54 protein-coding genes and 1 pseudogene (1 of these 55 only partly in view) are annotated in these 56892 nt (G+C 57.0%); 30 read left to right on the top strand and 25 right to left on the bottom strand.

Annotation, left to right across the window (positions count from 1 at the left end):
* Positions 1-25: 25 nt before the first annotated feature.
* Positions 26-787 carry a molybdopterin-synthase adenylyltransferase MoeB gene (gene moeB / locus H7R58_RS07710; protein WP_182929232.1) on the bottom strand — a complete coding sequence of 254 codons (762 nt, stop codon included), beginning with the start codon at positions 785-787 and terminating at the stop codon, positions 26-28.
* On the bottom strand, positions 787-2022 hold the full coding sequence (gene moeA / locus H7R58_RS07715; RefSeq protein ID WP_106924530.1) for a molybdopterin molybdotransferase MoeA: 1236 nt from the start codon (positions 2020-2022) through the stop codon (positions 787-789). Before moeA ends, moeB begins: the two co-directional genes overlap by 1 nt.
* Before the next feature lie 179 nt (positions 2023-2201).
* Between moeA and iaaA the strand changes: the two genes are divergently transcribed.
* From iaaA to H7R58_RS07765, 10 genes are all read left to right on the top strand, one after another.
* On the top strand, positions 2202-3143 hold the full coding sequence (iaaA, locus tag H7R58_RS07720; RefSeq protein ID WP_106924529.1) for a beta-aspartyl-peptidase: 942 nt from the start codon (positions 2202-2204) through the stop codon (positions 3141-3143).
* An 11-nt stretch (positions 3144-3154) separates the two neighbouring features.
* Positions 3155-5014 (top strand): glutathione ABC transporter ATP-binding protein GsiA, encoded by a 1860-nt coding sequence (gene gsiA, locus H7R58_RS07725; RefSeq protein WP_182929231.1) that lies wholly within the window; start codon positions 3155-3157, stop codon positions 5012-5014.
* 23 nt (positions 5015-5037) lie between these two features.
* Positions 5038-6576: a glutathione ABC transporter substrate-binding protein GsiB gene (gsiB, locus tag H7R58_RS07730; RefSeq protein WP_182929230.1), complete on the top strand. Its 1539-nt coding sequence runs from the start codon at positions 5038-5040 to the stop codon at positions 6574-6576.
* A 52-nt stretch (positions 6577-6628) separates the two neighbouring features.
* Positions 6629-7549, top strand: a complete 921-nt coding sequence (gene gsiC, locus H7R58_RS07735; protein WP_106924526.1) for a glutathione ABC transporter permease GsiC — start codon at positions 6629-6631, stop codon at positions 7547-7549.
* 1 nt (position 7550) lies between these two features.
* Positions 7551-8462: a glutathione ABC transporter permease GsiD gene (gsiD, locus tag H7R58_RS07740; RefSeq protein ID WP_106924525.1), complete on the top strand. Its 912-nt coding sequence runs from the start codon at positions 7551-7553 to the stop codon at positions 8460-8462.
* Positions 8463-8700: 238 nt separating this feature from the next.
* Positions 8701-9162, top strand: a complete 462-nt coding sequence (locus H7R58_RS07745; protein WP_106924524.1) for a PTS sugar transporter subunit IIA — start codon at positions 8701-8703, stop codon at positions 9160-9162.
* The gene (locus H7R58_RS07750) at positions 9159-9482 is read left to right on the top strand and encodes a PTS fructose transporter subunit IIB (protein WP_106924523.1); all 324 of its coding nucleotides are present in this window, start codon (positions 9159-9161) and stop codon (positions 9480-9482) included. The genes H7R58_RS07745 and H7R58_RS07750 overlap by 4 nt, the downstream gene beginning before the upstream one ends.
* A gap of 30 nt (positions 9483-9512) precedes the next feature.
* Positions 9513-10607: a PTS fructose transporter subunit IIC gene (locus tag H7R58_RS07755; RefSeq protein WP_223878901.1), complete on the top strand. Its 1095-nt coding sequence runs from the start codon at positions 9513-9515 to the stop codon at positions 10605-10607.
* Between the two features lie 41 nt (positions 10608-10648).
* On the top strand, positions 10649-13270 hold the full coding sequence (gene mngB / locus H7R58_RS07760; RefSeq protein WP_227674959.1) for a mannosylglycerate hydrolase: 2622 nt from the start codon (positions 10649-10651) through the stop codon (positions 13268-13270).
* A gap of 10 nt (positions 13271-13280) precedes the next feature.
* Entirely contained in the window at positions 13281-15191 is a 1911-nt protein-coding gene (locus tag H7R58_RS07765) for a BglG family transcription antiterminator (protein ID WP_182929228.1), read from the top strand.
* 49 nt (positions 15192-15240) lie between these two features.
* Here the strand turns inward: H7R58_RS07765 and rimO are convergent, their stop codons facing one another.
* The 3 genes from rimO to H7R58_RS07780 form a co-directional block, all read right to left on the bottom strand.
* Positions 15241-16572 (bottom strand): 30S ribosomal protein S12 methylthiotransferase RimO, encoded by a 1332-nt coding sequence (rimO, locus tag H7R58_RS07770; RefSeq protein ID WP_182929227.1) that lies wholly within the window; start codon positions 16570-16572, stop codon positions 15241-15243.
* A gap of 155 nt (positions 16573-16727) precedes the next feature.
* Positions 16728-17876, bottom strand: coding sequence for a lipase family protein (locus H7R58_RS07775; protein WP_182934690.1), 1149 nt, complete (start codon positions 17874-17876; stop codon positions 16728-16730).
* 450 nt (positions 17877-18326) lie between these two features.
* Positions 18327-19349, bottom strand: a complete 1023-nt coding sequence (locus H7R58_RS07780) for an IS110 family RNA-guided transposase (RefSeq protein WP_000156887.1) — start codon at positions 19347-19349, stop codon at positions 18327-18329.
* Positions 19350-19484: 135 nt separating this feature from the next.
* Here H7R58_RS07780 and H7R58_RS07785 point away from each other — a divergent pair, with 135 nt between their 5' ends.
* Complete coding sequence (locus H7R58_RS07785; RefSeq protein ID WP_106924517.1) at positions 19485-19868, top strand: biofilm formation regulator BssR; 384 nt, start codon at positions 19485-19487, stop codon at positions 19866-19868.
* 36 nt (positions 19869-19904) lie between these two features.
* On the opposite strand, the gene H7R58_RS07790 is transcribed toward H7R58_RS07785, so the two are convergent.
* The 4 genes from H7R58_RS07790 to H7R58_RS07805 all read right to left on the bottom strand — a co-directional run bounded on the left by H7R58_RS07790 (position 19905) and on the right by H7R58_RS07805 (position 25320).
* Positions 19905-21407, bottom strand: coding sequence for a sulfatase-like hydrolase/transferase (locus tag H7R58_RS07790; RefSeq protein ID WP_181357955.1), 1503 nt, complete (start codon positions 21405-21407; stop codon positions 19905-19907).
* On the bottom strand, positions 21397-22719 hold the full coding sequence (locus H7R58_RS07795) for an MFS transporter (RefSeq protein WP_182929224.1): 1323 nt from the start codon (positions 22717-22719) through the stop codon (positions 21397-21399). Before H7R58_RS07795 ends, H7R58_RS07790 begins: the two co-directional genes overlap by 11 nt.
* A 209-nt stretch (positions 22720-22928) precedes the next feature.
* Entirely contained in the window at positions 22929-24215 is a 1287-nt protein-coding gene (locus tag H7R58_RS07800) for an ABC transporter substrate-binding protein (protein WP_182929223.1), read from the bottom strand.
* Between the two features lie 25 nt (positions 24216-24240).
* A complete protein-coding gene (locus tag H7R58_RS07805) occupies positions 24241-25320 on the bottom strand; it encodes a cellulase family glycosylhydrolase (RefSeq protein WP_182929222.1) in 1080 nt (359 codons plus the stop codon).
* Positions 25321-25465: 145 nt separating this feature from the next.
* On the opposite strand from H7R58_RS07805, the gene H7R58_RS07810 reads away from it, so the two are divergent.
* Positions 25466-26476, top strand: coding sequence for a LacI family DNA-binding transcriptional regulator (locus H7R58_RS07810; RefSeq protein WP_106924512.1), 1011 nt, complete (start codon positions 25466-25468; stop codon positions 26474-26476).
* 12 nt (positions 26477-26488) lie between these two features.
* On the opposite strand, the gene H7R58_RS07815 is transcribed toward H7R58_RS07810, so the two are convergent.
* Positions 26489-27109, bottom strand: coding sequence for a glutathione S-transferase family protein (locus tag H7R58_RS07815; protein WP_106924511.1), 621 nt, complete (start codon positions 27107-27109; stop codon positions 26489-26491).
* A 232-nt stretch (positions 27110-27341) separates the two neighbouring features.
* Between H7R58_RS07815 and dacC the strand changes: the two genes are divergently transcribed.
* On the top strand, positions 27342-28544 hold the full coding sequence (gene dacC, locus H7R58_RS07820) for a serine-type D-Ala-D-Ala carboxypeptidase (RefSeq protein ID WP_106924510.1): 1203 nt from the start codon (positions 27342-27344) through the stop codon (positions 28542-28544).
* A gap of 7 nt (positions 28545-28551) precedes the next feature.
* Here dacC and deoR read toward each other — a convergent pair whose 3' ends face one another.
* Positions 28552-29310: a DNA-binding transcriptional repressor DeoR gene (gene deoR / locus H7R58_RS07825; protein ID WP_106924509.1), complete on the bottom strand. Its 759-nt coding sequence runs from the start codon at positions 29308-29310 to the stop codon at positions 28552-28554.
* Positions 29311-29381: 71 nt separating this feature from the next.
* The gene (gene ybjG / locus H7R58_RS07830; RefSeq protein WP_106924508.1) at positions 29382-29990 is read right to left on the bottom strand and encodes an undecaprenyl-diphosphate phosphatase; all 609 of its coding nucleotides are present in this window, start codon (positions 29988-29990) and stop codon (positions 29382-29384) included.
* A gap of 273 nt (positions 29991-30263) precedes the next feature.
* Between ybjG and H7R58_RS07835 the strand changes: the two are divergent.
* Positions 30264-31498 (top strand): annotated as a pseudogene (locus H7R58_RS07835) (MFS transporter).
* Between the two features lie 87 nt (positions 31499-31585).
* Here H7R58_RS07835 and H7R58_RS07840 read toward each other — a convergent pair.
* On the bottom strand, positions 31586-32398 hold the full coding sequence (locus H7R58_RS07840; protein ID WP_182934691.1) for a Cof-type HAD-IIB family hydrolase: 813 nt from the start codon (positions 32396-32398) through the stop codon (positions 31586-31588).
* Positions 32398-33600, bottom strand: a complete 1203-nt coding sequence (locus H7R58_RS07845; protein WP_106924506.1) for an MFS transporter — start codon at positions 33598-33600, stop codon at positions 32398-32400. Before H7R58_RS07845 ends, H7R58_RS07840 begins: the two co-directional genes overlap by 1 nt.
* 81 nt (positions 33601-33681) lie before the next feature.
* Here H7R58_RS07845 and H7R58_RS07850 point away from each other — a divergent pair, with 81 nt between their 5' ends.
* Positions 33682-34227: a TetR/AcrR family transcriptional regulator gene (locus tag H7R58_RS07850; protein WP_182929220.1), complete on the top strand. Its 546-nt coding sequence runs from the start codon at positions 33682-33684 to the stop codon at positions 34225-34227.
* A gap of 342 nt (positions 34228-34569) precedes the next feature.
* Here H7R58_RS07850 and H7R58_RS07855 read toward each other — a convergent pair whose 3' ends face one another.
* Positions 34570-36258, bottom strand: coding sequence for an aspartate:alanine antiporter (locus H7R58_RS07855; protein WP_106924504.1), 1689 nt, complete (start codon positions 36256-36258; stop codon positions 34570-34572).
* A 275-nt stretch (positions 36259-36533) separates the two neighbouring features.
* On the opposite strand from H7R58_RS07855, the gene H7R58_RS07860 reads away from it, so the two are divergent.
* Positions 36534-36920: an inner membrane protein YbjM gene (locus H7R58_RS07860; RefSeq protein ID WP_106924503.1), complete on the top strand. Its 387-nt coding sequence runs from the start codon at positions 36534-36536 to the stop codon at positions 36918-36920.
* A 33-nt stretch (positions 36921-36953) separates the two neighbouring features.
* Here the strand turns inward: H7R58_RS07860 and H7R58_RS07865 are convergent, their stop codons facing one another.
* Positions 36954-37217 carry a GrxA family glutaredoxin gene (locus H7R58_RS07865; protein WP_035894505.1) on the bottom strand — a complete coding sequence of 88 codons (264 nt, stop codon included), beginning with the start codon at positions 37215-37217 and terminating at the stop codon, positions 36954-36956.
* A gap of 210 nt (positions 37218-37427) precedes the next feature.
* Here H7R58_RS07865 and H7R58_RS07870 point away from each other — a divergent pair, with 210 nt between their 5' ends.
* The 10 genes from H7R58_RS07870 to rlmC all read left to right on the top strand — a co-directional run bounded on the left by H7R58_RS07870 (position 37428) and on the right by rlmC (position 46413).
* Entirely contained in the window at positions 37428-37706 is a 279-nt protein-coding gene (locus tag H7R58_RS07870; RefSeq protein ID WP_106924502.1) for a DUF1418 family protein, read from the top strand.
* Positions 37690-38412, top strand: a complete 723-nt coding sequence (nfsA, locus tag H7R58_RS07875; RefSeq protein ID WP_182930656.1) for an oxygen-insensitive NADPH nitroreductase — start codon at positions 37690-37692, stop codon at positions 38410-38412. Before H7R58_RS07870 ends, nfsA begins: the two co-directional genes overlap by 17 nt.
* 177 nt (positions 38413-38589) lie before the next feature.
* Positions 38590-39492, top strand: a complete 903-nt coding sequence (gene rimK / locus H7R58_RS07880; protein WP_106924500.1) for a 30S ribosomal protein S6--L-glutamate ligase — start codon at positions 38590-38592, stop codon at positions 39490-39492.
* Between the two features lie 125 nt (positions 39493-39617).
* Positions 39618-40097, top strand: a complete 480-nt coding sequence (locus H7R58_RS07885; protein ID WP_182929219.1) for a type III secretion system chaperone family protein — start codon at positions 39618-39620, stop codon at positions 40095-40097.
* Positions 40098-40503: 406 nt separating this feature from the next.
* Positions 40504-41616 carry a spermidine/putrescine ABC transporter substrate-binding protein PotF gene (gene potF, locus H7R58_RS07890; RefSeq protein ID WP_106924498.1) on the top strand — a complete coding sequence of 371 codons (1113 nt, stop codon included), beginning with the start codon at positions 40504-40506 and terminating at the stop codon, positions 41614-41616.
* Positions 41617-41756: 140 nt separating this feature from the next.
* Positions 41757-42890, top strand: coding sequence for a putrescine ABC transporter ATP-binding subunit PotG (potG, locus tag H7R58_RS07895; RefSeq protein WP_106924497.1), 1134 nt, complete (start codon positions 41757-41759; stop codon positions 42888-42890).
* 8 nt (positions 42891-42898) lie between these two features.
* Positions 42899-43852 (top strand): putrescine ABC transporter permease PotH, encoded by a 954-nt coding sequence (gene potH, locus H7R58_RS07900; RefSeq protein WP_182929218.1) that lies wholly within the window; start codon positions 42899-42901, stop codon positions 43850-43852.
* Positions 43849-44694 carry a putrescine ABC transporter permease PotI gene (potI, locus tag H7R58_RS07905; RefSeq protein ID WP_106924495.1) on the top strand — a complete coding sequence of 282 codons (846 nt, stop codon included), beginning with the start codon at positions 43849-43851 and terminating at the stop codon, positions 44692-44694. Before potH ends, potI begins: the two co-directional genes overlap by 4 nt.
* A 60-nt stretch (positions 44695-44754) precedes the next feature.
* Positions 44755-45243 (top strand): YbjO family protein, encoded by a 489-nt coding sequence (locus tag H7R58_RS07910; RefSeq protein WP_106924494.1) that lies wholly within the window; start codon positions 44755-44757, stop codon positions 45241-45243.
* Between the two features lie 42 nt (positions 45244-45285).
* On the top strand, positions 45286-46413 hold the full coding sequence (rlmC, locus tag H7R58_RS07915; protein ID WP_182929217.1) for a 23S rRNA (uracil(747)-C(5))-methyltransferase RlmC: 1128 nt from the start codon (positions 45286-45288) through the stop codon (positions 46411-46413).
* A gap of 46 nt (positions 46414-46459) precedes the next feature.
* On the opposite strand, the gene H7R58_RS07920 is transcribed toward rlmC, so the two are convergent.
* The gene (locus H7R58_RS07920; RefSeq protein WP_182929216.1) at positions 46460-46696 is read right to left on the bottom strand and encodes a pentapeptide MXKDX repeat protein; all 237 of its coding nucleotides are present in this window, start codon (positions 46694-46696) and stop codon (positions 46460-46462) included.
* Positions 46697-46837: 141 nt separating this feature from the next.
* On the opposite strand from H7R58_RS07920, the gene H7R58_RS07925 reads away from it, so the two are divergent.
* Positions 46838-47560, top strand: coding sequence for a response regulator transcription factor (locus tag H7R58_RS07925; RefSeq protein WP_182929215.1), 723 nt, complete (start codon positions 46838-46840; stop codon positions 47558-47560).
* On the top strand, positions 47557-49029 hold the full coding sequence (locus tag H7R58_RS07930) for a sensor histidine kinase (RefSeq protein WP_106924490.1): 1473 nt from the start codon (positions 47557-47559) through the stop codon (positions 49027-49029). The genes H7R58_RS07925 and H7R58_RS07930 overlap by 4 nt, the downstream gene beginning before the upstream one ends.
* Before the next feature lie 43 nt (positions 49030-49072).
* Here the strand turns inward: H7R58_RS07930 and artJ are convergent, their stop codons facing one another.
* The 6 genes from artJ to H7R58_RS07960 all read right to left on the bottom strand — a co-directional run bounded on the left by artJ (position 49073) and on the right by H7R58_RS07960 (position 53672).
* Positions 49073-49804 carry an arginine ABC transporter substrate-binding protein ArtJ gene (gene artJ, locus H7R58_RS07935; RefSeq protein ID WP_106924489.1) on the bottom strand — a complete coding sequence of 244 codons (732 nt, stop codon included), beginning with the start codon at positions 49802-49804 and terminating at the stop codon, positions 49073-49075.
* 173 nt (positions 49805-49977) lie between these two features.
* On the bottom strand, positions 49978-50646 hold the full coding sequence (gene artM, locus H7R58_RS07940; protein ID WP_106924488.1) for an arginine ABC transporter permease ArtM: 669 nt from the start codon (positions 50644-50646) through the stop codon (positions 49978-49980).
* Positions 50646-51362, bottom strand: a complete 717-nt coding sequence (gene artQ / locus H7R58_RS07945) for an arginine ABC transporter permease ArtQ (RefSeq protein WP_106924487.1) — start codon at positions 51360-51362, stop codon at positions 50646-50648. Before artQ ends, artM begins: the two co-directional genes overlap by 1 nt.
* 6 nt (positions 51363-51368) lie before the next feature.
* On the bottom strand, positions 51369-52100 hold the full coding sequence (gene artI / locus H7R58_RS07950) for an arginine ABC transporter substrate-binding protein ArtI (protein ID WP_106924486.1): 732 nt from the start codon (positions 52098-52100) through the stop codon (positions 51369-51371).
* A 16-nt stretch (positions 52101-52116) separates the two neighbouring features.
* Positions 52117-52845: an arginine ABC transporter ATP-binding protein ArtP gene (artP, locus tag H7R58_RS07955; protein WP_182929214.1), complete on the bottom strand. Its 729-nt coding sequence runs from the start codon at positions 52843-52845 to the stop codon at positions 52117-52119.
* A gap of 311 nt (positions 52846-53156) precedes the next feature.
* The gene (locus H7R58_RS07960; RefSeq protein WP_106924484.1) at positions 53157-53672 is read right to left on the bottom strand and encodes a lipoprotein; all 516 of its coding nucleotides are present in this window, start codon (positions 53670-53672) and stop codon (positions 53157-53159) included.
* Between the two features lie 192 nt (positions 53673-53864).
* On the opposite strand from H7R58_RS07960, the gene H7R58_RS07965 reads away from it, so the two are divergent.
* On the top strand, positions 53865-54188 hold the full coding sequence (locus H7R58_RS07965; protein WP_106924483.1) for a heavy metal-binding domain-containing protein: 324 nt from the start codon (positions 53865-53867) through the stop codon (positions 54186-54188).
* Positions 54185-55021, top strand: coding sequence for an N-acetylmuramoyl-L-alanine amidase (locus tag H7R58_RS07970; RefSeq protein WP_106924482.1), 837 nt, complete (start codon positions 54185-54187; stop codon positions 55019-55021). The genes H7R58_RS07965 and H7R58_RS07970 overlap by 4 nt, the downstream gene beginning before the upstream one ends.
* Before the next feature lie 3 nt (positions 55022-55024).
* Here H7R58_RS07970 and H7R58_RS07975 read toward each other — a convergent pair whose 3' ends face one another.
* Positions 55025-56038 carry an NAD-dependent epimerase/dehydratase family protein gene (locus H7R58_RS07975; protein WP_106924797.1) on the bottom strand — a complete coding sequence of 338 codons (1014 nt, stop codon included), beginning with the start codon at positions 56036-56038 and terminating at the stop codon, positions 55025-55027.
* Positions 56039-56125: 87 nt separating this feature from the next.
* Positions 56126-56892 carry the 3' portion of a DUF2867 domain-containing protein gene (locus H7R58_RS07980; RefSeq protein WP_182929213.1) on the bottom strand. It continues 676 nt past the right edge of the window, so only the last 767 of its 1443 coding nucleotides appear in the window; its start codon lies beyond the right edge, outside the window — the gene reads right to left on this strand; its stop codon occupies positions 56126-56128.

Here is a 56892-nt window from a genome sequence, read left to right on the forward strand (position 1 = left end):
TGGGGAGAGGGTTAGGGTGAGGGGGTTATGCCGAAGCCTGCCCGCACACCTCACACGCTGGGTCACGCATTAGCTTCATCTCTCTGAACTGACAGCGCATCGCGTCATACATCACGATTTTCCCCGCCGCTGGCGTACCGTAATGGGCCAGCACCTTAATGGCTTCCATGGCCTGCATTGCACCGATGACCCCGACCAACGGCGACATTACGCCCGCTTCGACGCAGGTGAGGGCATTGTCGCCGAACAGGCGGCTCAGGCAGCGGTAGCATGGCTCGCCTTCCTGATACGTAAATACCGAAATCTGCCCTTCCATCCGAATCGCCGCGCCGGAAACCAGCGGGACCTTATGGCGGAAGCAGCCCGCGTTGAGCTGGTTGCGAATGGAGACGTTGTCGGTACAGTCGAGCACCAGATCGTGTTCGGCAATCAGCGCCCACAGCTCGTCTTCTTCCAGCAGTGCGTTACGGGCCGCCAGAGTGACGTGCGGGTTAATCCGCGCCAGCGCCGCGCGGGCGGAGTCCACTTTCGGCAGGCCAATCGTGGCATCGCTGTGCAGCGTCTGGCGCTGGAGGTTGGAGAGCGCGACGGTATCGAAATCCAGCAGCGTCAGTTGGCCAATGCCCGCGGCGGCCAGATACTGGGCTGCGGCGCAGCCCAGACCGCCGAGGCCAACGACCAATACGCGCGACGCTTTTAGCTGCTCCTGACCGTCAAAATCAAAGTCGCGCAAAATGATTTGCCGGTTGTAGCGCAGCATTTCGGCATCGCTGAGTTCGACGGCCATTACAGGCCTCCCAGCAGATGGTTAAACGGCTCAACCTCGACCCATTCACCCGCTTCAACGGTGCCGCGTTCGCGCTCCAGCACGATGAAACAGTTGCCCTGGCTGAAGGAGCTGAAAATATGCGAACCCTGGTGGCCGGTGGTGGTAACGGTAAGCTCACCGTTGGCGTCGCGGCTTAGCACGCCGCGCTGGAAGTCGAGACGGCCCGGCGATTTCTTCAGTCGACCGGCGGCGCGCACGCGCAGGCGGGGAGCCTGGGTGGCGTGCGTGCTGGCGCTCAGCTTCGCCAGCAGCGGTTGGACCAGCTGATAGAAGGTTAACGCGGCGGAGACCGGGTTACCCGGCAGACCGCAAAACCAGCTGTGGCTCAGCTTACCGAAGGCGAACGGTTTACCCGGCTTGATGGCCAGCTTCCAGAAACCTATTTCGCCGAGCTCGTCGAGGATGGTTTTGGTGTAATCCGCTTCACCCACCGATACGCCGCCGGAGCTGATGACGACGTCGGCCTGTCGATCAGCCTGGATAAAGGTTTCGCGAAGCTGTTCCGGGTTGTCACGGATGATGCCCAGGTTAATGACCTCACAGCCGAGCTGTTCGAGCATCAGGTGTACCGCCAGGCGGTTAGTGTCGTAGATTTGCCCGTCACCCAGCGGCTGGCCCGGCAGCTGCAGTTCATCGCCGGTAGAAAACAGCGCGACGCGGACCTTCCGCACCACGTCGACGTCGGCGATGCCGAGCGACGCCAGCACCGGTAATTCGGCAACGGTAAGGCGCGTCCCTGCGGGGAAGACGACCGCGTCGCGGGCAATGTCTTCACCGCGGCGGCGAATGTTTTGCCCCGGCTTCACGTTGGCGATGAAGCGAATACCGGCGTCGGTCTGCTCGGTTTCCTCCTGCATCACGACGGCATCGCAGCCGGCGGGAACGGGGGCACCGGTCATAATGCGCACGCAGCTGCCGGCAGGCCATTCGCCGTGGAACGGCTGTCCAGCAAAGGCTTTGCCAGCAACGGTCAGCGGCGCCTGTGCGCTAAGATCGGCCAGGCGGACGGCGTAACCGTCCATTGCCGAGTTATCAAAACCGGGTACGTCCAGCGGGGAGATGATATCGCGTGCGGTAATGCGCCCAAACGCCTGCAACAGCGGTACCGTTTCACTTTCCTGAAGTGGGGTAATCCGATCAAGCATCTGTGTGAGCGCCGCATCAAGCGGTATCAGTCCGGCGGTAAAATCCATGGGTAAACTCCTGCGGGAAACGTTCGAATCCGCACATTATGGCAGAAAACCCCCGCAGACTGTATGCCACCTGCGGTGTAGCTTTACATGACGGAAGGCTATTTCTATATTCAAAATTCATATAGGCGCAATGCCACTATAATGATATTTATAAAGAAAATGACGGAAGGGATGGCGTAATGGGCAAGGCAGTCATTGCAATTCACGGCGGTGCGGGGGCCATCAGCCGCCAGCAGATGTCGGCGGAAAAAGAGCGCGAATATGTGACCGCGCTGTCCAGCATTGTGGAACATGCACAAGGGATGCTTGAGGCCGGTGCCAGCGCCCTTGATACGGTGACGGAAGCGGTACGACAGCTCGAAGAGTGCCCGCTGTTTAACGCGGGAATCGGCTCGGTGTTTACCGCCGAGGAAACCCATGAGCTTGACGCCTGCGTGATGGACGGCAACGCGCTGCAGGCGGGGGCCGTGGCGGGCGTGAAACATCTGCGAAACCCCATTCTGGCTGCCAGACTGGTGCTGGAAAAGAGCCCGCACGTGATGCTGATTGGCGAAGGTGCGGAAGCCTTTGCTCAGGCGCAGGGCATGGAGTGGGTGGAGAATTCGCTGTTCTCTACCGACGCGCGCTTTCAACAGCTTGTCGAAGCGCGCAGCAACGGCGCATTTATTCTCGATCACGACGGTGCGCCGCTCGATGAGCGTCATAAGATGGGGACCGTCGGTGCCGTCGCGCGGGATATCAACGGCAACCTTGCCGCCGCCACCTCGACCGGCGGAATGACCAATAAGCTTCCAGGGCGGGTGGGCGACAGCCCGCTGGTGGGGGCGGGCTGCTATGCCAACAATGCCAGCGTTGCCGTTTCTTGTACCGGCACCGGTGAGGTGTTTATCCGCACGCTGGCGGCGTACGATATTGCGGCATTAATGGAGTACGGCAACCTGAGTCTGCTGGAGGCCTGCGAGCGGGTTGTGATGGAAAAACTGCCGGCGCTCGGCGGCAGCGGCGGGTTGATTGCTATCGACCGCGAAGGCAACGTCGTGCTGCCGTTCAACAGTGAAGGGATGTATCGTGCCTGGGCCTACGCCGGCGATACGCCTACGATTGGTATTTACCGGGAATAAAAGGAGCAACCGTGCCGCATGCCGATGAGCTTGATGTAACCCAGGTGCTGAGCGTTCAGAACCTGAACGTGGCGTTTCGCCAGGATAAGCAGCCCGTGCGTGCCGTACATCAGCTCTCTTTTCATCTCAATCGGGGCGAAACGCTGGCGATTGTCGGCGAGTCCGGCTCGGGGAAATCCGTGACGGCGCTGGCGCTGATGCGGCTGCTGGAGCAATCCAACAGCGACGTCCACTGTGACCAGATGCTGCTGCGTCGGCGTAACCGTGAGGTCATTGCGCTTGCGGAGCAAACGCCCGCGCAGATGCGCCGCGTGCGCGGCGCCGATATGGCGATGATTTTTCAGGAGCCGATGACTTCACTCAATCCGGTATTTACCATCGGTGAGCAGATCGCCGAATCTATTCGGCTGCATCAGGGACTAGGGCGCGAAGAGGCGCTGGCCGAGGCGAAAAAAACGCTCGATAACGTGCGCATCCCCGAAGCGCAGACCATGCTGTCGCGCTACCCGCATCAGCTTTCCGGCGGTATGCGCCAGCGGGTGATGATTGCCATGGCGCTGTCGTGTCGCCCGGCGGTGCTGATTGCCGATGAACCGACCACCGCGCTCGATGTGACCATTCAGGCGCAAATTCTTCAGCTTATCGACGTGCTGCAAAAAGAGATGTCGATGGGGGTTATTTTTATCACCCATGATATGGGGGTGGTGGCTGAAATCGCCGATCGGGTGCTGGTGATGCATCAGGGCGAGGCGGTTGAGACCGGCCGCGTTGAAGATATCTTTAACGCGCCGCAGCATCCCTACACGCGTCGTCTGCTCGCCGCGGTGCCTCGGCTGGGCGCAATGCGCGGCAGCGCGTTGCCGAAAAGCTTTCCGGATCTGAACGCGTCGGCACCTCCGCCGCCGCCGCAAAATACGGTAGTGAGCGGTGACCCGATACTCAAGGTTCGTAACCTGGTCGCGCGTTTCCCGCTGCGCGGCGGCCTGCTAAACCGTATTACCCGCGAAGTGCATGCGGTGGAAAACGTCAGTTTTGATTTATGGCCCGGCGAGACGCTGGCGCTGGTCGGCGAGTCCGGTAGCGGCAAGTCGACCACCGGACGGGCGCTGCTGCGGCTGGTGGAATCACAACAGGGCGCTATTACATTTAACGGCGAGCGAATTGACGGCCTTTCCGCCAGCCAGCTTCAGCCGCTGCGGCGCGATATTCAGATTATCTTCCAGGACCCCTATGCTTCTCTGGACCCACGTCATACCGTCGGTTTTTCGATTATGGAGCCGCTGTGGGTGCACGGTGTGCTGCAGGGGGAGGCGTTGCAGCAGCGCGTGGCGTGGCTGCTGGAGCGGGTGGGGCTGCTCCCGGAACATGCCTGGCGCTATCCGCACGAGTTTTCCGGCGGCCAACGTCAGCGTATCTGCATTGCGCGCGCGCTGGCGCTGGAGCCGAAGGTGGTGATTGCCGATGAGTCCGTGTCGGCGCTGGACGTCTCTATCCGCGCGCAGATTATTAATCTGCTGATGTCGCTCCAGCGCGAAATGGGTATCGCCTTCTTGTTTATTTCTCACGACATGGCGGTCGTGGAGCGTATTAGCCATCGCGTGGCGGTGATGTATCGCGGCCGCATTGTGGAAATTGGCCCGCGGCGCGCTATTTTTGAGGATCCGCAGCATCCGTATACCCGTAAGCTGCTGGCCGCCGTGCCGGTCGCTGACCCGGCGCACCGGCGACCGCAGCGCGTACTGCTGTCCGACGAGCTGCCGAGCAATATCTATAAGCGGGGCGAAGAGGTAGAAACGACCGGTTTGCAACAGGTTTCACCTGGGCACTACGTAGCCCGCGAACCGGTAAGCAGTGCGCTGATAAACCGATAATAAAACCATAGGCAGGGGACAATATGACACAACGCATTTCAGGTAAATGGCTGGTTGCTCTGGGGATAGCCTCGGCGCTGGCCGCCGCTCCCGCGTTCGCGGCAAAAGATGTTGTGGTCGCGGTTGGTTCTAATTTCACCACTCTCGACCCGTATGATGCTAACGACACGCTGTCGCAGGCGGTAGCAAAATCCTTCTACCAGGGGCTGTTTGGCCTGGATAAAGAGATGAAGCTGAAAAACGTGCTGGCCGAAAGCTACACCGTGTCTGATGATGGCAAGGTCTACACTGTGAAGCTGCGTCAGGGGGTGAAGTTCCAGGATGGCACCGATTTCAACGCCGAGGCGGTGAAGGTTAACCTCGATCGCGCCAGCAATCCGCAAAGCCATCTCAAGCGCTACAACCTGTACAAGAATATTGATAAGACCGAAGTCGTCGACCCGCAGACGGTGAAAATCACCCTCAAGCAGCCATTCTCGGCGTTTATCAATATTCTCGCCCACCCGGCGACGGCGATGATTTCGCCTGCGGCGCTGAAAAAATACGGCAACGAGATTGGCTTCCACCCGGTAGGTACCGGGCCGTATCAGCTGGATACCTGGAACCAGACCGATTTTGTGAAGGTCAGCAAATTTGCCCACTACTGGCAAAAAGGGCTGCCGAAGCTGGACTCGATTACCTGGCGTCCGGTTGTCGACAACAATACGCGCGCCGCGATGCTGCAAACCGGCGAAGCGCAGTTCGCCTTCCCGATCCCTTACGAGCAGGCCGCGCTGTTGGCGAAAAACAGCCAGCTTGAGCTGGTGGCCAGCCCGTCAATCATGCAACGCTACATCAGCATGAACGTGACGCAAAAACCGTTTGATAATCCGAAAGTGCGCGAGGCCATCAACTACGCGATCAACCGCCAGGCGCTGGTGAAGGTCGCTTTTGCGGGATACGCAACGCCGGCGACCGGCGTGGTGCCACCGTCGATTGCCTACTCAACGCAATATCAGCCGTGGCCGTATGACCCGGCGAAAGCGCGCGAGCTGTTAAAAGAGGCGGGTTACCCGAACGGTTTTAGCACCACGCTGTGGTCATCGCATAACCACAGTACCGCGCAGAAGGTGCTGCAGTTCACCCAGCAGCAGCTGGCACAGATTGGTATCAAGGCGCAGGTGACGGCGATGGACGCCGGTCAGCGTGCGGCGGAAGTGGAAGGTAAGGGCCAGAAAGAGAGCGGCGTGCGCATGTTCTACACCGGCTGGTCGGCATCGACCGGCGAAGCTGACTGGTCGCTGTCGCCGCTGTTTGCCTCATCAAACTGGCCGCCAACCCAGTTCAACACTGCATTCTACAGCAACCCGCAGGTTGATAAAGACCTGGCCGCTGCGCTGCAAACCACCGACGGCAGCGAAAAAGCGCGGCTGTATAAAGACGCCCAGGATATCATCTGGAAAGAGTCGCCGTGGGTGCCGCTGGTAGTGGAAAAACTGGTTTCAGCGCACAGTAAGTCATTGTCTGGGTTCTATATTATGCCGGATACTGGATTTAGCTTTGACGATGCGGATTTGAAGTAAGCGACCTTACCCTGCGTCATGATGGCGCAGGGGATGCGCGGCAAGGAGAGTCATGCTCAACTATGTGATGAAACGCCTGCTCGGCCTGATCCCCACGCTGTTTATCGTGGCCGTGCTGGTGTTTTTGTTTGTCCATATGCTGCCCGGCGACCCGGCGAGGCTGATTGCCGGACCCGAGGCGGATGCGCAGGTGATTGCCATGGTGCGCCAGCAGCTGGGGCTGGATCAACCGCTGTATGTGCAGTTCTGGCACTACATTAGCCACGCCGTGCAGGGTGATTTTGGCACGTCGATGGTGTCACGGCGCCCGGTATCAGAAGAGATTGCCAGCCGTTTTCTGCCGACGCTATGGCTCACGCTTGCCAGCATGAGCTGGGCGGTAATATTTGGCATGGGGGCGGGAATTGCCGCCGCCGTCTGGCGTAACCGCTGGCCGGATAGGCTCGGGATGGCGCTGGCGGTGACCGGCATCTCGTTCCCGGCCTTTGCGCTGGGTATGCTGCTGATGCAAATTTTCTCCGTCGAGCTGGGCTGGCTGCCGACGGTGGGGGCTGACAGCTGGCGGCACTACATATTACCGTCGTTGACGCTGGGGGCCGCTGTGGCCTCGGTGATGGCGCGATTTACCCGCGCCTCGTTTGTTGATGTGCTGAATGAAGACTATATGCGCACCGCGCGCGCCAAAGGGGTGAGCGAGAAATCGGTAGTGCTCAAGCACGGGCTGCGTAACGCTATGATCCCGGTGGTGACAATGATGGGCCTCCAGTTTGGCTTTTTGCTCGGTGGCTCGATTGTGGTCGAGAAAGTGTTTAACTGGCCGGGGCTCGGGCGCCTGCTGGTGGACTCCGTCGAGATGCGCGACTACCCGGTGATTCAGGCCGAGGTGCTGCTGTTTTCGCTGGAGTTTATTCTTATTAACTTAGTGGTCGATGTGCTTTACGCCGCCATTAACCCGGCTATCAGGTATAAATAACGTGCGATTATTCAACTGGCGCCGACAAGCCGTTCTTAACGCCATGCCGATCGTGCAAGCAGACGCTCGCCGCACGCCGTGGCGCGAGTTCTGGCGGCGTTTTCGTCAGCAGCCGGTGGCGATGGCTGCGGGCATTTTTGTCCTGCTATTGATCGTTGTGGCGATCATCGCCCCGTGGATTGCACCGTTCGATGCGGAAAACTACTTTGACTATGACAGGCTTAACGACGGACCGTCGTTGATCCACTGGTTCGGCGTCGACTCGCTGGGGCGCGATATTTTCAGCCGCGTCCTGGTCGGGGCGCAAATATCCCTCACCGCAGGCGTATTTGCGGTGCTGATGGGTTCGCTGATAGGCACCGTTCTTGGCCTGCTGGCGGGCTATTATGAAGGCTGGTGGGACCGCATCATCATGCGCATTTGCGACGTGCTGTTTGCCTTTCCCGGCATTCTGCTGGCGATTGCGGTGGTGGCGATTATGGGTAGCGGGATGACCAACGTCATTATTGCCGTGGCCATATTTTCCGTTCCCGCCTTTGCCCGCCTGGTGCGTGGCAACACGCTGGTGCTCAAGCAGCAAACCTTTATTGAATCGGCGCGCAGCATTGGCGCCAGCGACAGCGTGATTATCTTCCAGCATATTCTGCCAGGCACCGTGTCATCCATTGTGGTGTATTTCACGATGCGTATCGGGGTGTCGATTATCTCCGCCGCCAGCCTGTCATTCCTGGGCCTCGGCGCTCAGCCGCCGACGCCAGAGTGGGGCGCAATGCTCAACGAAGCGCGCGCCGATATGGTGATTGCGCCACACGTCGCGATATTCCCGGCACTGGCGATTTTCCTGACGGTGCTGGCGTTTAACCTCCTGGGCGATGGGCTGCGCGACGCGCTCGATCCGAAGCTGAAAGGGTAGTCCCTGCGACAGGTTGCTGGCGTCACGGGCAGCCTGTTCCTTCTCCTTATGTTCTGGAAGAGCGACTTTGTCGCTCATCACAATCCGCTCTCTTTTTTTGACGCTTCTCGCTTTTTTCCCTGCCTCCGGAAGAAGGCATTTCCTCCTGTGGGCGGAAAACGCCGCTCAGACTGCGAGGGCAGGAAGTCTTAGTATCGACCTAACCTAATCGGGACTAAACGCATGGAGAGGTAGGTCAATGCTCATTGCTCGGGACAACATTTTTCTCAACCAGACTTTTACCGATAAGCAGTCGGTCTTTCGCTTTCTCGCTCACCACGCTGTGGCGCAGGGGTGGGCCGACAGCGCGCAGAACATTGAGGCCGATTTGTGGACGCGCGAGAACCAATATTCCACCGGCTTTGAAAGCCAGATTGCTATCCCTCATGCGAAAACCGCCAACGTCTCGCAGGCCGGGGTGATCTTTATTCGCCTGCAGCAGCCGATTGCCTGGGAAAGCCTCGACGATCAGCCTGTACAGATTATTTTCGGCCTGCTGGTGCCTGAAGAGGGGGCACCGCTTTTGCATTTACAGATCATCAATAGCCTTGCCTGCCAAATCGTTGAGGACGATTTCAGAGCGTTTTTATTTTCTGCCAAAGATGAAGACGAATTGTTTCACTTTATGCAGTCACGTATCGAAATAAAGGAGCAGAGATGAACATAGTTGGAGTGACCTCCTGTATCGCTGGTCTGGCCCATACGCCGATGGCCGCAAAATCGCTGGAAAAAGAGGGTGCCCGCCTTGGCCACAAGGTCAGTATTGAGCAGCAGGGTGCAATGGGAATCCTGGATCGCCTGCCGGAACAGGCGATTGCCGAGGCCGATTTCGTGCTGATTGCTGCCGACCGGACCATTGAAGAAGAGGCTCGTTTCGCCGGGAAAACGGTGATTCGGGTAAAAATTGGCCAATGCGTCACTCATGCCGCTGATGTGATTAGCAAATGCGTCGCGGCGGTTGAGGCGCGCCGCAACGCATAAAACTGCCGGGGTAATGTCATGAAAAAGATAATGATAGACATAAAAAACCACGTAATGACCGGCATTTCTTTTGCGCTGCCGGTCATTATTGCCGGTTCGCTGATGGTCGCGGTGGCCAAAATACTCGGCCTGATTGTTGGCGAATCCAATCTTGATGCCTTCGCCAAAAGTGACGGACTCATGAACTGGCTGTATCTGACCCAGGATGTCGGTTTCAAAATCATTGGTCTGATGAACTACGTACTGGGCGCATATGTCGCTTATTCGGTAGCGGGTAAGAAAGGACTGGCGGCCGGTTTTACTGCCGGGCTGATTGCCTCCATAACCGGCTCAGGGTTTCTGGGGGCGGTACTTGGCGGTCTGCTGGCGGGCTATTCGGCGGAGTGGGTAGGACGCAAAATTCGCATTACCGGCTCAGCTTCTAGCTCGGTACCGCTGATTATTTTGCCGTTTATCACCGTTGGCCTGCAGGTTGTGGTGATGCTGCTGTTGCTCGGCGATGCGCTTAGCTGGATTAACGCTGCGCTGATGGGCTGGGTACAGCAGATGACGGAAGACGGTACTAGTACCGTGATGCTGGCGGCGGTGCTGGGCGGGATGATCTGCTTCGATCTCGGCGGCCCGGTCAACAAAGCCGCTTGGGGTACCGCCAACGTGCTGTTTCTGAGCGGCGTTTATCTGCCTGCTATCCTGGTGAATGTGGCGATTATTATTCCACCGCTGGGCTACGCTGTCGCACGTTTCCTGCGGCCCAACAACTTCAACCAGACCCTGAAAGAGGCGGGCAACGGTGCGGTCATTATGGGTATCCTCGGCATTTCTGAAGGCGCAATTCCGTTTACGTTGCGTAACCCCGCGCGGCTCATTCCCGTTAACGTGTTAGCCGGGGCGCTGGGCGCGATGACAGTCGCGTTGTTCAAGGCTTATCCGATCATGCCACCGCTCGGTGGGCTGTACGGCGGTTTCACCGTTGGTCATCCGTGGGCCTATTTTCTCGGCGCGCTGGTTGGCACCCTGGTGATAGCCTTTGGCGCCAATTTACTGGTGAATTTTAACGATGAAGAACGGGTAGAAACCGGCGATATATCGACGGTCAGCGATGAAATAGACATTAAATTTGATTGATTTGGGCCTGTGACGGAAGGGAGAGCGGGATAAAAGAGAAAGTGGTACATATTTACAGCCATACGCACTGGGATCAGGAGTGGTATTTCACTTCATCGCGCTCGCGGATTTACCTCTTGCATCACGTGAAGAATGTACTGCGCGTGCTGGAGGAGAATCCCGATTTTTCATGTTATCTACTGGATGCGCAAAGTGCTCTTATCGAAAGTTATCTGCAGTGGGCGCCGGAAGATAAAGCGCGACTGAGCGCCTTGGTAGCGGCAAAACGCCTGCTGACCGGACCCTGGTATACGCAAACCGATCAATTGGTGGTTCACCAGGAATCGGTGGTACGCAACCTGTGGTATGGAATGCGCGTAGCCGATGAATCCGGCGGGAGCATGAAGCTAGGCTACGTACCGGACTGCTTCGGTCAGGGCGGTAATATGCCGCAAATTTACCGGCAGTTCGGTATTCGCCACGCCTTGTTCTGGCGGGGCATCGCCGACAACACACTTCATGAGACCGAATTTTGCTGGCAGGGGGATAACGGCGATACGGTATTTGCCGTGCAGATGCCGTGGGGGTATCACTATGGCGGTTTGCTGGATGAAACACCGGATACCATGGCGGCGTTCCTGCAGGCAAAGATGGCACCGATAGAAGCGCGCAGCGCCCGGACGAATCTGCTGTATCCGCACGGTTTCGATCAAGCGCCGATTCGTGAGAATCTGCCGGATCTGGTGCGTCAGTTCAACGCCTGCGACGACGAGCGCCGTTATCAAATTAGTAGCCCGCTCGATTTTATCACCGTGTTGGAGAAAGAGGCCGCTGGTGATGTCCGTACGCTTCATGGGGAACTGACGGAAGGTAAACACTCCAGGGTACATAAGACGATCTTTTCCTGCCGGGCCGACCTGAAGCGGCTTAACAACGACATTGAGGCTCTGCTGGTCAATACTCTGGAGCCGGTTTTGGCCATCAGCCGTAGCCTGGGACACGACTACCCCGCCCGCGCGGTAGCGGATATCTGGAAGCTGATGTTTTTCAATGCTGCCCACGACAGTATTGGTGGCTGCAACAGCGACGAAACGAACCGTGATATTGCCGCTCGCTATAAGCAGGCGCACGATCTCGCCAGTAATCTGCTCGAGCTGCATACCCGGCAAATCGCCATTCGTACCCCGCGTGAGCACGATTATACTTTTAGCGTATTTAACCCATTGACCGCACCCGCTGCGCCACAGATTACCTTTGAAGCGTGGCTACCGGGCACGCCGTTTATTTTACGCGATGCCGCAGGCCACGCGCTGCCGTATGTGATTGAAGCGCAGACGGATCTGACCGACTATGTGCTGAATCAGACTATTCGCCTTAACCCCAGTCAGCCTTACCATAAGCCAGAGCGAGTGTACCGCAGCAAAGTGACGGTGAGCAGCAGCGCGCTGCCCTCGCTGGGCTATACCCGCTGGTACGCAGACTTCAGTGCCGACGGTGCAAGCCAGACTCAGAGTGATACGCGGTCATGGATTGAAAATGACTATTATCGTATTGATGTAGAGGAAAATGGTCTGCTGACCGTGACCGACAAAGCCAGCGGGAAACGCTACGCCCGGCAGATGTTGCTGGTAGAAAACGGCGATGACGGCGACGCCTACAACTATTCGCCGCCACGCCACGACAGGCAGGTCACGTCGGAAGGTTGTCTCAACGGCCTGGACCGCGAGCGCAACGCGCTGCGACAAACGCTGCGTCTGCGCTATCGGATGCCAGTGCCGATTGACCTGGAAGCGCGAGCACGCGGCGTTTTCGATGGCGTCATGCCGGTCACCGTCGAGGTTATGTTGCAGCAGGATGCCCTAATCCGCTTCACCGCCGAGGTCGATAATCAGGTGCTGAGCCATCGGCTGTGCGTGCATTTTGCAACGGATATTCTGGCAAATGTCTCCTGCGCCGATCGGCTGTTTGGCGCTGCCACGCGGCCGGTGCAGCTAAGCAACTCGCTGCGGGTGTGGGAACAAGAGGAATGGCATGAGAAGCCGATAGCGATAGAACCGATGCAAAGTTACGTTAACCTGCACGACGAGAACCACGGTTTTACGCTGCATACCAACGGCGTGCGCGAGTATGAAATTGTCGGCGACCGTTTTGACACGATCGCCGTCACCTTGTTCCGCTCGTTTGGCTACATGGGTAAAGCCAATCTCCTTTATCGTCCTGGTCGGGCGTCGGGAGAGACGGTTGTTGCCACGCCGGATGCCCAGCTATTGGGGACGCTCTCGTTCAGCTTCAGCTGGCGCATCTACCGCGGGGCATTTGATGACGCGCAGCACGCGCGGCTGTCGAAGACCTTAATGACCACGTTCCCCGTCTATCAGGACAGCGATTTTCTGAACGGCCGTCTGCGGTTTTGCCTTAGTGATGAAATACGTTGTTACCCGCATGAGTACAGCCTGCTGACACTGCCTGATGGGCCACAGGATGCACTGCTGAGCGTGGTGAAGTGCGCCGAGCGGGGGAGCGGCTTAGTATGCCGCTTCTATAACCCGCACCTTGAAACGCCGGTGTTGATTCCGCCGCTGAAAAATGCGCACTGTGTGCTACTGGACGAGCAGACGCCGGCGCAGGAGAGAGCGACGCTTAAGCCGAACGATGTGCAGACGCTGTATGTAGCAATCGCCTGAAGAGGGAAAGATGAGACTGTTCACCACTAAGCGAGTCAGAGATATTTTTATCCAGATTGCGCAGGGTACGGCGACGCAGGTGTCGCTCGCTAAAGCCATGAATGTCTCAACGCGGACGATTCGCAGCGATCTCAAAACGCTTAGCGACATCGTTGGCGAAGCGGGTAACCGTCTCATCTACGATCGTAAAACGGGCTTTTCGATTCAGGTTGATAACCCGGCTGGCCACCACACGCTGCTTGAACAATCGCAAAAACCGTGGAAAGAATCACGGGCGACCGGAGAGCGGCGCCGTGCGCTGCTTACGGCGTTGCTGCGGCAAGGAGCGGAGGTGTCGTTGGAGATTCTGGAGTCGACATGGTTTATTAGTCTGTACACCTTGCGTAACGACATCACCCTGCTGAAACGCCACTTTGCACTCTACGACATTGTCATTCACAGTGAAGGTGCCGATTGCTATAAACTTCAAGGCAGCGAGATGGCGCTGCGCCGCTGTATTTATGACCATTTGCTGCGGGCGAAAGAGGCGGATGATGAATATGCTGCGCTGTTTGATACGCTTGCCCCAATATCGGAGATTAAGCAGGCGTTGGGTGGGTATGTGGTTGAGCGTGGGCTGCAACTGAGCGATGTTAATCTGCGCTTCTTTACCCTGATTTGCGCTATTAGCGCGGGGCGGATACGGCAAGAGCACTGGTTGTTGGAGGCGTCTTTCGACGCCGGGGATCGGCTATTTAACTCCGCCGCTGAAGATATTTTCCGCCTGCTGAATGGTGCAACCTCAGCCGTGCTCAGCAGTGAAGTCAGTTACCTGGCGATGCACCTTGCGGCGTTTTGTACACACGCGGCTTCCGTGTCGGCGGCGAATCCTGATGGCGACGCCGCTGAACTGACGATCATGAACCATTTTCTCAGCTACGTCAGCGCATCCTGGTTTTGCGATGTTTTCTACGACGATGTATCCCGCGCCAGCCTGCTGAGCCATATTAAAGCGATGCGCATTCGGGTAAACCACGGAATTACGATTATCAACCCGCTCATCGAGCAGATAAAGCGCCACTACCCGCTGATGTACGAAATGACCCTGGCGGTTTTCAGCGAGCTGGAACATTTTTTCTCTGGCCCCATAAGCGATGATGAAATTGGGTATCTGGTCATGCACATTGGCGCCATTCTGGAAGAGACACATCTCAAGAACGCCGATTGTACCCTGAGCGCGCTGGTGGTCAGTGAGCAGGGCGGTGCACCGGCCAGGTTGGTATGCCAGAAAATAATCCGCATGTATCCACAGTTGGCGATTGCGCGCTGTATCTCGGTGGAGCAGTACAATGCCGCCGAGTATATTGACGAAAATCTGGTCATTAGCCTGGTGGCGGTGACGGAGAAAAACCGGCGGGTGATTCATCTGCCGCCTTTACCCGAACGCTGGCAGTTGGAAAATATGAAGTATTTTCTGAACGCACAATCGCCGCCGCCGCCGACCATGGCGAACTATTTCTCTGCCGAACACTTTTTTATATTTACCGACTGCCCCCATGATAAAGCGTCGCTGATGCAGTTTCTCTGCGCCGGGCTCGTGCGTCAGGGGCGGGTGGATGAACACTATCTGCCATCCGTGCTGGAGCGGGAGAGCCGGGCTTCAACGCTGCTGGATGACAAAATGGCTATCCCGCATCCGCTGGGGCTAGTGGCGTTGAGCACCATGGTGACCGTTGCGGTATTTCCGCAGGGGATTGAGTGGGATGAGGGAAAAACGGTGAAGCTGGTATTTATGCTGGCCATCAGCGAGGATGCCTTCGTCGATAGTATGCTGATATATGACTATCTGACCAACATTCTTGATGATGATGTGATTGACGCGTTGAGCCAGTGCACAAGCTATGCGGCGTTTATGGCGCTGTCGCAGAAGTATTTTTTGTAGTATTTATCCTGAATCATGCCTTTCCCCTGCGGGGAAAGGCATGCTGAAATTACACCCGGCTGCCCCACAGGTCGTATTCGTCGGCGTTTTCTACCTTCACACGTACGACGTCGCCCGGCTTCACGTTGCTTTCGCCGTTCAGGTATACCGCGCCATCGATTTCCGGAGCGTCGGCCATGCTGCGGCCAATCGCGCCTTCTTCGTCGACTTCGTCAATCATAACCAGAATTTCGCGGCCGACTTTCTCCTGCAAACGCTCAGCAGAGATCTGCTGCTGCAGCTGCATGAAGCGGTTCCAGCGTTCTTCCTTAATGTCATCCGGTACCTGGTCCGGCAGATCGTTGGCGGAGGCGCCGTCAACCGGGCTGTACTGGAAGCAGCCGACGCGGTCGAGACGGGCTTCCTTCAGGAAGTCGAGCAGCATCTGGAAATCTTCTTCCGTCTCGCCCGGGAAGCCGACGATAAAGGTCGAACGCAGGGTCAGCTCTGGGCAAACTTCGCGCCACTGCTTAATACGTGCCAGCTGGCGGTCAACGGCACCCGGGCGTTTCATCAGTTTCAGAATACGCGGGCTGGCGTGCTGCAGAGGGATGTCGAGATACGGCAGGATTTTGCCTTCTGCCATCAGCGGGATGACATCATCAACGTGCGGATACGGATAAACGTAGTGCAGACGGACCCAGACGCCCAGTTTAGCCAGCTGTTCGCACAGGCTGGCCATGCTGGTTTTCACCGGTTCACCGTTGTGGAAGCCGGTGCGGTGCTTCACGTCAACGCCATAGGCGGAGGTATCCTGAGAAATCACCAGCAGCTCTTTCACGCCGGCATCAACCAGACGTTTCGCTTCGGCAAGCACTTCACCAATGGGACGGCTTACCAGATCGCCGCGCATAGACGGGATGATGCAGAATGCGCAGCGGTGGTTACAGCCTTCAGAAATTTTCAGATAGGCGTAATGGCGCGGCGTCAGCTTAACGCCCTGTTCCGGCACCAGGCTCAGGAACGGGTTGTGCTGAGGCTTCGGTGCGTAGTGGTGTACGTGTTCCAGCACCTGCTCGTAGCTGTGCGGACCGGTAATTTCCAGTACCTTCGGGTGCACTTCGCGAATTTGATCTTCTTTAGCACCGAGGCAGCCGGTCACAATCACCTTGCCGTTTTCTTTCAGCGCTTCGCCGATAGCTTCCAGGGATTCCTGGACTGCGCTGTCGATAAAGCCGCAGGTGTTGACGATAACCATGTCGGCGTCATCGTAGCTGGGCACGACGTCATAGCCTTCAGTACGCAGTTCGGTCAGGATGCGTTCGGAATCCACGAGGTTTTTCGGGCAGCCTAAAGATACAAAGCCAATTGTGGGCTGGCGATGAGGTGATTTGTCTGACATATGTACATTGCTCAAAAGTTGGGGCCAGGAAAAGCGGGGATTCTACCATGATGGTAGGAAAACTATACGTCAATAATACGCGATGAACGCTGATGATGCAGGCGAAGAAAATCGCCAGCAGCATCAGCGGAGAAGGGCCGCCGACCTGGATAGGACTACGGTTTTGTCACCGTGTCTCCCCGGACAATAAAGGGGACGGAGTCGCGAAGCGACGGGTTGACGGTACCGCTGTGATCAAGCCCTTCATAAATATGCACTTCCGTTTGGGTACCTGCGGCTTTAACGGCGTCGGAGAAGCGCATCTGCATGGCGGTGGGGACATTGATATCGACGCTGCCAATGCCAATAAATACCGGATGCTGAATATGCATCGTTGGATACAGCATGGTGTTGATACCCGCACTCAGCAGGGATTCAATGGCCGGTTTCAGCGTATTGCCGGCGTTAAGACCGGCCTGCATGGTTTTTTCCGTCAGCGGCGTAATACACAGATTTTTCGCCTGTTCCAGCAGGGGGAGCGCGCTGTCCTGGAAATAATCTGACGGCTTCAGCGACGGGTCTGCGTCGGCGGCCGCAAGGTAGATATAGAAAATATAGGGGATTTTAGGATCACCGGCCTGCGCATTGCCTGCACTCGCAGGTGGCAGAATATCCGCTGCGGTGGTGTTGGCGGCAAAATACGGCGTGCCGGTCAGCACCGTTGAACGGATGTTCAGCTCAGGTGCGTACTGCGGCTGAAAACCTGCGCTTGAAAATGCCGCATGTGCGCCCTGCGATTGGCCTACAAGAATGAGTTCATTTTTCAGTGGAAACTGGTGCAGCGCGGCCCGAACGCCGTCCAGTATGCTCCACGCTTCCCCACGGGCATTCAGATAATGGTGCACGCCCTCCGAGCCGAGCCCGGCGTAGTCCGGCGCCACGATGGCGTAGCCCAGAGAAAGCCAGGTGTTGAGATACTGCTTGTCTCTTGCCGTGCGTTCATTGAGCGAGGGGGCGCACTGATTGGCGACGCCAACGGTACCATGCGCCCAAACAACCACCGGCCATCCGCCTTCCGGCGTTTTCCCTTTGGGAAGAAATACCGCCGCAGAGTCGATGCGTGACGAATGCCCGTCCACGCCGCTGCGCGAAGGGTAGTGCATCAGATATTGCTGGGCGGCTTCGCTCAGCCCGTGATTGGCGCTCAGCGTGGTAATACTTTCACGGCTTTTGGTGTCCGTCGGCGCCGCAATGGCGGGAGCGACGCTAACCGACAAGAGCAGTAATGCGGACGCGCCAGCCCGCAGCTTTTCCTGAAATAACATTCATTACATCCTTTTCTGTAGCCTGAATAGTCACAGTGTAGTCGGCGATGCGTGAACGCAGGGTCAATCAAATCAGGATAGTACGGGAAGGCGCAGGGGCCGCTTTTCTGCTGTCAGTCGCGTCGTGAAGTTGTTTCATTGTTAAATATGTTGCAAATAATGAATTGTTGATGTCGCGCAGTATTTTGTACTATAAGGACTTCCCCGGCATGTCAAAGCCGGTATTTATGGTTTCTGTCTGCTCTTCAGTAAAAATAAAGGGGAGAGACTGCGGTACTATAAACGGCCATGATGAATCGTCATCGATTCGGGCCCTGATGAAAGACGCGCGTGAGGTTCTTGTTCGTTAAGCGGATACGTATATCCTGTACAATAGCCAGATAGGCCTCACGGGGTCTAACCCTTTATCATCAACGAATTGCAGGTCAGATGGTTATACAGCTTCGAGCTTTAGTTGACTGAGTACAGCCGGAAATCATCACCGTAATGTAGTGATGCCCAACACAGCCGCGCATTTTTAGCGGCGATGGCCACAACAGCCCGCCAGTACCCTCTGCGCTCAACCAACATACAAACCCAACGGCTGAATGAGTCAGTCCTTTTCCCGGCGCCAATAAGCACTGAACGAGCCCCCTGAACCAGAAGCGTTCGCAGATACGAATCACCGGCTTTTGTGATCCTGCCGAGTTTCGACTTTCCCCCGCTGCTGTATTGTGATGGCGTCAGCCCCAGCCAGGCTGCCAGTTGACGTCCATTTTTAAAATCATGTGCATTACCGATACTGGCGACCAGTGCACAGGCCGTTGTGGGACCAACGCCCTTTAGCTCCATCAGCCGCTGACTGCGATGATCTGTTTTGGCTATGTGGGACAAAATTCGGTCATATTCAGTGATGTTAGCTTCAATGCGATCAACGTGTTCCATCAAATCATCAACACATTGCTGAACCTGAAGCGGTAAAGAGCTCTTCTGCACAGAAACCATGTGGCGCAGGGCATCAGCACTTTGTGGCGCGATGACACCGAATTCAGATATCAATCCTCGCAGACGATTATACGTTGCTGTTTTCTCTTCGATAAAACCCTGACGGGTACGATGTAAACACTGCATGGCCTGCTGGCTTTCGTCTTTCACTGGTACGAACCGCATATGCGGACGACGAACAGCTTCACAGATAGCCTGAGCATCAGCTGCATCATTTTTTCCTGATTTTCCGGCCATGCGATAAGGCGATACAAACTTAGCAGCCATCAGACGTGGCTCATGACCATACTGCCGAAACAATCTTGCCCAGTAGTGAGCCCCGGAGCATGCTTCCATCCCGATAACACAGGGAGGCAAACTTGCAATTAACTCAGGAAGTGCAGCACGCGATACTTTAGGCTTAACCAGAACAGTTCTACCATTTTGATCAACACCGTGAACAGCAAACACATTTTTAGCAAGATCGATACCGACAGTCGTGATAGTCATAACGAATTCCTCCGGGACGATGTGTACCCCATGATTGCACAAGAGTTAATCAGGCGCATAATCAGGGGAAGTCCCTTCCATTCGTTAAGTAATCACATAATGAAAATGCCAATGGGTGGCAAGGGAGGTAAATGCATGACGGAAAGCAAACTGAAACGCAAGCTGGTGAGGCGGCTCATTAGCGCGCGGATTGACCTTGATGCCTATTTGCAGCTGCGGAAGGCTAAAGGGTATATGTCAGTCGGTGAAAACGATCATCTGCGTACTAACCTGCTCGAACTGTGTGGCGAACTGCGCGAAAACGCGGTGGCTTTGAAATTGTGCACTTCGCTAAATGAACTTGAAACAATGCGGCAGGCGGGCGAGGCAATGGCTTCCGCTGCGGTCTGTCTGATGAGCGGGCGCTATGACTGCCCCGCCTATATTGCGGTTAACGTCGAAACGCTGGAACGCTGCCTGACTGCGTTGACAAAAAGTATCCATAAACTGGAGGCCGAGTCTCACGCAGTGCAGGTCTGAAATCAGGGGGAGGTGACTCCCCCTGTATTGTGATGGTTAGCACGGGAATTCGGCATAGGGCGCGAGATAACCGTGTGGATCCGTTTTCCGGCAGTAGGCCTTAATGGGTAATGGATCTTCGGCACGCATCTGCCAGATAGCGAGCCATTGCAGCATTGTTGAGCGCACGTCGCTCAGCGTCGGGTCGTTCCAACGGTTATGTAGCTCAAAGGGATCGTCAGCAATGTTAAACAGGCGAAACTCGCCGGTCATGCTGGCGAACAGTGACCAGTCGCCGCTGCGAATTTTGCGATGTCGACCGCTTTGCGTGATGGCATTCAGTTCATCAAGCCGCGGTATGTTCTCGCCATCATCCCACATAATGCCCGGATGCGAGTGCATTGGAATATCGTCGGCGGTGTAGGGCAGCCCGCCAAATCCCTGCTCGATATAGACGCTGGCAAACTCGGCTTCCGGCCATGACTCACCGCGCAGCATCGGCAGCAGGCTGCGTCCCTGCACGCTCAGCGGCAGCGGCTGGGCCATAGCTTCGCAGAAGGTGGGCATCATATCCGCTAATGAGACAAAAGCGTGTTGTCGCTGCTGTACGATGCCGTCACCGCTCACGATCAGCGGAATGCGGGCAAGCATCTCCGGTATCTCCGCGCCTTTACGCAACAGACCAAATGCGCCGACATAATCGCCGTGATCGGCGGTTATGGCCAATAAGCGCGCACGTTGCTGGTGGCGGTGAGCCAATCCTTCATGCAGCCGTTTTACCTGATCGTCAATCAGTCGCAGCATACCGCAGTAGTTAGCGCGCGCCCGTGCGATGTGATGATCGTAATTTGGGTCCGACTCAACGCCAATGTCGTGCAGGTAGTGCCAGGCAAAAGATTGGTTGGCCCGATCGTTGGCGTCTGGGAAAAGCGGCGGCAGGCTGTCGGGGGGAAACAGCGAAAACCACGGTTCCGGCACCTGGTAAGGGTTGTGCGGTTCGGGGAAGGAGACAACCAGCAGCAGCGGTTTATCCGCCGGTTGCTGGTTGGCCCACGCCAGCGCCCGTGACACGATACGGAATTGGTTTTGCTCTTCGACCGGGAACGGCGTGGCCTGGATGGCAGTGCGGTGGCGCAGGTCGTGCAGCCACTGTTCAAAAGCGGTCCATTCACTCTCGGGCACCACGCGGCCTTCGTGTGAAAACTCATCCCAATAGTCGACGTCGCTGGCCGACAGCCAGGTATGGTTTTTCCCGACCATCGCGGTGGCGTAGCCCGCGCGACGCGCGACGGCAAACAGGTTTTCACCCGGCACCGCCAGCTCCGCCGCCGAGTTTTCTACCACCCGATGCGCCGATGGATAGCGGCCAGTAAACAGGCTGGTGCGCGCCGGGCAGCACAGCGGGGCGGTAGTGTAGGCGCGGTCAAAACAGGCACCGTCCTGCGCCAGCGCATCCATAAACGGGGTGGTGTCGAGGGGGAAACCTTCTCGCGCGCAGTGATCGGCACGCTGCTGATCGGTGATGACCAGCACAATATCAGGACGTTCATTATGCGCCATGGTGGCTCCTTTGGTAGTCGGTGGCGGTATCGCGACGCACGCTGGGACGCATGGCAATGCCGCACAGTGCGGAAAGTGTGCAGACAACGGTGAGTACCAGCGCCAGCACGTAAGCATTACCGTCGGCCCAGATAAGAAGGGTCAGGCAGGCGGCTGGGGTCAGGCCGCCGATAATGGCAGACACCTGATACACCAGCGAGACGCCGGTGTAGCGCACCTCCACCGGGAAAATATCAGCGAGGAACGCCGACTGAACGGCAAACGGCATCATGTTGCAGATACGCATGATGATGACACCCAGCACCATCACCGGCACGATTTGGGTGTTGAGCATGGCGAACATAGGCAGCATCGACAGCGCAACCAGCACCATGCCCAGAACGAAAATACGTTTGCGCCCCACGCGGTCAGAAATTTTGCCCGTAATCAGCATGAGCGGGATGGCAATCAACGTGGGGACCAGCGTGGCGACAAGGCCAATGGAGTTACTCATGTGCAAATAGGTGGCGACGTAGGCGATGACTACTGAACCGGCCACGTTGCCGGAAATGGCATCGGAGGCGCGGGCGCCAAGCCCTAGCAGCAGCGCTTTCCAGTGATGGCGTAGCACCGCCATGACCGGGCTTTTTTCGACCTTATTTTCTTTAACCAGCCGGGAAAAATCACCGGTTTCCTCCATGCGGACGCGGACAACCATCGCGTACACCAGCAGGATAGCGGACAGCAAAAACGGCACGCGCCACAGCCAGGCGGCGAACAGCTCATCACCGGCGAAGTAGGTGCAGCAGAGCACCAGAATGGTCCCTAACGCGCCGCCCACCGGGTTGCCGAGCTGGGGAATCGCACCATAGAAGCCGCGCTGGGATTCCGGAACCGATTCGATGGTGGCCAGCGCCGCGCCAGCGTATTCACCGCCGAGGCCAACACCCTGCAGGATTCGGCAGATAATCAGGATAACCGGCGCGGCGGTGCCGATTTGCGCGTAGCTCGGCAGGCAGCCGATAATCAGCGTCGGAATGCCCATAATCAGCATGGTGGCGACCAACAGCTTTTTACGCCCGACGCGGTCGCCGAAATGGCCGAAGATTACCGCGCCCAGCGGGCGCGCAACGTAGCCCATCGCCACCGTTACCAGCGAGGAGAGCGTGCCGACGGCGGCGCTTTGTTCCGGGAAAAACACCTGATTAAAGACCAGCGTCGAAACGGTGGTATACAGCACGAAGTCATACCATTCGAAGGTTGAACCAAGAAAGCTCGCTAGCACGGTGCGTTTTGCGGCAGCGGACAGGCGGCCTGAAGCAGCGGAATTCATAATCAATCCTTTCGTCCCCGATGGGGGCGCGGTGAGAAAAGCAAAATGAATGAAGCGGTGATTCAGATGTTGGGAAGGATGTTGTGTAGGCCCGATAAGGCGCAGTGCCCCCGGTAAATCGGCGCAAGATTCGCGGATGGCGGTTTTGCCTTACCAGGCCTACGACAACAAGGGTTTTGGGCGGATGACGTGCATCCGCCCCGTCGCGCTTAACGCATAATGCGGCGCAAAATGCGGTTAGCCTGTTCCTCAAAGTTGCTGGCGGCCTGATCGATCGTCGCCTTACCGTAGTCGATGCTTTGCAGCGCGGCGCTGAACTGCGCGCCAAACTGCGGATCTTCCAGATAAGGCAGCGCTTTCGATTTGTTTGGCAACGATGCGGACTGAAGCAGGCCCGAAATCACTGGGTCGTCGTCGGTCAGCAGGCCCGCTTCACGCAGAATCGTTTCGCCAGCCTTGCTCAGCGGCACGCCACGCTCCAGCGCCACGGGGATGACGCCGTCTTTTTCGCTCATCAGGAAGTTAATCAACATGGCCGCTTCCTGGGGATGGCGGGTGTTTTTGCTCACCGAGAACATCAGCGCCGTTTTATGGAACTGACCGGCATCTTTGGCGCCTTCACGCATTGGGTAGGGCCCCATCACCAGATCCGACGGATTCGGCAAATTCTGCGACTCGGCGGTATACAGCACGTTCCAGTTGTAGACGCCGCCCCACTCTCCGTTAATCCACGGTTTCATCTCGTAGGCTACGCCTTTACCAAACGAGGCCATGGTGCGGGCATCCGGCACCGCGTGGGCGTCAACCAGCTTACGGTAGAAGGTGAACGCTTCTACCAGATCGGCGTGGCTCCAGCCGAGCTTGCGGGTTTTTTCATCCACCATCGGTTTCTGATTACCCTGATAAACGTAGGAGTTCAGCAGCAGCAGCGCGTCCTGTTCGGTCAGAATGAGCGGGAAGTAGTTATCGCCCAGCTTCTCTTTGAATACCGGACCGGCTTTCAGCAGCTCGTTCCAGGTTTGCGGGAGCGCAACGCCGGCTTTTTTCCAGGTGGCGGCGTTGTAGTAAAAGAGCATCACGTTAGCGGAAATCGGAATCGCGTTTACCTTGCCGTCGACCGTGGTGCTGGCCAGTGACTCGGGGGAAAACTGGTCAAGGCCGATGGGTTTACTGAGCTTATTCAGATCGTAAAAGCCGTCGCCGGTTTTCGACAGCAGCGTCAGCCAGTTCCAGTTGGTCTGGATAACGTCGGCTTCGGTATTGCTGTTGATCTGCGTTGTCAGACGCGAGTAGAAACCGTCCCAGCCGGTGTATTCCGCCTTCACTTTGATGTTGGGATATTGGGCTTCAAAGGCTTCCAGCGCTTTTAAGGTTGCCTGGTTACGGGCTTTGCCGCCCCACCAGGCAAAACGGAGTTCCACCTGATCGGCGCTGTGCGCAATCGGCATCGCGGCGAAACTGCAGCAGGCAAGCAGGAACAAAACAGACTTTTTCATGGATGAATCCTCCGTGTTCAACGAGTTAGTGTTGCTGCCGACGCCAGGTTGTTAAGCCTTTTACCAGCCGCATCTCCTGTTCGCACCACGGCTTACCTTCTGGCGTCAGCACGTCGTGGAACCAGAGCGACTGCGGGTCCGGGTGGTTTTTATTGACGCTGGTCCACGGGATCCAGGTCTGGGTGCGGCCCTGTACCAGACCCCACTGATAGCAGCCAGCAGCAAAGGCGCAAAACAGCGGTAGCTGTTCGCTGAAGACGCAGTCCATATGGCGAGCCAGCCACTCTGTGCACAGGATGGGACGATTGCGCGCCGTCAGGCTTTCCAGCACGCTGAGCTGACGAGCGGCGGTGTTGTAGTTGTGGTAGGTGATGATGTCTGACAAATCCATGGCGGCCGCGTCGATCGGGTGTTCCAGCGTGCCGTATTTTTCATGGTCGATGTGCCATGCGCCGACGGTCAGCGGCTGAGTCGGGCCGACTTTACGCGCCCAGCCGAAAGTCGCGGTCATTAGCTCCAGCGCGAAGGTTTCCAGCGCTTCGTCATACTCCATCGATTCCGTCGGCGACAGGTTGATGCCGCGGTTGCCCGGTTCGTTGTAAAGATCCCAAATGGTGATGCGGTCATCGTCTTTGAAGCGGGTCAGGACGTCGCGCACGTAGGCTTCTACGCGCGGCCACTGGGCGGGGTCCATCACAATAGCGCGCCCCGGGCTGGCGGCCGCCTGGCTGTTATGTACGCCGTCACGCGGCGGTTTTTGCGGCCCGAGGTACGGCTCGTCACCGGAAAAACCACAGTCGTCCATCAGCGTTAGCATCACCTGAATATTGTGCTTTGCCGCCACGCTGAGGAAGGTGTCGATGCGCGCCAGCAGGCCGTCGCGATCGGCCTCCCAGACGATAAACGGCAGGTTGGTGCGTAGCGCGTTGTAGCCATAGTCATGCGCCCAGCCCAGTTCCTGGTCGATCGTGGCAATATCAAAGGTCTCCGCCTGCCACATTTCGGTCCAGTTTACCGCGCTGCGCGGGAGGTAGTTGAAGCCACAGGCCCAGCCATGCTGTTGAAACCATGCTTGCGCCTGAGATTCGGTCCATTGCGAATGCATTTCTGTATCTCCATCACTAATAATTATTAGCTAATATTTATTAACTGACGAGAGATACGCAATCCCAAAGCTGCCAATATGCTGGGGCGTTCACAAAAAAACCGTTGGGTAACTGTGCTATAGTCGGCGACGTCAAGGAGTAATCATGCAGAAAAAAAATAAGATAACGATGAGTGATATCGCCAGGGAAGCCGGTGTCTCGCAGGCGACCGTTTCGCTGGTGCTCAACAATAGCCGCGCCATTCGCCTGAGCGATGCCACGCGCGAGCGGGTATATGCCGCCGCGCAGGCGCTGGGCTATCAGAAGATTATCGTGCCGCACCGTCAGGACGGGCAGGAAGAGATAGCCATGCTGCTGTGCGGGATGCCGAACTATGACCCGTTCGTTGACGCCATTAGCGAAGCCAGCAGCACCGCCTGGCAGCGGGATACGCTGCTGAGCGTGTACGACTATGGCGACGATATGGAGCTGGCTGCGCAGATTCTGCGCCAGCTTGATCGACGCAACTGTGCAGGTGTGATCCTGGCCAGCTCCGTGACGCGCGCGTTTGATTTTTCACCCTTTGAACCGTTGCTGAATAAGCCGGTGGTGCTGCTGAATCAGTACGATCCTCATCGTCCGCTGCTGCCGACCTTTTTGCCGGACGATCGGGCTAACGCCTGCCAGACGGTCAACCATCTGCTGGCACAGGGTGTGACGCGTATCGCCCACATCATGGGCGATGAGTGGATGGACGCCAGCGTGCTGCGTCTGGAAGGCTATCGTCAAACGCTGGAACAGGCGGGGATCGCGGTCGATGAGGCGCTCATCAAACAAACCGACTGGTCGCTGGACGCGACCTTTAAAGCCACGCTGGAGCTGATGCGTCTGCCGCAGCCGCCGCAGGCGATTTTCTGCGCCAGCGACTGGATGACGCTGGGCTGCTACCAGGCGCTGGCCACCTTAAACGTGTCGATTCCGGGAGACGTGCTGGTGTGTGGTTATGACGATCAGCGCATTGCGCACCAGCTGACGCCAGCGTTAACCAGCGTGCAGCTGGCTTATAATGAACTGGGCAGAATGGCGGTGAGTTACCTGTGCGAGGGCGACGATACCGCCGCGCACATCCGGCTGGTGGGGAAATTACAGGTGCGTGGCAGCAGCCAGCGCACCTGAGGGGCTAGCTGGCTAGCTGACCGGAATCATCACCACCTCGCGGAACGCCGGGCGCTCGGCGAGCTGCTGATACCAGCGGGTGAGATGCGGGCGCGGCTGCCAGGTGTTGACCGTTTCCAGCAGGTTATAGACGAACGGCGCGACGGCAATATCGCCCACGCCAAAGCGGTCGCCAGACAGCCAGCGCTGCCCGGCTAGCGTGTTGTCGAGTATCGCTAGCAGCGGCTCGCAGGCGACGATCGCGCCCTCAATCTCCGCCATGTTGCGCTGCTCGGCGGGGGTTCTCACCAGCCCGATGAGAATCTTACGGTGCACCGGCGACAGCGTCTCGTTGGCCCAGTCCATCCATTTTTCGCTTTTGGCGCGCGCGATCGGTTTGCTCTGCCACAGCCTGTCCGCGCCATACTGTGCCGCCAGATAACGCACGATGGAATTGGACTCCCACAGCACGTCTTCGCCGTCCTTTAGCATCGGCACCAGGCCGTTCGGGTTGAGCGCCAGGTAGGCCGCGTCGCGGTTCACGCCAAAGCCCTGGCCCGCCATAATCTGCTCGTAGGGCAGGTCGAGCTCGGCCAGCGTCCAGCGTACTTTCTTCACGTTTGTTGAATTATTTCTTCCCCACAGCGTAACCATAGTCACTCCCGTTTTTTTCGCGAAAGTTCAATGTGAGCCAAAGTTAACGCTTACGCAATCTTGATCAAAAAAAATGTCAGGTTTTAAGCACAAGCCGGGGATCTTGCGTAAACTTAAAAAACTTTACCAACTCACTGTTTCTTTGAGAGAGTTTCTACGCTATTACTCACGGCCTGGTGCAACACGGTACTGTCGTGGCGTGTTTTTGGGAATGGATACTTGGGTGGCTTCTATGATGTGTAACGCTAACGCCTTTCGCAGCCTGATGGCAGGCTCTGTGCTTTTACTTTTGGTCGCGCCGATAGCGCAGGCGGCAGAGCAGCTTCCTGATGCTCCGGCCATCGATGCCAGGGCGTGGATTTTAATGGATTACGCCAGCGGTAAGGTGCTGACGGAAGGCAATGCCGATGAAAAACTGGATCCGGCCAGTCTGACAAAAATCATGACCAGCTACGTCGTCGGCCAGGCGCTGAAGGCGAATAAAATCAAGCTGACCGATATGGTGACCGTGGGCCGCGACGCATGGGCCACCGGCAACCCGGCGCTGCGCGGGTCATCGGTGATGTTCCTCAAGCCCGGTGAACAGGTTTCCGTTGAGAACCTGAATAAAGGGGTGATCATTCAGTCGGGTAACGATGCCAGTATTGCCATCGCTGACTACGTCGCCGGCAGTCAGGACTCTTTCGTTAGCCTGATGAACGGCTATGCGCAAAAAATCGGCCTGACCAATACCACCTTTAAAACCGTGCATGGCCTGGATGCCCCGGGGCAGTACAGTACGGCGCGTGATATGGCATTGCTGACCAAAGCGATGATTCACGATGTGCCGGAAGAGTACGCGGTACACAAAGAGAAAGAGTTCACCTTTAACAATATCCGCCAGCCGAACCGCAACCGCCTGTTGTGGAGCAGCAACCTTAACGTCGACGGGGTGAAAACCGGCACGACGGCCGGGGCAGGGTATAACCTGGTCTCGTCGGCTACTCAGGGCGATATGCGGCTGATTGCCGTGGTGCTGGGCACCAAGAGCGATCGCGTGCGCTTTAACGAATCGGAAAAACTGCTGACCTGGGGCTTCCGCTTCTATGAAACCGTCACCCCAATTAAACCAGATGCCACGTTCGTCAGCCAGCGCGTGTGGTTTGGCGATAAGAGCGAAGTGAATCTGGGCGCCGGTGAAGGCGGGTCAGTGACCATTCCGAAAGGCCAGTTGAAAAACCTGAAGGCCAGCTTTGCGTTGACCCAGCCTCAGTTGACGGCGCCGTTAACCAAAGGTCAGGTGGTCGGGACCATTGACTTTAAACTCAACGACAAAACCATCGAGCAGCGCCCGCTGATCGTGATGGAAGCGGTCGAAGAGGGTGGTTTCTTCAGTCGTATGGTGGATTTCGTGTTGATGAAATTCCACGACTGGTTTGGCAGCTGGTTCGCTTAATCGCCGACTAATACAGCAGCGAGATTTGCTGCTGTTTCGCCAGCGTCACCAGCTCGTCGTCCGGGCAGATGTCGCTGGCAATCACATCAAAGCGCGTCAGGTCGCCCATGCGGGCAGGGCGCACTTTGCCAAATTTGCTGTGATCCGCCACCAGCACGTGATAGCGCGACTGGCGCATCGCCCAGTGCTTCACCGGCAGCTCTTCAAGGTTAAAACAGGTTGCCCCCATCTCAACGTCGATACCCGCCGCAGAGTAGTAGGCGATGTCCGGACACAGGTGCGACAGCGTATCTTGCTCGCTGATCGGTTTGAAAATGGCGTTGCTGGCGTGAAACTCACCGCCGCAGAGAATCGGCCGGCAGTGAGGTTTATCCTGTAGCGCAAGGAACGTGTTCAGCGAGTAGCACACGGCGGTAAAGGGCAGGTCATTATCAATGGCGTCGATGATCCACGGCGTGGTTGTACCGCAGTCAAAAAACGCCATCTGGTGCGCTTTTAACAGCTTTGCCGCATGACGCGCCGCCAGCTTCTTTTCTTCGACCAACCGCGTTTTCTGGTCGCTGAGCAGGTAGTGCGGCACGCTGCGTGGTTCCAGCACCACGTAACCACCCAGCAGAACCACCGGGCCGCTCTCGCTGTTCAGATCGCGACGAATGGTCATTTCCGACACGCCAAGCAGTGCCGCCGCTTCTTTAAGATGCAGCTTGTCGCTACGTTTCAGTGCCTGAATCAGTTGACCAATTCGCTCGTCGCGTCGTGTTTCCATAGTGCCTCTGATGGACGTGTCCCGGCAAAAAGGCCGGGGTTCAGCGCGCTATTTTACCTGCGTGCGCGGTGCTAGTCACGTACCCAGCCTTTACGAATTGGCAGGGAGAACACCAGACGATAAATCTGCTGCAAACGCGGGTAAACCGCCGCGCCGATGTACTGCCAGAGCATTTGTGCCACCAGGCAGCCAACGAGGCCGCTGAGGAAACCGCCCAGCATATCCATTGGCCAGTGCACGCCGAGGTAGACGCGAGACCAGGCAATGGCCACGCCAATGGCCATCAGCACCAGGCCAGACCACAGTCGATGCCAGAACAGGAACGCCAGCGCGAAGGTGAAAATGACCGTGCCGTGATCGCTGGGGAAAGAGTTGTCGGGCGCATGATGCAAGAACGTGTGGCCGACGTTCGCCACAAAAGGACGGGCGTGCGGGAACAACTGCCCCATTGTCCAGGACAGCGTCAGGCTGACGGCGATAGCCAGTGCTACCTTGACCACCAGGTGCCGCTGGGCGTGGACCTGCTTACGTTCTCCCCACAGCCACATGGCGGCGGCGAGCAGCGGGACAATCAGAATCAGATCCTGTGCGATAAAGGTCGCTAATGCTATCTCCCAAGCCGCAGAGGCGGGCGTGGCGTTGATCAGCAAAAACAGCGTGTTATTCAGGTTTTCCAGCATAACGTTCCGGCTTTATAGATGACGGTTTGATAACAGCTACCTTAAAAATCCTTTTCCGGACGGTAAAGCGGCATTGTCTGAATCGCGCTACCGTCGTGCAAGTGACTGATATTAAGGTGGCGTATGGCGTGGGTACAGTATAGCGTGCGCTACCTTAAGCCAATCTTAACAACATCAATTTGTGCGAAATCGTTAATTGACGTGATAATTAACTATCACCACTACTGTGCATTGATTAAACTTGCGCGTTTTTATAATGGTTACGAGTCATCTATGGATACTTCCTCTCCTTCCCGGAAACGCTTAGGGCGCAAGGCGATTCTGTTTCCGCTTTGCCTCGTGCTCTATGAATTTTCCACTTATATCGCTAACGATATGATTCAGCCCGGAATGCTGGCGGTGGTGAAAGAATTCAACGCCGGCGACGAGTGGGTGCCGACGTCCATGACCGCCTATCTCGCGGGCGGCATGTTTCTGCAATGGCTGCTGGGGCCGCTGTCCGACAGGATTGGCCGCCGCCCGGTGATGTTGACCGGGGTCATCTGGTTTATCGTGACTTGCCTGGCCACCCTGATGGTGCAAAATATTGAACAGTTCACCTTCCTGCGTTTTTTACAGGGCGTCAGCCTGTGCTTTATTGGCGCGGTAGGGTATGCAGCGATTCAGGAATCTTTTGACGAAGCCACCTGTATAAAAATCACCGCGCTGATGGCTAACGTTGCGCTGATTGCGCCTCTGCTGGGGCCGCTGGTGGGGGCCGCGTGGATTCACGTAGCGCGCTGGGAGAGCATGTTTGTGCTCTTCGCGGTACTGGCGGTCATCGCCTATGTGGGGTTGCATAAAGAGATGCCGGAAACGGCGACCCGCATTGGTGAGAAGCTGTCGATTAAAGAACTGGGGCGCGACTATCGCGAAGTGCTCAAAAACGGCCGCTTCGTGGCCGGAGCGCTGGCAACGGGGTTTGTCAGCCTGCCGCTGCTGGCGTGGATTGCGCAATCTCCGGTTATTATTATCAGTGGCGAACAGGCCAGCAGCTATGAATACGGGCTGCTGCAGGTGCCGATTTTTGGCGCGTTGATCCTGGGCAATCTGGTGCTGGCACGGTTGACCTCACGCCGTACGGTACGTGCGTTGATCATCGCCGGCGCCACCCGATTATGTTTGGCCTGCTGCTGGCCTCCGTTGCGACGGCGGCGTCGTCCCACGCTTACCTGTGGATGACCGCTGGGCTGAGCTTCTACGCCTTCGGGATTGGCCTCGCGAACGCCGGGCTAGTGCGTCTGACGCTATTTGCCAGTGAGATGAGTAAAGGAACGGTGTCGGCGGCAATGGGCATGCTGCAAATGCTGATCTTTACCGTAGGGATTGAGCTGAGTAAGCATTGCTATCTGCTGGGCGGCATTGGCTTATTCAGCCTGTTTAATCTGGCGGGTGGCATACTGTGGCTAGTGTTGATGGTGATGTTCCTGCGGGATAAAACCGTCGGCAGCGGCTTACAGCCAGGATAATAGTCCGGCCGGATAAAGTAACGCCGCCATCCGGCAGCCGGAATGAAATGGCCCGATAGCGCTTTGCTTATCGGGCCTGGCGTTGGGTCAGGCAAACGGCGCTTCGCCTTTCAGTACCTTATCGATAATGGCCAGTACGCCTTCCTCGTTATTGTGCGGTGCAGCATAACCGGCAACGGCCTTCACCGCGTCGGCCGCGTTGGCCATCGCGAACCCGAAGCCGGCCTGGCTTACCATCTCGATATCGTTGCAGCTGTCGCCAAACGCCACGACTTCATCGTCGCGGATCCCCCAGCGCGCCTGCAGCAGGCTCAGGCCGTGGGCTTTATGTACGCCCGGCATGATCAGATCGATACTGCCGTGACCGGTGGTGACCGCGGTGAGCATATGGCCGAGCTGGTTATCAAGCAGCACCTGCATTTGCGGCACCTTGTCGTCCGGAATATTGAGGGCGAACTTGAGGATGGTGTCATTAAGGCTATCGAAATTCTCCACCCGTTCCAGACGGTGATAGTAGTGGGCCGCGATATCATGGAAGCGCGCATCATACTGTTTCAGCGTGTAGGCACTCTGTTTTCCGCAGGCGATAATCTCGATTTCCGGACGCGTTTGCAGGAACGCTACGATCTGCTGGAAACGATCGCGCGGCATGTCGCAGTTAAAGATATCTTCACCGGCATCCCGTACCCAGCCGCCGTTCTCAGCGACGAACGCGATTTCACCGGCGATCTCCGGGAAGAACGACGCTAATTGATAGTACTGGTTGCCGCTCGCGACCACGAAGCGAATCTGCTGCGCTTTCATCTGCGCATACTGCTGAAGAAAACGCGCACGGTTATAGGTTTTTTTGTCGCTTAAAAACGTGCCATCCATGTCGACAGCAATCAGTTTAACGCTCATCAATGACTCTCCATTACAACGCGGGGCTCGGGTTTGGCCACCGCTTTCGCCACCAGAGCGGCAATCAGAACCAGCGACAGTACGGCCAGCATGGCGCTACGCAGGCCGTAATGTTCGCCAAGGAAGCCGAGCAGCGGCGGCCCGACCAGGAACGCCAGATAGCCGGTGGTGGCGACCACGCTGACGCGGGTAGGCGCATCCGGGCCGGTATCGCTGGCGGCGGAAATGGTTAGCGGGAAGCCAAGCGAGGCGCCCAGCCCCCAGAGGATCACCGAGACGCCGGCAACCCAGGCGCTGTCGACAAAGATAATCAGCGCGATGCCCAGCGCTCCCATCAGCGCGCTGGCGCGCACGACGGTGACGCGGCTGTAGCGGTCGATAAACCAGCCGCCGGTAAAGCGTCCCACGGTCATCCCCAGCGTGAAGCCCGCGTAAATCAGCGAGCCGGAGGCAGGGCTAAAGCCGTGACCGTCAACCATCAGCAGCGGCAGCCAGTCGTTGGCCGAACCTTCGGCGAAGGCCATTGCCAGCACCACCACGCCAATCAACATCAGCTGCATATCGCGCCAGAAGGGCACGCCTTTTTCCTGATGCTGCGCGTCTTCAGCGACGTTCTTGCCGGTGCCGTCGGGAATGGCCTTGATGGCGATAGCGATGGGGGCGATTCCCACCAGCGCCGCCAGCAATATATGCCACATTGCCGGCAACCCGAAGGCGGTAACCGCCATACCGACGCCCGCGCCGACCAGCGTACCGAAGCTGTAAAAGCCGTGCATCATGGGGAGCACGGTTTTTTTCATCTCGCGCTCGACGGCCGCGCCTTCCACGTTGATGGCCACCTCCGCCGAACCGAAGCTGGCGCCAAAAATGGCGAGCCCCACGGCGAAGATCCACGCTGAAGCTTCATGTAGCGCCAGGCTTAAAATCATCATTCCGAAGATAGCGCATGACATGGTGGTACGAATAACCGCCCGGGTCCCGAATCGTTTCACTAAAAACGCCGAACAAAGGATGCCGCTCATTGAACCAATCGACAGGCCAAACAGCACGATGCCCATTTCGGCGGTAGAAACGGACAAAATATCGCGGATCGCCGGCGTACGCGTGGCCCACGAGGCCATTAATAAACCGGGTAAAAAGAAGAACATAAACAGCGCCCACATGCGCAGCTGCAGGGTTTTACGGGAGGTTAAGGTTGTCATCCATTCGCGTCGGGTCGGAAAGTGTGCAGACAACACTAACAAGGTTGTGTACATTTGTACATAATCAGAAAGAGGAGAATTATGGCTCGCCGACCGAACGACCCGCAGCGCCGGGAGCGCATCCTTGACGCCACGCTTGAGACCATCGCAACCCATGGGATCAGTGCGGTTACGCACCGAAAAATCGCGACCTGTGCCGACGTGCCGCTGGGCTCGATGACCTATTATTTTGACGGTATCGATGCACTGCTGGGTGAAGCATTCCGCACGTTTACCGAGCGAATGTCAGAAGAGTACAGCGCCTTTTTTGCCCGCGTAGAGACGCCCGCCGATGCCTGTGATGCCGTGGCCGAGCTGATTTTCACCAGCCAGGTGACCACCCCCAGAAATATGACCCTGATGTACCAGCTTTACGCGCTGGCAAGCAGTACGCCATCGATGAAAGCGATTATGCAAAATTGGATGCAGCGCAGCCAGCAGACGCTGGCGCAGTGGTTCGATCCGGTAACCGCCCGCGCGCTGGACGCATTTATTGAAGGGATGACGCTGCATCTGGTCACCGACCGCCAGCCGCTGGCGCGCGAGGATATTCGCAAAATGGTCGGGCGTATTGCCGGAGATAGTTAAGGCGAGCCGTCGGCAGCAAAATGTGAGCATCGTGCCCTGTGCGGCATCAACCTGCAACATAAGACAACGCGTGATTGTGACGTTCTTAATCCGTATGAATTAAGGGAAAGAGGATCCGCGCGATGGGCGAAGGGGTGTTTTTAACTTATTGATAGTTAGATGGTTGGTGAAATTCAGGCAACAAAAAACCCATCAACCTTGAACCAAAGATGGCGGGGTTGATGGGCTCCACAAAATGGGGACATCAAAGAAAAGCAGTGGCACTAATTAAGACTCGCACCCTGATAAAAAGTTCTGCATTGCGCAAAAATATTTTTCTTTTCTTTGTTTTTGTGGTCAGGGCTAGCCCCCAAGCCCTGGCCAGATAATGATGATAAGCGTACCGGCAAGCGTTAATAACACGTTGGCTATCGCGTAAGTGCCCGCGTAGCCGAGCGCCGGGATGTTGCTGCGCGCGGTGTCGCTGATGATTTCCATCGCCGGGGCGCAGGTGCGCGCGCCCATGATGGCACCGAACAGCAGCGCGCGGTTCATGCGCAGCACGTAGGCGCCAAACAGGAAGCAGATAACGACCGGGATCAGGCTGACAAACAGACCCGCCACCAGCATCTGGCCGCCAACGACGCCGAGACTTTTGCCGATGCCGCCGCCTGCGCTCAGGCCAACGCCCGCCATAAAGACCATCAGGCCGAACTCTTTGACCATGTTCAGCGCGCCCTGCGGAATGTAGCCGAAGGTCGGGTGGTTGGCGCGCAGGAAACCGAGCATGATACCTGCGAACAGCAGCCCGGCGGCGTTACCGATGCCGAAGTTAAAGTTGCTGAACTGGAAGGTGATCATGCCGATCATCAGGCCGACGATAAAGAAGGCACAGAAGGCCAGCAGATCGGTCACCTGGCTGTGGATGGACACAAAGCCGATGCGATCGGCAACGGTTTTCACGCGGCGCGCGTCGCCGCTCACCTGCAGCACGTCACCTTTGTTGAGCACGATGTTGTCGTCGATCGGCATTTCAATCTGGCTGCGAATCACGCGGTTAAGGAAGCAGCCGTGGTCGGTCAGCTTCAGCTGCGCCAGGCGACGGCCCACCACATTGTGGTTTTTCACCACGATCTCTTCGGTAACGATGCGCATATCCAGCAGGTCGCGGTCGAAGACCTCTTTACCGTTACGGAAGCTGGGGTCCAGGCGCGCGTGCGCGTCAGGGTAGCCCACCAGCGAAATTTCATCGCCCATTTGCAGCACCGCATCGCCGTCGGGGTTGGCGAGAATGCCGTTGCGGCGGATACGTTCGATATAGCAGCCGGTCTGGCGATAGATGCCCAGCTCGCGCAGATTTTTACCGTCAGCCCACGCCACCAGCTCCGGCCCCACGCGGTAGGCGCGGATGACCGGCAGATAGACTTTACGATTGGTGTCGGTGTCCAGGCCGCGCTCGCGGGCGATTTGCTGGGCGCTGGTCTGCAGATCCTGATGCTGGAACTTCGGCATATAGCGGGCGGCAACGATCAGGCTGACGAGGCCAATCAGGTAGGTCAGCGCATAACCAAGGCTCAGGTGATCCTGTGCCTGGGCCAGCAGAGTACCTTCCATGCCGGAGTGGCGTAGGGTATCGCCCGCGCCCACCAGTACCGGGGTTGAGGTCATTGAACCAGCGAGCAGACCCGCCGTCAGGCCGATATCCCAGCCGAAGAGTTTACCCAGCCCCAGCGCAATCAGCAGCGCGCTGCCGACCATCACCAGGCCCAGCATCAGATAATTTTTGCCGTCGCGGAAGAAAATAGAAAAAAAGTTCGGTCCGGCTTCGACGCCGACGCAGAAAATAAACAGCATAAAGCCCAGATTCAGCGCGTCGGTGTTAATACTGAAATGCTGCTGCCCTAATAACAGCGAGACCACTAAAACGCCAATGGAATTACCAAGTTGGATGGAGCCAAGACGTAATTTGCCAAGACAAAGCCCCAGCGCTAATACCACGAATAATAACAGGATGTAATTCCCGTTTAACAAATCTGCGACGTTTATATTCACGGAATCTAACTTATCGTTTACCAGTAACGTGTTGAAAGAAATGGCTATTTGGTCTACCTTTGGACCAAGGGCGGTGGTAGGCTTGCTGCTATCCTGTACCCAAAAAATAACCAGAAAATAGCGTTCAGTAGTTTAATCGTTCCTGATCGTTACGGCTAGCAACAATCGCTTTTAGCACCGAAGTGTTTTGGCAAGGAAAGCCAGAAACTTTATCTGACTGGGCGTCCGTAAGGGCGATAAATGGAGTTTGATAGAGAATTTTTCAGGAGATGCGTGTGAGGAATGAACGCGGTTGGGCAGGTATAATCTGCTGCTTTTTACTTTTTATAGTGGTTTTCTTTTCACTGGTTCTGCACGTGAAGGGTGCCTTTCGCGCATCCGGAAATCCTGAACTGGGCCTGCTGTTTTTTATTATTCCTGGCGCCGTGTCGAGCTTTATCTCTCCGCGTCAGCGGGTAATGCTTCCGCTGGTGGGGGCCATTCTGGCAGCACCCATTTGTCTGGTGTTGACGCGGCTGTTTTTCGATAACGGCGGGTCGTTCTGGCAGGAGCTGGCGTGGCTTTTCAGCGCTGTTTTCTGGTGTGCGCTTGGCGCGCTGTGCTATCTGTTTGTCAGCTCAATGCTGCACGACAAGCGACGGGAAAACAAACGCCCGCTGTAGGCGCGGGCGTCGTGGTGTTATCGGCAGAGCGAATCAGGCAAACAGGCCAAGATTCTCTTTCGCCCAGGCTTCAAAATCCGTGCAGCCGCCGATGTGTTTCTGGTCGACGAAAATCTGTGGCACGGTTTCCACCGGTTTACCCACGGTTTTTTCCAGATCGGCTTTGGTGATGCCTTCCGCGTGAATGTCTACGTAACGGTAGTTAAAATCGTCGCGTTCCTGAGTCAATTTCTCCGCCAGCTCTTTTGCACGAACGCAGTAAGGGCAGCCCGGACGACCAAAAATTACGGTAAACATAGTGTCTCTCCTCAAACGAGCGGAATAATCAACGTGCCTGTCGGCGAATGGCGCTTATGATGCCGCGCTCAGCAGCGGAGGGAAAGAAGGTTCTGCCTGTTACTCTGATTCATTCAGGCTATGTTTGGCTAATTATTTTTCCCCGGCTTGCCGTTATACTCGACGTAAATTGGCAAGATAAAAACGCGAAAGGTTCACAGGAGAAGAGGCATGCGTACGCTGGGAGCACTACCGAAAAGCGTATTGATACTGGAGGCCATCGGGATGGTGGTACTGGCGGTGGCCTGGCTATCGCTCAATCAGTACATTACGCTGCCGACGCCGTTGGCCAGCCCGCTGGCGGCGGTGATCATGATCTTCATTGGCATTGCGCTGATGCTGCCCGCCGCTGGCGTTCTGTTTTTGGGGATTGCCCGTGCCGCAGCGCCGCAGCTGATGAATCCTGGTTCCGCGCGAAAAAAGGAAAAAAATGATGACACCGACGATTGAAGTTCTGCTCAACCACCGCTCTATCCGTCAGTTTACCGACGAGCCCATCAGCGATGAACAGCGTGCGGCGATTATCGACAGCGCGCGGGCAACGTCCAGCTCCAGCTTTTTGCAGTGCACTTCTATTATCCGCATTACGGATAAAGCGATGCGCGAGCAGCTGGTTGGCCTAACCGGCGGGCAGGCGCACGTGGCGCAGGCGGCCGAGTTTTGGGTGTTCTGCGCCGACTTTAACCGCCATTTGCAGATTTTACCTGACGCACAGCTGGGCCTGGCTGAGCAGCTGCTGCTGGGCGTTGTTGATACCGCGCTGATGGCGCAAAACGCGCTTACTGCGGCGGAGTCCCTGGGGCTGGGCGGCGTGTACATCGGCGGCCTGCGCAACAATATTGAAACGGTTACCGCGCTGCTTAAGCTGCCAAAATATGTGCTGCCGCTGTTTGGTCTGTGCCTGGGCTGGCCGGCCAGCAACCCGGATCTCAAGCCGCGCCTGCCTGCCGCGCTGCTGGTGCATGAAAATCACTATCAGCCGATGGACCGTGAGGTGTTGGCGCAGTACGACGAAGATCTTGCCCGGTACTATTTGTCCCGCAGCACCAATGCCCGCCGCGACACCTGGAGCGACCATATTCGCCGTACGCTTATCAAAGAGAGCCGCCCGTTTATTCTGGATTATCTGCACCAGCAGGGGTTTGCTACGCGCTGATTTATCCTGCCCGATGGCGCTTCGTTTTTCGGGCCTGCAAGAGAAGGCACGGCCGGGTATGCACTGTGCTACCCGGTGGCGCAAATGCCAGAATCTGTGTCTGGACGCAAGCATTCATCGATGTGAAAGCGGTATGATACGCTGATTTTTAAGCGGCTTTTTTTGGAGAGGTAAAGGGTGAAAATCGCCATTTTGTCCCGGGATGGAACGCTCTACTCGTGCAAGCGTCTGCGTGAGGCCGCCCAACGTCGCGGCCATATTGTTGACATCCTCGACCCGCTGTCGTGCTACATGAACATCAACCCGTCGGCGTCATCGATTCATTACAAAGGCCGCCAGCTGCCGCATTACGACGCGGTGATTCCCCGTATTGGCTCGGCGATTACCTACTACGGTATGGCGGCGCTGCGGCAGTTTGAAATGCTGGGCAGCTATCCGCTCAACGAATCGGTGGCGATTACCCGCGCCCGCGATAAGCTGCGATCGTTGCAGCTGCTGGCGCGCCAGGGGATCGATCTTCCCGTCACCGGCATCGCCCATTCGCCGGACGACACCAGCGATCTGATCGACATGGTCGGCGGCGCGCCGCTGGTGGTGAAGCTGGTCGAGGGGACGCAGGGCATCGGCGTCGTGCTGGCCGAAACCCGTCAGGCGGCGGAGAGCGTGATCGACGCCTTTCGCGGTCTGAATGCGCATATCCTGGTGCAGGAGTACATCAAAGAAGCCAAAGGGCGTGATATCCGCTGCCTGGTGGTGGGCGATCGGGTCGTTGCCGCGATTGAGCGCCGGGCGAAGGAGGGCGATTTCCGCTCTAACCTGCACCGCGGCGGCGTGGCGACGGTCGCCGACATTACGCCTGCCGAGCGCGAGGTGGCCATTAAAGCCGCTCAGACGCTTGGCCTCGACGTGGCGGGGGTGGATATCCTGCGGGCGAAACGCGGGCCGCTGGTGATGGAGGTTAACGCGTCGCCGGGGCTGGAAGGGGTGGAAACCACGACCGGTATTGATGTCGCCGGTAAGATGATCGACTGGATCGAGCGTCAGGCCCACCCCGGTTTTTGCCTGAAAATCGGCGGCTAGTGCGGCTTTCGTAGTATGTAACGCTTTTTTTGCGTAAGCTATACATCATCTCGTCTGATACCGGGCGCTGCCCGGTAGCATGTTTTTTCTGGAATGTTACTTTACCGCATGAGGTCATAGGCAATATGGATTCTCTCGTCGTCCCGAGTCTGGATACGTTACGTCAGTGGCTCGACGAAATGGGCATGAGCTTTTTTGAGTGCGACACCTGCCAGGCGCTGCACCTGCCGCATATGCAAAATTTTGATGGTGTCTTTGATGCCAAAATTGACCTCATTGATAACGTCGTGCTTTTCTCGGCGCTGGCCGAGGTCAAACCGTCGGCGCTGCTGGCGCTGGGGGCCGATCTCTCTGCCATCAATGCCAGCTCGCTGACCGTCAAAGCGTTTCTGGATATGCAGGATGATAATCTGCCGAAGCTGGTCGTTTGCCAGTCGTTGTCCGCCTCGGTGGGCGTGAGCTTTGAGCAGTTTGCGGCCTTTGTGCAGCAAAGCGAAGAGCAGGTTTCGATGGTGATTCTTGAGGCTTCCGCCCAGCAGCTGCTGTATAAGCCGGAAGAGGAAGAGCTGCCGCCGGAAGATATCCAATACCATTTTCTTCACTAATCCTCCCCGCTAAATAGCGCAGTCACTGCCACGGTGGCTGCGTATTACATGCATTTACTCTACTCTTAACCTCTTTTTAAAGATTCTTTCACTACCTGATTGGCGCTTTTGGCTTATCGGATAGAGTGATCTTGCATAAAAAATTGATAAAAGGCGTTTTTTACACTGACCTATAGCCTCCGGACCGGGCTACAGTTATTCTTGCGACATATCGGTGCACCCCCTAATTATTGCCAGTGATAATCATAGTTGGCGAGAATTTTGCATCGATAGCGCGAGCAATGACTGCAGGGGAGCCCGGTCTCTTCTCTTTCATGCAGTACGAAAAAATATGCATGATTTCTGCATACTCTAAATTGCGTATATTTAGTCCGTTTGTTAACGGGCGCTGAGAAGGATAAGAGATATGGCCGCCTTAAATAAAAAATGGTTAACAGGTCTGGTGACGGGTGCGCTGATGGCTGCCTCGGCAAGCGTGCTCGCTGCAGAACAAAAAACGCTGCATGTCTATAACTGGTCCGACTATATCGCGCCGGATACCGTGGCGAATTTTGAAAAAGAGACCGGGATTAAAGTCGTATACGACGTCTTCGACTCCAACGAAGTACTGGAAGGTAAACTGATGGCGGGTAGCACCGGTTTTGATCTGGTGGTGCCGTCGGCAAGCTTCCTGGAACGCCAGCTCACCGCCGGCGTGTTCCAGCCGCTGGATAAGAGCAAGCTGCCAAACTGGAAAAACCTCGATCCGGACGTGCTGAAGCTGGTGGCGAAGCATGACCCGGACAACAAATATGCGATGCCTTACCTGTGGGCGACCACCGGTATTGGCTACAACGTCGATAAAGTCAAAGCCGTGCTCGGCAAAGACGCGCCGCTGAATAGCTGGGATCTGGTGATGAAGCCGGAAAACCTGGAAAAACTGAAGAGCTGCGGCGTCTCCTTCCTCGATGCGCCGGAAGAAATTTTTGCCACCGTGCTGAACTACCTGGGCAAAGATCCTAACAGCATGAAGGCCGATGATTACACCGGCCCGGCGACCGACCTGCTGCTGAAGCTGCGCCCGAACATTCGCTACTTCCACTCCTCACAGTACATTAACGATCTGGCCAACGGTGATATTTGCGTGGCGATCGGCTGGGCGGGCGACGTCTGGCAGGCAGCGAACCGCGCGAAAGAAGCGAAGAACGGCGTCAACGTTTCTTACTTCATTCCAAAAGAAGGGGCGCTGGCGTTCTTCGATGTTTTCGCGATGCCTGCTGATGCGAAAAACAAAGACGAAGCCTATCAGTTCCTCAACTATCTGATGCGTCCGGACGTGATTGCCCACATCAGCGACCATGTGTTCTATGCCAACGGCAACAAAGCATCAACGCCGCTGGTCAGCGCCGAAATTCGCGATAATCCGGCGATTTATCCGCCGGCTGACGTCTTCGCCAAGCTGTTCACGCTGAAAGTCCAGGATCCTAAAATCGACCGCGTCAGAACGCGTGCGTGGACCAAAGTGAAAAGCGGGAAATAATCCTTCACCTTGCTGGTGAGGGTATTGCACCGGGGCAGTGCAGCTGCCCCAATCTGGACGCCTGCCGGACGGCGGGTGTCCAGGGGTTGATATGACAACCGGGTCATATTGATATTCGTATTTTGCCGGAGAGCACCAGATTGAACGACGCTATTCCCCGCCCACAGGCGAAAACCCGCAAAGCGCTGACCCCGCTGCTGGAAATCCGTAATCTGACCAAATCCTTCGACGGCCAGCACGCCGTAGACGACGTTAACCTCACGATTTATAAAGGCGAAATTTTTGCGCTGCTGGGCGCATCTGGCTGCGGCAAGTCAACCCTGCTGCGCATGCTGGCGGGTTTTGAGCAGCCGACCGCCGGGCAGATTATGCTCGATGGCGTCGATCTGGCGCAGGTGCCGCCGTATCTGCGGCCAATTAACATGATGTTCCAGTCCTACGCGCTGTTTCCGCACATGACCGTTGAGCAGAACATCGCCTTTGGCCTGAAGCAGGATAAGCTGCCGAAAGCGGAAATTAACGCCCGCGTCGCCGAAATGCTGGCGCTGGTGCATATGCAGGAATTTGCGAAGCGCAAGCCGCATCAGCTTTCCGGCGGCCAGCGTCAGCGCGTGGCACTGGCGCGAAGCCTCGCTAAGCGTCCGAAGCTGCTGCTGCTGGATGAACCGATGGGCGCGTTGGACAAAAAGCTGCGCGACCGGATGCAGCTGGAAGTGGTGGATATTCTTGAACGCGTGGGCGTGACCTGCGTGATGGTGACCCACGACCAGGAAGAAGCCATGACCATGGCCGGACGTATCGCCATTATGAACCGCGGCAAGTTTGTCCAGATTGGTGAACCGGAAGAGATTTACGAACACCCGACGACCCGCTACAGCGCGGAGTTTATCGGCTCGGTCAACGTCTTTGAAGGGCTGCTTAAACGGCGCGACGAAGATGGTCTGATCATTGAGTCGCCGGGGCTGGTGCATCCGCTGAAGGTTGACCCTGACGCTTCCGTAGTGGACAACGTACCGGTGTACGTCGCCCTGCGCCCGGAAAAAATCATGCTCTGCGAAGACCCGCCGGCGGACGGCTACAACTTTGCCGTCGGGGAAGTTGAGCACATTGCCTACCTCGGCGATCTCTCCATTTATCATGTCCGCCTGAAAAGCGGCCAGATGATCAGCGCGCAGCTGCAAAACGCCCACCGTTACCAGAAAGGCTTACCGACCTGGGGCGATGAGGTACGTTTGTGCTGGGATGCTGACAGCTGCGTGGTATTGACGGTTTAGGAGGGGCTATGAGTACATATGAACCACCGGCCCGCCCGCATAAACCGGGCGGCTTCGCCCTGTGGCTGGCGCGGGTCAATATGAAACACGGGCGCAAGTTTGTCATTGCGATGCCGTATCTATGGCTGATCCTGCTGTTTTTACTGCCGTTCCTGATCGTCTTCAAAATCAGCCTTGCGGAGATGGCGCGCGCGATCCCGCCGTATACCAACCTGATGGAATGGGCCGACGGCCAACTGACGGTTGCGCTCAACTTTGGCAACTTCCTGCAGCTGACCGACGATCCGCTCTATTTTGAGGCTTATTTGCAGTCGCTGCAGGTGGCGGCAATCTCGACGATTTGCTGTCTGCTGCTGGGCTATCCGCTGGCCTGGGCGGTGGCGCACAGTAAACCATCAACGCGCAACATCCTGCTGCTGCTGGTGATCCTGCCATCGTGGACGTCGTTTCTGATTCGTGTCTACGCATGGATGGGGATCCTGAAAAATAACGGCGTGCTGAACAACTTTCTGATGTGGCTGGGGGTGATTGACCAGCCGCTGACGATTCTGCATACCAACCTCGCGGTCTATATCGGGATTGTGTACGCCTATCTGCCGTTTATGGTGCTGCCTATCTACACTGCGCTGATCCGCATTGACTACTCGCTGGTTGAGGCGTCGCTGGATCTCGGCGCACGTCCGCTGAAGACCTTTTTCAGCGTCATCGTACCGTTAACCAAAGGCGGGATTATCGCGGGCTCCATGCTGGTCTTTATCCCGGCGGTAGGGGAGTTTGTGATCCCGGAACTGCTCGGTGGCCCGGACAGCATCATGATTGGGCGCGTGCTGTGGCAGGAGTTCTTTAACAACCGCGACTGGCCGGTAGCCTCGGCGGTGGCGATCGTCATGCTGCTGCTGCTGATCGTGCCGATCATGTGGTTCCATAAATATCAGCAAAAACAGATGGGGGAACACGGATGAACAACCTACCGGTCGTACGATCGCCGTGGCGAATCCTGATTCTGGTGATTGGCTTTACGTTCCTGTATGCGCCAATGCTGATGCTGGTGGTCTATTCGTTTAACAGCTCAAAGCTGGTGACCGTCTGGGCGGGCTGGTCAACGCGCTGGTACGGCGAACTGTTCCGCGACGATGCGATGATGAGCGCGGTGGGGCTAAGCCTGACCATCGCGGCGGCGGCGGCCACGATGGCGGCCATTCTTGGCACCATTGCCGCGGTGGTGATGGTGCGCTTTGGCCGCTTCCGCGGTGCCAACGGCTTTGCCTTTATGATCACCGCGCCGCTGGTTATGCCGGACGTCATTACCGGGCTGTCTCTGCTGCTGCTGTTCGTCGCTTTGGCACACGCCATCGGCTGGCCGGCGGATCGCGGTATGCTGACCATCTGGTTGGCGCACGTCACCTTCTGTACTGCTTACGTGGCGGTGGTTATCTCCTCGCGTCTGCGCGAGCTGGACCGCTCGATCGAAGAGGCGGCGATGGATCTGGGCGCGACGCCGCTGAAGGTCTTCTTCGTGATTACGCTGCCGATGATTATGCCGGCGGTCATTTCCGGCTGGCTGCTGGGCTTTACGCTGTCGCTGGATGACCTGGTCATCGCCAGCTTCGTATCCGGCCCGGGCGCGACGACGCTACCGATGCTGGTCTTCTCCAGCGTGCGCATGGGGGTGAACCCGGAGATTAACGCGCTGGCGTCTCTGATCCTTGGCGTAGTCGGAATTGTCGGATTTATCGCCTGGTATTTGATGGCGCGCGCGGAAAAACAGCGGGTGCGCGATATCCAACGTGCAAGACGCGGATAATCCTCTTAAAATCGATACGGATGTGCAGTCGATGCCGCGAATGTTCGCGGCATCGTTTTCATGGAAGGCAACACATTGGAACTGTTTACTCGAAGCCGTCGGTCGCATGCCCGTCTGAACGTTCCTGCTTTGGTGCAGGTGGCGGCGCTCGCCATTATTTTAATCCGCTGTCTCGACCTGTTGATGATTATCAATCTGCTCGGGCTGAATGGGATTGGCGAATTTATTCATCGCAGCGTTCAGACCTGGACGCTGACGCTGGTGTTTCTCTCCAGCCTGGTGCTGGTGTTCGTTGAAATCGCCTGCGCCTTTTCGTTGGTCAAAGGGCGTAACTGGGCGCGCTGGGTGTACCTGCTGACGCAGGTGATTGCCGCCAGCTACCTGTGGGCTGCATCGCTTGGCTACGGTTACCCGGAGCTGTTCAGCATCGCCGGCGAGTCGAAGCGGGAGATATTCCGTTCGTTGGTGATGCAAAAAATGCCGGATCTGCTGGTGTTATGCCTGCTTTTTGTACCCGCAGCCTCCCGGCGATTTTTCCGCTTACAATAACGGTGATACAATCCACGCCCCTCTTTGTCTCAAGGTTTTTCTATGCAGTGCGCACTCTATGATGCCGATCGTTGCCGTTCATGTCAGTGGATTGAGCAGCCCGTCGCCGAACAGCTGGCCGCCAAAATGGCCGACCTCCAGACGCTGCTGGCGGCGTTTCCCGTGGCGGGATGGTGCGCACCCGTGTCTGGCCCCGAGCAGGGGTTTCGCAATAAAGCCAAAATGGTGGTCAGCGGTAGCGTAGAACGTCCGCTGCTGGGCATGCTGCATCGCGACGGGACGCCGGAAGATCTGACCGACTGTCCGCTGTATCCGGCCTCGTTTGCCCCGGTATTTGCTGCGCTCAAACCGTTTATCGCCCGCGCCGGGCTGACGCCCTACAACGTGGCGCGCAGGCGCGGCGAGCTGAAGTACCTGCTGCTGACGGAAAGCCAGCTCGACGGCGGCATGATGCTGCGCTTTGTGCTGCGTTCGGACAGTAAGCTCGCGCAGCTGCGCGCCGCATTACCCTGGCTTCAGGCCCAGCTGCCGCAGCTTAAGGTGATCACCGCCAACATTCAGCCGGTACACATGGCGATTATGGAAGGCGAGCAGGAGATTTTCTTTACCGAGCAGCAGGCGCTGGCGGAGCGGTTTAATGACGTTCCGCTGTGGATTCGCCCGCAGAGCTTCTTCCAGACCAACCCCGCTGTCGCCAGCGCCCTGTACGCCACGGCGCGCGACTGGGTGCGGGCGCTGCCGGTCGATCATATGTGGGATCTGTTTTGCGGCGTCGGCGGCTTTGGGCTGCACTGCGCGACGCCGGACATGACCCTGACCGGCATTGAGATTGCCCCGGAGGCTATTGCCTGTGCGAAGCAGTCGGCGGCAGAGCTGGGGCTGAGCAAGCTGCATTTCCAGGCGCTGGATTCGACCCAGTTTGCCACCGCCCAGGCCGCCACTCCGCAACTGGTGCTGGTCAACCCGCCGCGCCGCGGCATTGGCAAAGCGCTGTGCGACTACCTCAGCGCGATGGCGCCGCAGTACCTCGTCTACTCCAGCTGTAATGCGCAGACCATGGCCAAAGATTTTGCCCATCTGTCGGGGTACCGTATCGAGAAAGTACAGTTGTTTGATATGTTCCCGCACACCGCCCATTACGAGGTGTTGACGCTGCTGGTTCGCTGCTAGCGTGCCCAAGCCCGGCAGGTGCAGCGCTGCCGGGCGGTTACAATGGCTAGTGGCTCATGGTCTGAGGCGACATATTGCCTTGCTTCATCTTCTCTCCTTTCATGGCCTCTTTTTTCATGCCGTCTTTTTGCATACCGTCTTTGGCCATCTTCTCTTTGCACATCGTGTCCTGGCACATTTTATCGTGGGGTTTGGCCATGCTGTCATGCATTGGCTCGGCGGCGTGCACGCTCGCCATCAGCAGGGCGCCGAGCGCGGCGGTAGCAATCATTATCTTTTTCATCGTCTGTCCTCATGGTTGATGTTGTGCACCGACAGCATCGCGCGCAGCTCATCACCATGTCCTCACGGAAGTTTAAATAAAATGTGATAACTCACGGCGCCCGGCTGGGTTAAGCTTGAAAAAAAGCGTGGGTGGAATGTTATGAATAGCGCAAAGAAAATCTTGCTGGTGGAAGACGACCAGGACATCGCAACTCTGCTGCGGCTCAATTTGCAGGATGAAGGATACCAAATCGTTCACGAGGCGGACGGCACGCGCGCGCTGGCGCAGCTTGAGGCATCGGTCTGGGACGCGGTGATCCTTGATTTAATGCTGCCCGGCGTCGACGGGCTGGAGATCTGCCGCCGCATCCGGCAAATGACGCGCTATTTACCGGTGATCATTATCAGCGCCCGCACCAGTGAAACGCACCGTGTCCTGGGGCTGGAGATGGGGGCCGACGACTACCTGCCGAAACCTTTTTCGGTGCTGGAGTTGATTGCCCGCGTTAAAGCGCTGTTTCGCCGTCAGGAAGCGATGGGGCAGAGCATCCGCCTGGAGAGCGGGGCGATTGCCTGCCACGGTCTGACCATCGATCCGCTCTCCCGTGAAGTGCGGCTGCACGGCGAGTCCGTTGAGCTAACCCCGCGTGAATTTGATCTGCTGTACTGGTTTGCTCGCCATCCGGGAGAGGTCTTTTCGCGTCTGTCGTTGCTCGATAGCGTGTGGGGCTATCAGCATGAAGGGTATGAACACACGGTCAATACCCATATCAACCGCCTGCGGGTGAAAATAGAGAAAGACCCCGCCGAGCCGGAAATCATTCTCACCGTCTGGGGAAAAGGCTATAAGTTTGCCACCGACAAAAGGAAACCTGCACCATGAGCCGACGGTTGAGCCTGAGCCAGCGGCTGACGCTGGTGTTTACCGCCATTTTGCTGCTGTGCGCGATTGCGGCGTGCAGCGTGCAGCTTTACAACAGCAGCCAGTTCGGTAATGCGATGGTTCAGCGGCTGTCGGCGGGCCTGGCGCAGCAAATCGTCAATCGCGAGCCGCTGCTGGATGCGCAGGGTGGCGTTAATCGCCAGACCCTGAAAACGTTGTTTGACCGCCTGATGACGCTTAACCCGAGCGTAGAGCTGTACCTTATCTCGCACGACGGTACGATTGTCGCCGATGCTGCACCGCCTGGCCACATCAAGCGCCAGCAGATTGACCTCGCGCCGCTGCGGGCCTTCCTCGACGGCGCGGCGTGGCCGGTGTACGGCGACGACCCGCGCAGCCAGGATAAACAGAAAGTCTTCAGCGTGGCACCGGTTTTGCTCAACGGCAACCTGCACGGTTATCTCTACATCATTCTTGAGGGGGAAAACCTCAATGCGCTGGCGGAGAGCGCGTGGCACAAGGCGCTGTGGAGCACCTTCCTTTGGTCGCTGCTGCTGGTGGCGCTGTTTGGCCTGCTGGCGGGAACGCTGGTGTGGTACTGGGTCGCCCGTCCGGTGCGCCAGCTTACCGCCCATGTGCAAGGGGTGGATCAGGACAGCATCAGCGCAATCAGGCAGCTGGCGCAGCAGCCGCTGCAGGCCGATGGCTCTAATGAAGTGGCAATATTGCGTAATACCTATATTGAGCTGGCGCGCAAAATTGCCAGCCAGTGGGATCAGCTTTCCGATAGCGATCGTCAGCGCCGCGAGTTTATTGCCAATATTTCCCATGATTTGCGCACTCCGCTAACCTCACTGCTGGGCTATCTGGAGACGCTATCGATGAAAGCCGACACGCTCTCACCGGAGGATAACCGGCAGTACTTGGCCGTGGCGCTACGCCAGGGGCACAAGGTTCGTCATCTCTCACAGCAGCTGTTTGAGCTGGCGAAGCTGGAGCACGGCGGGATCAAGCCACAGCTCGAACCGTTTGCGATAGGTGAATTAATTCAGGATGTGGCACAGAAATTCGATCTGGCGATTGAGACCCGGCGCTTAACCCTCAAGGTCGAGATCCCGCGCGCGCTGCCGCTGCTGAACGCCGATGTTTCGATGATTGAGCGGGTGGTCACTAACCTGCTGGATAACGCCGTGCGTCACACGCCGCCCGGTGGCACGGTGATGCTGCGCGTCTGGCAGGAAAATGAACGTCTTCAGGTGGAGGTTGCTGACAGCGGGCCTGGCGTCGATGAAGCGCTGCGTGAGGCGTTATTCCAGCGTCCTTCCGCGCTGAGTGCGCAAAGCGTGAGAGAAAATCGCGGTGGCCTGGGGCTGCTGATTGTGCGGCGTATGCTGGAACTGCACGGCGGCAGTATTCGCCTGATGGAGGCCTCTGCGGGCGCTTGCTTCCGCTTTTTCGTGCCGTTATAGATGAGAAAACCCGGTAAGCAGGGCGCTTACCGGGTGAGGGCACTTACTCAGCGAACCATTTGTCGCTGATTTTCTGATAGGTACCGTCTGCTTTAATCGCTTTGAGTGCACCGTTCAGCTGCTCCAGCAGCGCTTTGTTGTCCGGGCGTACCGCGATGCCAAGGCCAATGCCGAAGTACTGCGGATCGGTGACTTTCTCAGTGGCCGCACCCAGCTGCGGGTTCGTTTTCAGCCATTCGTTGACCACGGCGGTATCGCCGAAGACGCCGTCGATACGGCCATTTTTCAGGTCGATAATCGCATTCTGGTAGCTGTCATAGGCGACGGTTTTCACTTCCGGATGCTTGTCCATCAGGTATTTCTGGTGGGTCGTCCCGTTTTCCATACCGATACGTTTGCCTTTCAGGTCATCAAAGGTTTTGAATTCGCCTTTTTTGGCAATCACCAGCGCCGAGTTAGCATAGTAGGCATCGGTAAACGCGACCTGTTTGCTACGCTCAGGCGTGATGTCCATACCGGAGATCACCGCATCGTATTTCTTAAATTTCAGCGCCGGGATCAGGCTGTCAAACGCGTGGTTGGTAAAGGTACATTCGGCCTGAATTTGTTTGCACAGCGCGTTAGCAAGGTCGATATCAAAGCCGACGATCTGGTTGTTCGCATCCATGGACTCAAACGGCGGATAGGTAGCGGACACGCCGAAGCTGATTTTTTCTGCGGCCTGGGCGCCTGCGGCAACGGTGGCCAGTAAGGCGGCCAATACTAATTTTTTCATGGATGAGCTCCTGTCTGTCTCGCTTATGGTTGCTGCCCTGCGTGTGGCATGGAGCTACAATGCCACTTAGTGAATTTATATGCAATATAGTTGAGTAAATATTTTCATTGTTGCAAAAAAAAACGGATAGGCCAGCGGCTTATCCGTTTCGGAATTTAATGGTTATGCAAAAACTAGTCGCGGCGCTCGAAGGCCAGCGCTTTGCGCTCAATCAGGCGCATCAGCAGCGTCAGCAGGCCGTTGACGACGAGATACACCAGCCCGGCGGCACCAAAGACCATCACGTCATAGGTGCGTCCGTACAGCAGCTGCCCGTGGCCCATTACCTCCATCAGAGTGATGGTATAGGCCAGCGACGTACTCTTGAACACCAGCACCACTTCGTTGGAGTAGGAAGAGAGCGCACGTTTAAAGGCGTACGGCAGCAGGATCGCCAGCGTATCTTTCTTACTCATCCCCAGCGCGTTACAGGACTGCCACTGGCCTTCCGGAATGGCGCGGATCGCACCAAAGAACAGCTGCGTGGTATAGGCGGCGCTGTTGAGCGACAGGGCAATCAGCGCGCATAGCCACGGCTCGGAGAGCAGATGCCACAGCACCGGATAGTTTTGCAACGTCGGGAACTGACCCGGGCCGTAGTAAATCAGGAAGATCTGCACCAGCAGCGGCGTGCCGGTAAACAGCGTGATGTAGCCGCGTACCAGCCACACCAGCACCGGCGTTTTCAGCGTCAGGATGATGGTGAAGATCAGCGCCAGTACCAGCGCCACCACAATGGAGGCGACGGTCAGCGTCAGGCTGGTATGCAGCCCTTTCATCAGTTCCGGTAAATACTCGAGCATCAGCCTGGTCTCCGTTCGAAGCGAGTGGTACGCAGGTCAATGCGTTTGAGGATGTACTGGCTCAGCAGCGTGATCACCAGATAGATAGCCGCCGCCACGATGTACCAGGTAAACGGCTCCTGGGTACGCGTCGCGATGCTTTTAGTTTGCAGCATCAGGTCGTTCACGCTAATCAGCGATACCAGCGCGGTATCTTTCAGCAATACCAGCCACTGGTTGCCGAGGCCCGGCAGCGCGTGTCGCCACATCTGCGGCATCACCAGACGGAAGAAGATAGCACTTTTCGACATCCCCAGCGCCTGGCCGGATTCCCACTGGCCCGCCGGTACCGCTTTCAGTGCGCCGCGCAGGGTCTGCGAGGCGTAAGCGGCATAGAGCAGGGAGAGGGCAATCACGCCGCACAGGAACGGGCTGACGTCGAAGTTTTCGATCTGCATCTGAACCGGAATCTGCACGATGCCGAGGTTAATCGTAAAACCGTCGGACAGCGTCAACAGCAGCTGTGAAGAGCCGAAGTAGATAAACAGCACCACCAGGATTTCCGGTAGACCGCGCAGCACGGTGACCAGCGCGGAGCCGAGCCATGCGATAGGGCGCCATTTAACCGACTCCCACACCGCAAAGAACATCGCCAGCGCGAGCCCGATAACCAGTGCACAAACGGCAAGGCCGACGGTCATACCGGCGGCGCTTGCTAAAGGAAACATTTCGTTCATCAAGTCTTACTTCTGGAACCATTTAGCGTAGATGGTTTGGTAAGTGCCATCTTTTTTCACTTTTTCCAGCGCAGCGTTAAATTTCTGCTGCAGCTCGGTGTTGCCCTGACGTACGGCAATGCCCAGGCCGGTGCCGAAGTAACCTTTGTCGGTCACTTTGTCGCCAACGGCGGCCAGCTTGTCGTTATCTTTCAGCCATTCGGTAACCACGGCGGTGTCGCCGAAGACGGCATCAATACGGCCGTTTTGCAGGTCCAGCTTCGCGTTCTGATAGCTGTCGTAAGGCACGGTGGTAATTTCCGGATGTTTATCCATGATAAATTTCTGGTGCGTGGTGCCGTTCTGTACGCCGACTTTTTTGCCTTTCAGCTGATCGATGCCGGTGAACTTGCCCTTCACGCCGACAAACAGCGCGGAGTTATCATAGTACGGAGTGGTGAACAGAACCTGTTTTTCACGCTCAGGGGTGATATCCATACCGGCCATCACCGCGTCAATACGGCGGAACTTCAGGCTAGGGATCAGGCTATCGAAAGATTGGTTGCTGAAGGTACAGGTCGCGTCGATCTCTTTACACAGCGCGTTGGCCAGATCCACGTCGAAGCCGACGATCTGGTTGTTGGCATCCATCGACTCAAATGGAGGGTAGGATGCTTCGGTCGCAAAACGGATAGTTTGAGCAGCGGCAGCGGAGAGGCTGACGCTAGCGAGCAGCGCGGCAATCAGTACTTTTTTCATGATCATTGTCCTGTTCTCAGTGAGAAAGATAATTTCTAAAAGCCTCGGTCTGTGGGCTGTTAAAGCAGCTTGCATCGCCTTGTTCGACGATATAACTGTTTTCCATGTACACCACGCGGCTGGCGGTCTTGCGCGCCACTTCCACTTCGTGGGTGACGATGACCTGGGTAATGTTGGTTTCAGCCAGTTCATGAATGATGCTGACGATTTGGGCGGTGATTTCCGGATCAAGGGCGGCGGTGGGCTCATCAAACAGCAGCACCTGCGGCTCCATCATCAGCGCGCGGGCGATCGCCACACGCTGCTGCTGACCGCCGGACAGGTGCAGCGGATAGCGGTCGCTGAACGGTTTGAGGCGTAAACGCTCGAGCAGTTTTTCCGCGCGCGCCATCGCCTGATCTTTACTCAGCCCCAGCACGCGGCACGGCGCTTCGATCAGATTCTGAACCACGGTCAGGTGCGGCCAGAGGTTGTACTGCTGGAAGACCATGCCGACGTTTTGACGCAGTTCGCGAATCGCTTTATCTGACGGCGTTTTGGCAAAATCGAAATGATTACCCGCAATCGCCAGAGTACCGGACTTCGGCATCTCCAGCAGATTCAGCACGCGCAGCAGGGAGCTTTTACCCGCGCCGCTTGGGCCAAGCAGTACCAGCGTTTCGCCCTCCGGGCACTGCAGCGTGATGTCGAACAGCGCCTGATGCGCGCCATAAAAGCAGTTAATGCCGTCTAATTTAATGCTCATTGATACCCGTCACGAAAGAGTTGTCCTCGCCCTGGAAACGCCAGGTGCTTACTCTGCTGCCGCTCTTACATTTCCCCGCTGAAGGTATCAGCCGTAGAGGAATTATCAGCAATTGAGGCCGCAAATAGTACCTTTGACAGAATAGTTATGCAATATTTGTGCGTTAAAACTTAAATATAAACCAACTTTTCTTTTAAAGTTAGCACAAAATAACGGTCGGGGTGGGCGCGGGGTATAAATGTCGGCATTCCACGGAGAATGCCAGACATTTTGCCGGGATAAAGGATATAGCAGAATTTGTTTACACTTTATTAACGTTTTTCGAGAGATTGGCGCAGCGTGCCCGCTGGCGCGTGGCTATTGTTGCCGAGATAACGCACGTCATCCACCGCCCAGCACTGACCTTCGCGAATCATCAGCACTTCGTCTTTCCAGCTTTGGGTTCCCTGTTTCAAGTCGACGCGTAGCGGAATATTGCGCGCGTCGGTGTTAGGAATGGTCGAGGCGCTGGCGACGTCGGCGCTATCCGGTACGGCGGTGCTGCTGGAGAACAGCCCCGACTGCATCAGCGTGCGCGTGCTGGCGTCCTGGCTGCTGTCGCTCAGCAGTTTGGCCAGCCCATCGCTCAGATATGGCCGCAGCGCGGTGTAGTCGCTGGTCCGACGCTGGATCTGGCTGTCATAAAATTTTTGTGCCACGGTGTCCGGGCCGCCTTCCACGCATTGCCCGACGCGCGCGCCGGTATCTTTGTAAGCAGGGGTGACAGTGGTGCAGGCGCTCAGCAGCAGCGCGGCAGGGAGGATAAATGCAAGGTTGGAGTAACGCATAGTGATTCCTTGTTAGCCGTCTCAACATTAGTCGCTTCTACGCCGGGGGCCGGCGTATCAACCGCCGCCATGCGGCGGGCGAGATTTACGTATACGATAATGGAGTAATCCCTTTTCAAGCATAGCGTATCGGTCCGATAATGTGTTTAGCACTAAGCGCTAAGGCATTGAACGTTAACGAAGGAGCTGTCCATGCAATTTTCAACTACCCCCACCCTCGAAGGGCAACCAATTGTCGAATACTGCGGCGTGGTGACCGGCGAGGCGATTCTGGGCGCGAATATTTTTCGCGATTTCTTCGCTGGCATTCGCGATATTGTTGGCGGACGTTCGGGCGCGTATGAAAAAGAGCTGCGCAAAGCGCGTGAGATTGCCTTTAAAGAACTCGGCGAGCAGGCCGCAGCGCTGGGCGCTGATGCGGTTGTCGGGATTGATATCGATTATGAAACCGTGGGCAAAGACAGCAGCATGCTGATGGTGAGCGTGAGCGGTACGGCGGTCAAAACGCGCAAATGAAACGTTTTCTGACCGTAATGATGCTGGCGATGCTGCTGGCGGGGTGTGCCGGGGAAGAAAAAAAAGCGGTCATTGAAAAGCCTGGATACGTGCTGGATACCAGCCGTTCCGCGCCTGCCGCTTATCCACGCGTTAAGGTACTGGTTATTCACTATACGGCGGATGATTTCGACGGTTCGCTGACCACGCTAACCGGTCAGCAGGTCAGCGTGCACTATCTCATTCCCGCGGTGCCGCCGCTAACGCGCGGCAAGCCGCGAATCTGGCGGCTGGTGCCGGAGTCAGAGCTTGCCTGGCATGCCGGTGTGAGCTTCTGGCGCGGCGCGACGCGCATCAACGACACGTCAATCGGTATCGAGCTGGAAAACCTCGGCTGGCAGAAGTCGGGGGGGACGAAGTCCTTCACGCCGTTTGAACCGACGCAAATCCAGGCGTTAATACCGCTGGCGAAAGACATCATCAAACGCTACAACATTGAGCCGCAAAACGTGGTGGCGCATTCGGATATCGCGCCGCAGCGTAAGGATGATCCGGGCCCGCTGTTCCCGTGGCAGGCGCTGGCGCAGCAGGGGATTGGCGCGTGGCCGGATGCCAGCCGCGTGGCCTTCTATTTGAACGGCCGCTCGCCAAATGCGCCAATTGCCTCATATACCCTGCTGGATTTGCTGGCGCGCTATGGCTACGACGTCAAACCGAATATGACGCGAATGCAGCAGATGCGGGTGATTGCCGCCTTCCAGATGCATTTCCGCCCGGCGCGCTATGACGGCGTAGCGGATATGGAAAGCCTGGCGATTGCCGAGGCGCTGCTGGAAAAATACGGCCAGGGCTAAGCCCTAACGGTGCAGCTTGCCGTGATCCTCAAGCCAGGCGGCGGTACGAATAATACCGTCGTCCAGCGAAACGACCGGCTCGTAGCCTAGCTCTTCGCGGGCGCGGCTGATATCGAGCGTAAAGTCAAAGTTGAGCTTCGATACCCCGTAGTGGGTCAGCGACGGTTCTTTGGCAGATTTATTGCCAAACCGCTCCATGCTGCGGGCAATCATATCCAGCATGGGGTAAGGCACGGAGCGAATGCGGCAGGTGATATCCAGTTCGTCAATTAAGCGCTCAACGATGCTGCGCAGCGTGCGGGGTTCGCCGTTGGTAATGTTATAGGCGCGGCCTGAAGGCAGGTCGTCACAGCGCGGCTGGCTGGCGAGCCACATGGCGTGGGCGGCGTTCTCGTAGTAGGTCATGTCGACCATCGCGTGGCCGCCGCGCGGCAGCAGCACGCTGCCGTAATGGTGCATCATCTGCGCCAGGCGCGGAATAAACACTTTATCGTGCGGGCCAAAGACGCTCTGCGGACGCAGAATGGTGAAACGCGTGTTCGGGTTAGCCTGCGCCAGCATCTGAATGACCTCTTCGCTGGCGGCTTTGCTGCGGGCAAATTCGTTGGCAAAACGGTGAGGACGAAAATCTTCTTTGATGTCCCGATGATGGTGGTAGTCAAAGTAGAGCGACGGCGACGAGATATGGATAAAGTTGCGTACGCCCCAGGCGACAGCCCATTCTCCCAGACGGCGGGTGGCACGGACGTTGGCGAGGTCAAACGCGGCCTGGGTGCCCCACGGCGAGGTGAAGCTAGAGCAGTGCCACAGGGTGTCGACGCCGGCCAGCATCACTTTGGCCTGAGAGGAGACCAGCTCGGTCAGGTCAGCATGGACGAATTCGGCGCCCATTTTCTCCAGCAGTTTGCCCATCGCTTCATTGCGACCGCTCGCTCTGACGCTAATGCCCTTACGGCGCAGATACTCAACTGCGTTTCTGCCTAATCCGCTCGTGGCGCCGGTGACCAGTACCTTCATAATCATCCACAGTGTTAAAAAAGAGTTTCGTGCGCATTCTTCCGTTTATTTCACTCGTATGCAATGGGAAACTAAGACGAAAAAGGGTTAATGCGCATTTTTTCCTGTGACTTCTTCTGCCAGGCGGGCAATACGCCGTGCCATTCCGCGGAAGATGAACAGATGTGCTGGAATCATCAACAACCAGTAGAGTAATCCTGGCATACCGTGCGGATGCCACCAGGCGCGCACGTCAAGTTCCCGATGGCTGCCTTTGTCGACCATCGTGAAGCTCAGGCGACCAAGGCCGGGCGCCTTCATGCCGAAGAGGAGCGTCAGCGCTTTTTCGGGTTCAACAATGATCACTTTCCAGCTGTCGACCGCATCGCCGGGCTGAAGCAGCGGGCGCTCCGGGCGCCCTTTCGCCAGTCGGTGTCCCACCAGCAGATCCATTGCCGCGCGCGTTTTCCAAAGTATATTGCCAAAGAAATAGCCTTCTTTACCGCCCAGACGGTTAACCACCGCCCATAGTGCGGTCAGGCTGGCGGACGTGCTGACGGTAAAGCCGGCCTGTTTGGCAAAAAATCCGTATTCCGGACGCCAGCGAGCGAAAGCCTGCGCGTCGTAGCCCCAGTCGCTGGAGTTGACCAGGCTTTTCTCTTCTTCAAGCGTACGGCGTACCGCCTCATCGAACGGGATCAGCGTTTGTGGGATCAGCGCGCGCAGGGTGCGATCGTCAGCCAGCAGATCGTGCTTCAGCCCCTGGATCAGGGCCTTGGCGATCGTGGGCGGAACGGAGGTGATCACGTTAAGGAACCACACCGAGATCCAGCGAGTGGGGAAGGGAATCGGAATCAGTGGGCGATGACGGCCGC

This window comes from Klebsiella sp. WP4-W18-ESBL-05, assembly GCF_014169075.1.
GTDB classification, from domain to species: Bacteria; Pseudomonadota; Gammaproteobacteria; order Enterobacterales; family Enterobacteriaceae; genus Kluyvera; species Kluyvera ascorbata_B.

Excerpts from the sequence above, each read along its gene's own strand:
- H7R58_RS07975 (WP_106924797.1), bottom strand. The coding sequence starts at position 56,038 with ATGAAGGTACTGGTCACCGGCGCCACGAGCGGATTAGGCAGAAACGCA.
- H7R58_RS07845 (WP_106924506.1), bottom strand. The coding sequence starts at position 33,600 with ATGACAACCTTAACCTCCCGTAAAACCCTGCAGCTGCGCATGTGGGCG.
- artP (WP_182929214.1), bottom strand. The coding sequence starts at position 52,845 with ATGAGCATTAAATTAGACGGCATTAACTGCTTTTATGGCGCGCATCAG.
- H7R58_RS07925 (WP_182929215.1), top strand. The coding sequence starts at position 46,838 with ATGAATAGCGCAAAGAAAATCTTGCTGGTGGAAGACGACCAGGACATC.
- rlmC (WP_182929217.1), top strand. The coding sequence starts at position 45,286 with ATGCAGTGCGCACTCTATGATGCCGATCGTTGCCGTTCATGTCAGTGG.
- H7R58_RS07960 (WP_106924484.1), bottom strand. The coding sequence starts at position 53,672 with ATGCGTTACTCCAACCTTGCATTTATCCTCCCTGCCGCGCTGCTGCTG.
- H7R58_RS07785 (WP_106924517.1), top strand. The coding sequence starts at position 19,485 with ATGACGGAAAGCAAACTGAAACGCAAGCTGGTGAGGCGGCTCATTAGC.
- deoR (WP_106924509.1), bottom strand. The coding sequence starts at position 29,310 with ATGGAAACACGACGCGACGAGCGAATTGGTCAACTGATTCAGGCACTG.
- H7R58_RS07810 (WP_106924512.1), top strand. The coding sequence starts at position 25,466 with ATGCAGAAAAAAAATAAGATAACGATGAGTGATATCGCCAGGGAAGCC.
- H7R58_RS07850 (WP_182929220.1), top strand. The coding sequence starts at position 33,682 with ATGGCTCGCCGACCGAACGACCCGCAGCGCCGGGAGCGCATCCTTGAC.
- H7R58_RS07790 (WP_181357955.1), bottom strand. The coding sequence starts at position 21,407 with ATGGCGCATAATGAACGTCCTGATATTGTGCTGGTCATCACCGATCAG.
- H7R58_RS07870 (WP_106924502.1), top strand. The coding sequence starts at position 37,428 with ATGCGTACGCTGGGAGCACTACCGAAAAGCGTATTGATACTGGAGGCC.
- H7R58_RS07780 (WP_000156887.1), bottom strand. The coding sequence starts at position 19,349 with ATGACTATCACGACTGTCGGTATCGATCTTGCTAAAAATGTGTTTGCT.
- H7R58_RS07805 (WP_182929222.1), bottom strand. The coding sequence starts at position 25,320 with ATGCATTCGCAATGGACCGAATCTCAGGCGCAAGCATGGTTTCAACAG.
- H7R58_RS07920 (WP_182929216.1), bottom strand. The coding sequence starts at position 46,696 with ATGAAAAAGATAATGATTGCTACCGCCGCGCTCGGCGCCCTGCTGATG.
- nfsA (WP_182930656.1), top strand. The coding sequence starts at position 37,690 with ATGACACCGACGATTGAAGTTCTGCTCAACCACCGCTCTATCCGTCAG.
- artJ (WP_106924489.1), bottom strand. The coding sequence starts at position 49,804 with ATGAAAAAATTAGTATTGGCCGCCTTACTGGCCACCGTTGCCGCAGGC.
- H7R58_RS07815 (WP_106924511.1), bottom strand. The coding sequence starts at position 27,109 with ATGGTTACGCTGTGGGGAAGAAATAATTCAACAAACGTGAAGAAAGTA.
- artI (WP_106924486.1), bottom strand. The coding sequence starts at position 52,100 with ATGAAAAAAGTACTGATTGCCGCGCTGCTCGCTAGCGTCAGCCTCTCC.
- potH (WP_182929218.1), top strand. The coding sequence starts at position 42,899 with ATGAGTACATATGAACCACCGGCCCGCCCGCATAAACCGGGCGGCTTC.
- H7R58_RS07775 (WP_182934690.1), bottom strand. The coding sequence starts at position 17,876 with ATGTTATTTCAGGAAAAGCTGCGGGCTGGCGCGTCCGCATTACTGCTC.
- artM (WP_106924488.1), bottom strand. The coding sequence starts at position 50,646 with ATGCTCGAGTATTTACCGGAACTGATGAAAGGGCTGCATACCAGCCTG.
- moeB (WP_182929232.1), bottom strand. The coding sequence starts at position 787 with ATGGCCGTCGAACTCAGCGATGCCGAAATGCTGCGCTACAACCGGCAA.
- H7R58_RS07910 (WP_106924494.1), top strand. The coding sequence starts at position 44,755 with ATGGAAGGCAACACATTGGAACTGTTTACTCGAAGCCGTCGGTCGCAT.
- H7R58_RS07865 (WP_035894505.1), bottom strand. The coding sequence starts at position 37,217 with ATGTTTACCGTAATTTTTGGTCGTCCGGGCTGCCCTTACTGCGTTCGT.
- rimO (WP_182929227.1), bottom strand. The coding sequence starts at position 16,572 with ATGTCAGACAAATCACCTCATCGCCAGCCCACAATTGGCTTTGTATCT.
- gsiB (WP_182929230.1), top strand. The coding sequence starts at position 5,038 with ATGACACAACGCATTTCAGGTAAATGGCTGGTTGCTCTGGGGATAGCC.
- potF (WP_106924498.1), top strand. The coding sequence starts at position 40,504 with ATGGCCGCCTTAAATAAAAAATGGTTAACAGGTCTGGTGACGGGTGCG.
- H7R58_RS07800 (WP_182929223.1), bottom strand. The coding sequence starts at position 24,215 with ATGAAAAAGTCTGTTTTGTTCCTGCTTGCCTGCTGCAGTTTCGCCGCG.
- H7R58_RS07765 (WP_182929228.1), top strand. The coding sequence starts at position 13,281 with ATGAGACTGTTCACCACTAAGCGAGTCAGAGATATTTTTATCCAGATT.
- moeA (WP_106924530.1), bottom strand. The coding sequence starts at position 2,022 with ATGGATTTTACCGCCGGACTGATACCGCTTGATGCGGCGCTCACACAG.
- artQ (WP_106924487.1), bottom strand. The coding sequence starts at position 51,362 with ATGAACGAAATGTTTCCTTTAGCAAGCGCCGCCGGTATGACCGTCGGC.
- H7R58_RS07755 (WP_223878901.1), top strand. The coding sequence starts at position 9,513 with ATGATAGACATAAAAAACCACGTAATGACCGGCATTTCTTTTGCGCTG.
- H7R58_RS07795 (WP_182929224.1), bottom strand. The coding sequence starts at position 22,719 with ATGAATTCCGCTGCTTCAGGCCGCCTGTCCGCTGCCGCAAAACGCACC.
- gsiC (WP_106924526.1), top strand. The coding sequence starts at position 6,629 with ATGCTCAACTATGTGATGAAACGCCTGCTCGGCCTGATCCCCACGCTG.
- H7R58_RS07970 (WP_106924482.1), top strand. The coding sequence starts at position 54,185 with ATGAAACGTTTTCTGACCGTAATGATGCTGGCGATGCTGCTGGCGGGG.
- H7R58_RS07840 (WP_182934691.1), bottom strand. The coding sequence starts at position 32,398 with ATGAGCGTTAAACTGATTGCTGTCGACATGGATGGCACGTTTTTAAGC.
- potI (WP_106924495.1), top strand. The coding sequence starts at position 43,849 with ATGAACAACCTACCGGTCGTACGATCGCCGTGGCGAATCCTGATTCTG.
- H7R58_RS07885 (WP_182929219.1), top strand. The coding sequence starts at position 39,618 with ATGGATTCTCTCGTCGTCCCGAGTCTGGATACGTTACGTCAGTGGCTC.
- iaaA (WP_106924529.1), top strand. The coding sequence starts at position 2,202 with ATGGGCAAGGCAGTCATTGCAATTCACGGCGGTGCGGGGGCCATCAGC.
- H7R58_RS07745 (WP_106924524.1), top strand. The coding sequence starts at position 8,701 with ATGCTCATTGCTCGGGACAACATTTTTCTCAACCAGACTTTTACCGAT.
- H7R58_RS07965 (WP_106924483.1), top strand. The coding sequence starts at position 53,865 with ATGCAATTTTCAACTACCCCCACCCTCGAAGGGCAACCAATTGTCGAA.
- H7R58_RS07750 (WP_106924523.1), top strand. The coding sequence starts at position 9,159 with ATGAACATAGTTGGAGTGACCTCCTGTATCGCTGGTCTGGCCCATACG.
- ybjG (WP_106924508.1), bottom strand. The coding sequence starts at position 29,990 with ATGCTGGAAAACCTGAATAACACGCTGTTTTTGCTGATCAACGCCACG.
- H7R58_RS07930 (WP_106924490.1), top strand. The coding sequence starts at position 47,557 with ATGAGCCGACGGTTGAGCCTGAGCCAGCGGCTGACGCTGGTGTTTACC.
- dacC (WP_106924510.1), top strand. The coding sequence starts at position 27,342 with ATGATGTGTAACGCTAACGCCTTTCGCAGCCTGATGGCAGGCTCTGTG.